Here is a 56781-nt window from a genome sequence, read left to right on the forward strand (position 1 = left end):
CAGAGCTTTCCCACCGCGGTGGATGAGACCGGGCGTCTGGTGCTGCCTGCCAAGCTGCGAAAGAAGATCGAGCTTGAGGACGAGGCGTTTTTTATCGCCGCCGGGGATACCTTTCAGATCTGGAAGCCCGAGACCTATGAGGCCGAGGAACTGTCCAAGACCGAGGAATGGTTGGATGAATTCCCCGATGACTTTGATCCGTTGATCCTGCTCGACAATCCGGACGGGGTTTGATCCATGGCCGCTGCCGCCGCCCCAAAATCCAACGCCCCGCATATCCCCGTTCTCTTGCGCCCGCTGATTGCCGCCGTGGCGCCGGTTCAGGGGGTTTGGCTTGATGGCACGCTGGGGGCAGGGGGCTATGCCCGCGCCCTGCTTGATGCCGGTGCCGATCAGGTCATCGGCGTAGACCGCGACCCGCTGGCGCATGACATGGCGCAGGGCTGGGGGGCAGAGTATGGTGACCGGCTGCGCCTTGTGCTGGGCAATTTCGCGCAGATGGATGACTATGCAACGGATCTTGACGGCGTCGTTCTCGATCTGGGCGTGTCCTCGATGCAGCTTGATCTGGCCGAGCGTGGGTTTTCCTTTATGAAGGACGGCCCCCTGGACATGCGCATGAGCCAAGAGGGGCCAAGTGCCGCCGACCTGGTGAATACAGCCGAAGAATCCGATCTGGCCGATATTCTCTATCTTTATGGCGAGGAGCGCGCGAGCAGGCGGATCGCCCGCGCCATCGTCAAGGCGCGTACAGAGGCCCCGATTGAAACCACCCTGCATTTGGCGGGCCTTATCGAGCGGTGCTTGCCGCGATCCAAGCCGGGGCAGGCGCATGCCGCCACCCGTAGCTTTCAGGCGATCCGCATCGCGGTGAATGACGAATACGGCGCGCTTATCGCAGGGCTGGAGGCGGCGGAACGCGCGCTCAAAGAGGGCGGGCAACTGGCGGTCGTGACCTTTCATTCGATCGAGGACCGGATCGTCAAACGCTTTCTGACGGCGCGCTCGGGCGGGGGTGGCACCGGCAGCCGCCACGCCCCTGAAATCACACGCGAAGAACCGCAATTCACCCTCAAATCGCGCAAGGCCATCGGCCCCGATGACGAGGAATTGGCCGTAAATCCACGCGCCCGGTCTGCCCGGCTGCGTGTTGCCACGCGCACCGATGCCCCTGCAGGGCAGAGCGAGCGCAGCGCTTTGGGTGTCCCCATGTTGAAGGGAGCGAAATGATGCGCAGCATTCTTTATGTTTTGACCGCGCTTTCCGTCATCGGTCTGGCCTTTTGGGCCTATCGCGAAAATTACCGGACTCAAGAGGCGCAGGCCAATGCGCAGGCGCTGCAAAATGCGATTGGCGAGGCGCGCGCGCGTCTGCGCGTGCTCAATGCCGAATGGGCCTATCTCAACCGCCCTGACCGGCTGATGGATCTGGTGGAATTGAACTACGACAAGCTGGGTCTCTTGCCCCTGCAACCCTATCAATTTGGCCGCGTGGATCAGGTCTCGTTCCCCAAGCCCGCCGAATTGCCGATCACCAACCCTGTTGATGTTTCGAACACGGAGCAGTTTCCATGATCCGCACGCCGCTGCGCCCGCTTGCGCGTATCCTCGAGGCCCGCAACCGGGGCGAAAACCCCGATGCCATCGAACGTGAGAACCTTCGCCTGCGTCACGAGGAAATGCGCGACCGCGCCCGTCGCCGCGCCGAGGGGCGGCTTCTGGTGCTGGCGGGCGTGTTTATCTTGGCCTTCGGGGTTGTCGGTGGGCGCATGGGCGTGCTGGCGGGCACCGAACCGTCCGAGCCGACGACCAGCGTCGCGGGCGCGCAGATCTTTGCGCAGCGCGCCGATATCGTGGATCGCGAGGGGCGCATACTTGCCACGAATTTCGACACCCACAGTCTCTATGCGCAACCCCAGCAGATGATCGACCCGGAACAGGCCGCCGACAAGCTGGTCGAAATCTTTCCCGATCTCGACCGCGCGCGCCTGATCAAAGATTTCACTGGCCCGCGCAAGTTCCTGTGGATCAAGAAAAAACTCAGCCCCGAACAGAAACAGGCGGTGCATGACATCGGCGAGCCGGGCTTGCTCTTTGGCCCGCGCGAAATGCGGCTTTACCCCAACGGACGGCTGGCCGCGCATGTGCTGGGCGGCACCAGCTTTGGCCGCGAGGGGGTGCATGCCGCCGAACTGGTCGGCGTGGCGGGCATCGAACGGCATCAGGATGCGCGGTTGCGCGATCCGGCGCAGGCACATGAACCCCTGCGCCTGTCGCTGGATCTCAGCGTACAAGCGGCGATGGAGCGGGTGCTTTTCGGCGGCATGAAGATCATGAATGCCAAGGGGGCGGCAGGTATCCTGATGGATGCCCATAGCGGTGAAGTGGTGGCTGTGGCCTCGCTCCCCGATTTTGATCCCAACGACCGCCCCGCATTGCCAACCTCTGGCAGCCCAAGCGATAGCCCGCTCTTTAACCGTGCGGTGCAGGGCGTTTATGAGCTGGGCAGCACCTTAAAGGTGTTTCCGGTGGCGCAGGCGCTTGATCTGGGCCTGATCAACCCCGAGACCATGATCAACACCAAAAGCCCGATGCAATGGGGTAAATTCCGCATTCGCGATTTCAAGAATTACGGCCCAGAACTCAGCGCGACCAAGGTGATCGTCAAATCCTCCAACGTCGGCACCGCGCGCATTGCGTTGGAAATCGGGGCCAAACGCCAGCGCGAATTTCTAGAGAAATTGGGCTTTATCGCGCCCGTGCATCTGGAAATTGCCGAAGCCTCTGGCAGCACGCCCCTTTTGCCCAAGAACTGGTCGGACCTGTCGACCATGACGATTTCCTATGGCCATGGCCTTTCGATCAGCCCGATGCATCTGGCGGCGGGGTATGCCACGATTGCCAATGGTGGACGGCGGGTAACGCCCACGCTCTTGCGCGATCCCACCCGCGCGCCGGGCGAGCGGATCATCACCGAGGCCACCTCAGCCGCCATGCGCAGAATGCTGCGGCAAGTCGTGTCCGAAGGCACGGCAAGCCTTGGCGAAGTGCCGGGCTATGCCGTGGGCGGCAAGACCGGCACCGCCGATAAACCCAAGGAACGCGGCGGCGGGTATCACAAGGACAAGGTCATCTCGACCTTTGCCAGCATCTTTCCGGCCCATGATCCGAAATATGTTCTGGTGGTCACGCTGGATGAACCGGTCGAGACCTCTGGCAGTGAGGCACGCCGCACGGCGGGCTGGACAGCCGTGCCGGTGGCTGCGGAAATCATCCGTCGCGTGGCACCTTTGCTTGGGGTGCGACCCGAGATTGAACCTAGCCCGCTTGCTGTTATAAGCCTGACATCGAATTAAGCCGGAACGGGGCAGTGCGGTGGGGCAGATCAAAACATTGGCGGCTTTGGGACTGACAGCCCAAGCCGGGCGTCAGGCCAATATCACAGGGTTGGCGGTGGATAGCCGCGAGGTAAAGCCGGGCTTTCTCTTTGCCGCCTTGCCGGGCACAACGGTGCATGGGGCCGAGTTTATCCAATACGCGCTGCGCCAAGGGGCAGGGGCGATCCTGACGGATGCCACCGGCGCGCGGCTGGCGCAGGATTTCCTGAGCCTCAGCGATGCCGCCCTCGTCGTGGCAGAAGATCCGCGTCAGACGCTGGCCTTTGCAGCCGCTCTTTGGTTCGGCGCGCAGCCAGAAACCATGATCGCCGTGACCGGCACCAACGGCAAGACATCGGTGGCCACCTTCACCCGACAAATCTGGGAGCGGATGGGCCTTTCCGCCGTCAATCTGGGCACAACTGGGGTCGAAGGGGCCTATAGCGCGCCCTTGGGCCATACGACGCCAGAACCGATCACCTTGCACCGGATGCTGGCCAAATGTGAGGTTGCGGGTGTGACCCATGGCGCGATGGAGGCCTCCTCGCACGGCCTTGCGCAACGGCGGCTGGACGGCGTGCATCTGATGGCGGCGGGATTTACCAATTTCACGCAGGATCACTTGGATTACCACGCCAGCTTTGACGAGTATTTTGCCGCCAAGGCGGGGCTGTTCGCCCGCGTGCTGCCCGAGGATGGCGTGGCGGTGATCAATATCGACGATCCGCGCGGGGCCGAAATGGCGGCCATCGCCACCGAGCGTGGGCAGGACCTGATCACCGTCGGGCGTGCGCCGGGGGCCGATCTGCGCCTCATCGCGCAACGCTTTGACGCAACAGGCCAGGTGCTGCGCTTTGAATGGGAGGATGAGGTCAATCAACTGCGCCTCGATCTTATCGGCGGGTTTCAGGCCGAAAATGTGCTGTTGGCGGCAGGGCTTGTGATCGGTGCCGGCGCCGATGCCGAACAGGTGTTCGAGGTTTTGCCGGATATGCGCACCGTGCGTGGGCGCATGCAACTGGCGGCAACGCGCGACAATGGGGCGGCGGTGTTTGTTGACTACGCCCATACCCCAGATGCGGTGGCGACCGCGATCAAGGCACTGCGCCCGCATGTGATGGGACGGCTTATCGCCATCGTGGGCGCGGGCGGCGACCGCGACCGCGCCAAGCGGCCCTTGATGGGGCAGGCGGCGGCGGCCCATGCCGACCGTGTGATCGTGACTGATGACAATCCCCGCTCTGAGAACCCGGCCAGCATCCGTGCCGCCGTGATGCAGGGCTGCCCCAAGGCCACCGACGTGGGCGACCGCGCCGAGGCGATCCTGCGCGGCGTCGATGCGCTTGGACCGGGCGATGCGCTGCTCATCTGCGGCAAAGGCCATGAGACCGGGCAGATCGTTGGGGACGATGTGCTGCCCTTTAATGATGTGGAACAGGCGAGCATTGCGGTCACGCTGCTTGATGGGGGGCGGGCATGAGCCTTTGGTCAGCAAAAGACGCGGCAACCGCCACGCAGGGGCGCAGCACAGCCGACTGGCAGGCGACCGGCGTATCCATTGATACCCGCACCCTCAAACCCGGCGATCTCTTCGTGGCGCTCAACGCGGCCCGCGACGGGCATGAATTTGTGGCGCAGGCGCTGGCCAAGGGGGCTGCGGCGGCGCTGGTGTCGCGCATCCCCGAGGGCCTGCCCGCCGAGGCCCCGCTGTTGATTGTTGAGGATGTGCAAAAGGGGCTTGAGGATCTGGGCCGTGCGGCGCGTGCCCGCTCGGAGGCCCGCGTTGTGGCTGTGACCGGATCGGTTGGCAAAACCTCGACCAAGGAGATGCTGCGCGACGTGTTGGGCCATCAAGGCCGCACCCACGCCGCCGAAGCCAGCTATAACAATCACTGGGGCGTGCCGCTTACGCTGGCGCGGATGCCGGTGGATACAGAGTTTGCCGTGATCGAAATCGGCATGAACCACCCCGGCGAGATTGCCCCTCTGGCGTGTATGGCGCGGCCGCATGTGGCGGTGATCACCACCGTCGCCGCCGCACATCTTGAAGCATTCGAGAATATCGACGGCATCGCCAAAGAAAAGGCCAGCATTTTTGAAGGGTTAGAGCCGGGGGGCGTGGCGGTGATCAACGCCGACATCGCGACCACGCCCATTTTGCGCGCCAAGGCCGCGCAGCATGCCGCGCGCATTCTCAGCTTTGGCACGGCGCGCGGTGCGCATCACCGCCTGCTCAACGTCGAACTGCATGACCACGTGACCGTGGGCCACGCCCGCGCATGGCGCTCGCCGCTGGTTTACAAGGTGGGCGTGCCGGGGCGGCATTTTGCAATGAACGCGCTGGCCGTTTTGGCGGTGGCGCAGGTGCTGGGCTGTGACCGGGCCGTGGCCATGGCTGATCTGGCCAGTTGGGCCCCCCCCGCCGGGCGCGGCACCCGCGAAGAGTTGGTGCTTGATCTGGCCAGCGACGGGATGAGCATTGACCTGATCGACGATGCGTTCAACGCCAATCCCACCTCGATGGCCGCTGCGCTCGAGGTGCTGGCGGCGGCGCACCCGCGGGATGGTGTGGGCCGCGTGTCGCGCGGGCGCAGGATCGCCATTCTGGGCGACATGCTGGAACTTGGGCCGGATGAGGCCGCGATGCACGCAGGATTGGCTGATCTGCCCTATATGGCGCGGATTAACGAAATCCACTGCGTTGGTCCCCGTATGCGCGCCCTGTGGGATATTCTGCCAGAGGCGCGGCGCGGTCGTTGGGTGGCCAGCGCCGAAGAGCTGGCAGCGCAGGCGCACCGGCTGATCGACGCAGGCGATGTGGTATTGGTAAAGGGTTCCAAGGGCAGCCGGGTGAGCCTTGTGGTCGAAGCGCTGCGGCGCGTGGGCCGGGTGACAGAAGAAGGACAAGTCTAATGCTCTATTGGCTCACCATCTGGTCGGATGGGGGGGATTTCTTCAATCTCTTCCGCTACATCACCTTTCGCGCAGGCGGTGCCTTTATGACGGCGCTGATCTTTGGCTTTTTGTTCGGCGCGCCCCTGATCATGGTCCTGCGCAAGCGCCAAGGCAAAGGCCAGCCCATTCGCAGCGATGGCCCCGAAGGGCATTTTTCCAAGGCGGGCACGCCCACCATGGGGGGCCTTCTGATCGTGGGCGCACTTGTCACCTCGACCCTGCTTTGGGCGCGGCTCGACAATCCTTATGTCTGGCTTGTCCTCTTCGTGACGCTGTCCTTTGCTCTCATCGGATTTGCCGACGACTACGCCAAGGTCAGCAAGCAAAACGTCAAGGGTGTCTCTAGCCGGGTGCGGCTGGGGCTTGGGTTTCTCATCGCGCTCATCGCCGCCTATTGGGCGGGGCTCAATCATCCGTCCGAATTGCAATATCAACTGGCGCTGCCGGTGTTCAAGGATGTGCTGATCAACCTCGGCTTTCTCTTTATCCCCTTTGCGATGTTCGTGATCGTTGGCGCGGCCAATGCGGTCAACCTCACCGATGGTCTTGACGGTCTGGCGATCATGCCGGTGATGATTGCCTCGTCGGCCCTTGGTGTCATCGCCTATACGGTGGGGCGGGTCGATTTCACCGATTATCTCGGGCTGCATTACGTGCCGGGCACGGGTGAAATCCTGATCTTTGTTGCCGGTCTGGTCGGCGGCGGTCTGGGATTTCTGTGGTATAATGCCCCGCCTGCCGCCGTGTTCATGGGCGATACCGGCTCCTTGGCCTTGGGCGGCGCGCTGGGGGCGATTGCCGTCGTCACCAAACACGAGCTGGTGCTGGGCATCGTCGGCGGCCTCTTCGTGGTCGAGGCGCTTTCGGTCATCATTCAGGTGCTCTATTTCAAACGCACCGGCAAGCGGGTGTTTCTAATGGCCCCGATCCATCACCACTACGAGAAAAAGGGCTGGGCCGAACCGCAGATCGTCATCCGATTCTGGATCATCGCGCTTATTCTGGCGATGATTGGCTTGGCGACGCTGAAATTGCGCTAAGGGGAGGGCCCTCAGCCCTCCATCCAGATCGTCACCGGCCCGTCATTGACCAAGGATACTTTCATATCCGCCCCGAACTTTCCCAGTTCAGTGGGAATATGATGCTGTGCAAACTGCTTGGCGAAATGCAGATAGAGCTGTTGCCCGGTCTCGGGATCTGCGGCGGTTGAAAACCCGGGCCGATTGCCGCGCGAGGTATCGGCGGCCAGTGTGAACTGGCTGATCACCAGAACGCTGCCGTCGATGTCGGTCAAACAGCGGTTCATCTTGCCTGCCTCATCGGGAAAGATGCGCAGTTTGGTAATCTTGGCCGCCAACCGCTCTGCGTTGTCCTCGGTGTCGCCCTGCATGGCACAGACAAGGATCAAAAGGCCCCGCCCGCATTGGCCGATGACCTCGCCCTCGACCGCGACAGAGGCCTCGGAAACACGTTGCAAAAGGGCGCGCATTGGAAAACCTCCGGGACTAGCCGCACTCAGCCGCGCAGATCGAGCACCTCGTCCAACCCCGCCCGGCTGGTGCGAAAGGTATTGGTAGGGTGGTCCATATCGGGCAAGCCAAACGAGATCGCGCAGAGGATCAACCGGCTTTCGGGCAGGTCGAAATGCGCGCGGATCATCGGCGCATAGGCCGCGACAGAGGCTTGCGCAATCGTGCCCACCCCCAAGGCCGTCGCCGTCAGCATGAAGGCTGTGACAAACCCGCCCGTGTCCATGGCTCCATAGGGGCCAAGGGCCGCCTCGGAATGCACAATCGCCACATGCGGTGCGCCAAACAGGTGATAATTCTGCATGGATTGCTCGGCCCGCCCGGCGCGGTCGTTGCGGGCAATCCCTGCCGCCTCATAGAGCTGTAGGCCGCACTCGCGCCGCCGCGCGCCATGTGCGCCGGGATAGCTTTCGGGCCAGGGCAGGTCAGGACCGGGGTGATCATTCTGCACCGCCGCGAGCAGGGCGTCACGAAAGCGCTCGGTCTCAGCCCCTCGCGTGACGGTCACGCGCCAAGGCTGCGCATTGCACCACGACGGCGCGCGGCCTGCGGCGGTGACGATCTGGAGGATGGTTTCGTCGGACACCGGATCGGGCCGAAATGCGCGACAGGAATGGCGGGCCTGCAACAGCCCCTGTAAAGTTTCAAAATTGTCCGTCATTCCGCGATGTCCTTGCCCGGCCTAGATCCATCAGGCCCATGGCCTTGACCGGGCATCATAGGGCGAGTTTTGCGGCTTATCCATGCCCTGCCCGGCGGTTTTCCGCCAGTTGTGCCTCACAAAACACCCTGCTCCAGAGCGATGAGATAGCCCACCGCCCCTGCGATGAGCGCCCCAAAGACCACGGCAACCGCGATCTTCCACGCCGACCACGGGCGTTCGCCCTGCACCCGTCCGGTCCGGCCATTGACCACGAAGCGATAGGTCTCGCCCCGATATTTATACGCCGCAAGCCAGACCGGCAGCAGGATATGCTTGAACGTGACGTCGCTGACTTCGGTGTCGATCTCGTGGATCTGCTGACGGTCGCCGCCGATGTCAAACCGCACATCGCGGGCGATGATCGCATCCATCCGCACGCGCGCCTCGACAAACCCGTGTTCCAATTCGACGCGATAGCCCTCGGCCCGAAACCCGGCAAGGTATTCAGGGCTGTAGGGCACCAGCGCCGCCAGATCCCAAGGCTCCAGCGCCTCGGTAAACCGCTTGGGTAAAGAGGTAGAGGCCAGCACCAGCACATCGTCAAAAAACCGCGCCACCCGCCCCGAGGCGGGGGCCCAGCGGATTTTCGGCACTTGCACGGTCTGGCGCTTGCCATCCCGGACGATCGTCTGACTCTCGTAATAGACCGTGCCACGCTCGCCCCGGTAGGTGGATTTGGTATCGGCGTCAAAGGTCCAGTAGGGCACATAGATGCCCTCCATCCGCCGCCCCTTGCGGGCGTAATCCTGCAGGCCATTGGGCGCGAACCACAGCCGCCCCAGCCAATCGGTCATGGCGCTGCGTGCCGTGGCCTCGTCCAGTGCAAAGGGCAAAAGGGCGCGTGGCTTGATATGGCGGTGCGCACCTGTATCGGTCACAACCGGCGAGGCGCAGAACGGGCATTCGGCGGCATGGGTATCGGCGCCCAGTTCCACCTGCGCACCGCAGCTTGTGCAGGTGGTGCTGCGGACCTCCTCCATCTCTTGCGCGGGCAGTTGATCGCGCAGGGCGCGCTCAAAGTCCAACTCCTTGATCCCGCCTTTCCATGGCCCCCCCGCCACGATGGCATGAATATCGCCGCAATGGTCGCAGATCAGATGGTTTTTCCCCGGATCATAGCGGTAATCGGCACCGCAACTGACACAGGGAAAACGGTGCTGGGTTTCGGTCGTGACAGGCGCGGGGGGCGGGGTATTTTGCATTTGGCTCACAGAATATGATGCACGGCGCGCGGGGTGATGCGGCGCAAGGCCCCGTCCCCCAGCGCCGTGTGCCGCCAGAGATTAAAGGTGGCATGCAGCGCCGTGGCGGCCAAAAGCGCCAAGAGCAGCTTGCGCGCCTCGGGGCCGGGCAACGCATGGCCCATCGCCTCTGCCGCCAGCGCCACCGCCCCCCAAGCCAAAAGCAGGTAGAGCGCGCGATGCAACCACGGGTGCAGGGCGCGCACCGCCCCCGTCAGCTTTGGCCCCGGCCCGCTCATCAGGCCAAACACCAGCGCCAGCGCACACATGCCAAGCGCCGAGGCCGCATAGGCCAGCGATAACCACACTGTCGCCCCGCCATCGCCCAGCACGAACAGCAAAAGCATCAGGTTCAGCCAGTGCAGCGTGATTGTCAGGCTCCGGCGCATGGATCACGCACCCGGCGGCGGTGGCGGCATCACGGTAAAAAGCGTGGCCAGTTCCGTCACATCCTCGGCCCGTTTCCAGCCATCCTGCCCAGCGGTCCAGACATGGCTGTCGCGTGTCAGTTTGCCATCCGTCACCATCCGCCCCATCGCGGCCTTGGAATAGGGGCCATGGGTCTGGCCGTTTTCGGCAATATGCCAGACATGTTCCACGGGCGGCGGCGGTGGGCTTTGGGGCGCGGCGGCGGGGGCAGGGTGCGCGCCCCAAGGCCCCTGATCCGCCATCTGCTGTGCCATGGCCATGCCCATCCCCATGCCCAACCCTGCGCCAATGCCCGCCCCACCGCTTGGGTTCTTGGCGGCGGCGGTCATCGCCTCGGCTGCGGAATATTGGGTAAAGCGGCCCAGATCACCTGCAATCCCCATCGAGGTGCGCTTGTCTAGCGCCGCCTCAACCTCGGGCGGAAGCGAGATATTCTCGATGTAAAACTCGGGGATGCTGAGGCCATATTCGGCCACCACGGCAGAAATCTCACCTGCCACCAGCTTGCCCAGATCGGCGGTATTGGCAGCCATGTCGAGCACCGGGATACCGCTTCCGGCGATGATGCGCGAAAAGGCCTGCACGATGATATTGCGGATCTGGAAACTGATTTCGTCCATGGTGAATTCGCCATCGGTGCCGACGATCTCGCTCAGGAATTTCGCGGCATCCGCCACCCGCACCGTATAAGTGCCAAAGGCGCGGATGCGGGTCGGCCCAAATTCCGGATCACGCAGCATGATCGGATTCTTGGTGCCCCATTTCAGATTGTTGAACCGCGTCGTCGAGATAAAATAGATCTCGGATTTGAAGGGCGATTTAAAGCCGTGATCCCAATGTTGCAGGCTGGTCATCACGGGCATGTTGTTGGTCTCGAGCATATAGAGACCGGGGGTAAAGACATCGGCCAATTGCCCCTCATGGACAAACACCGCCGCCTGCCCCTCGCGCACCGTCAGCTTGGCGCCATATTTGATCTCATGGCCCTCGCGCTCGAACCGCCAGACCATCGTGTCGCGGGTATCATCGGTCCAGTGAATGACGTCGATGAACTGGCCGGAGAGGAAATCGAAGATGGGCATCGGGATACTCCTGTAATCGGATAATCGGGGGATCAGACCGGCCCGCCCGCCCGCGCATCGAGCAAGCGGCGCAGGATGGGGCGGGCCTCGTCGGGGGTCATGCCGGGTTTGAGGTCTGGGTGATACAGCAGCCAGAGCAGTTCTTCATCCTGACTGGTCAGCAGGGCAAATTCGTCGTCATCGTTGAAAATCGACGGGCGCGCGCCGGGGAAATCATCCGCAAGGCCAAGCCCCTGCGCCAATTCCTCATGCACGCAGGATTGGCGCATCAAGGGCGGGTGTTCAGCCCGGATAAGGGCAATCGCGCGGCGATAGACATGATCCTCGCCTTGCCCTGAAAAGGCCACCACGAGACAATGAATGGTGCGCGGCATGTCGCGAAAAATGCCAATGGTGTTTGGCCCGGCCTCGGGCGCAAGCTGACGGATACGGGCCAGCATGGCGTCGCGATCATCTTCGCCCATGAACAGCACATGAAAATTCGCAGCCCCCCCGCCCGCGCTGATCGGGTGGCGGGTGACACGGGCCAGCCGCGCGGCATAATCGGCGACCAGACGGCGATCTTCGGCCTGCTGCGCCTCTGGCACAGAGGCACCGAATTCCACATTCATCCGCACCGGGCCCACCCATTTGCGCAGGCCCCCCGCACGCCCCGAGGACGGGCGATAGCCCGCACCCTGCTGATACTCGTCATAAAACGCGATCCGCTCGAAATTGCGCATCACATCCGTGTCGGTATAGGGCGTGTCCGGTCCACCGCCGTCGCGCCGCAAAAGCCCACGGCTGAGCAAATCGGACTCGACCCTTTGGTAATAGCTGGCCAGCGCAAGACTATTGGCCGAGGGTCCGGGCGCCACCTCGGGCGGGGCAACGATGGGTCGCACTGATGGGCGCGCCGAGGTTGCGGGCGGTGCAGGCGCGTCACATCCCGCCAGCACCATCAGTGCCAGCCCCACTATCCCCCCGCTCGCCCGCAAACCCCGCATGGCCGGTTTAGCCTTTGGGCACGGCGGTGCCTGCCGTGTCGCCCACCCCATCGCGCCGCGCCTTGGCCGAGGCCAGCGTATCCCGCAAATCGGCCTCCATCTTTTTCAACTCTTCTTCGGCCTTCGCCCGCTTGGCCTTGCCTTCGTCGGCGATTTGCAGGCTCTCCTGAATGGTCCCAATCAGATCGGCATTGGCTTGTTTGACGGCCTCGATATCGAACACGCCACGCTCCATTTCCTGCCGGATCATCTTGTTGCTCTCGCGCAGGTTCTTGGCATTGGCGGTCAGCAATTCATTTGTAAGGTCATTGGCATCGCGCACGGCGGCCGCCGCCTCTGCGGAACGCTGGATCGTCACCGCCTGCGCCAGTTGCGTTTCCCACAGCGGAACCGTGTTGACGAGGGTCGAGTTGATCTTGGTCACAAGGCTTTTGTCATTCTCCTGCACCAGCCGGATTGACGGCAAAGATTGCATCGTCACCTGGCGCGTCAGCTTGAGGTCATGCACCCGCCGCTCCAGATCGTCGCGCGCGGCCCGCAGATCGCGGAGTTCCTGCGCCTTCATCACCTGATCATTCTCGGGCGCGGCCTGAACGGCGGCCTCTGCGGCGGGGATGTCGTTGGTGTCGATATCCTTGAGCTTGGCCTCGCCCGCCGCGATATAAAGCGCCAGCTCATCATAAAACGCGAGTGTCTTTTCATAGAGCATGTCGAGCGACTTGATGTCTTTCAGGAGCGTGTGCTCATGCGCCAAAAGGTCATCGGTGATCTTGTCGATCTGCCCTTGCACCTGCTCGAACCGGGCCGTGAACTTGGCAAAGGGCGCAGCGCGGCCCAGCAGTTTTTCCCACCACGACCGCTCGCGCCTCACATCGAGTTCCGACACCGCAAAGCCGCGAATTGTCGTCACGATCCCGCGCAGACTATCGCCCGCAGGCCCCACATCCTTGTTACGCACGCCTTGCAGCATCGATTGCGAGATTTCCTGCAATTCCGCCTGCGCGGCAGAGCCGAACGAGACGATGGATTGCGTATCGCCCATGTCGATTTCGGCCATGCGGCGGGTGATCTCGGCGCTTTGTGGCGCGTCGGCCTGATCCAGCGGCACGATGGCATTGGCCTCTGAGGGTACGGGCAGAACCGCGCGGCTCACGGCCTCGACATCCTTCAGTACGGCTTCGGCCTTTTGACGGGTGGTCTCTGACATGGGTTTCGTCCTCTTACGCTAAATCTTTGGTTTCAAGGTGAACGCCCTCGCGCTCCAGCCGGTCACGCAACACGTCGATCTCGATATCAAGATCGGTGCTGCTATCCTGCATCAGCGCGCGGGTTTTGGCGGTGAAATTCTGCTCAAGATCGCCCAAGAGCGCGAGATATTTGTCGCGTGCGGCGGGGTTGGGGGCACGGGCGTGCAGATCGGCAAACTTGACCGTCGCATCGCGCGCGCCCATCAGATAAACGCCCAGATATTTGCGCGCTGCCGTCAGATCGCGCGGGTCATCCTCGACCGTGCGCAGCATATCGCGCACCGTGATCTGAAACCGCTCCAACCGGGTTTCCGCCTGCCGGTCGCCCGCGCGTTTCAGCGCCTCGGTCATGCCGCGCAGATAGTCTTCGGCCTGATCAACGACGCGGGCGACGCGGTCGGTCTGAAAACTGTCGACGCCCTCCATCCCCTTGTCCTTGAGCGGATCAAGGCCAAAGGCAAAACTGTGCAGCACAGCCCCCAGCGTGGCATAGATCAGCGGCTCCATGACGCCGCCGCCATTGGCATAACCGGCAAGGCCAAGGCCAAGACCTGTCAGCCCCGAGGCAAAAATCTTGCGTGGAATGGCCGGACGCCGCGCGATCTTGCGCGCCTCATAGGCCTCTTGCGCCAGAATTCCCTCACGGGTGAGCCATGCCGCCAAGAGAAGCGTGCCAAGCGCTGCAAGGTTGAGCGCCAGTTCAACAGGGCCCGCGCCAAAGGCCCGCGCCGCCAATGGCAGGGGCGCAAAGAACAAAAGGTTCACGCGCCCGCCCGCTCGCGTCCGCCGCGCGCCACGAAACGCGCCATGGTCTGGCACGGGCGCGCCCTTGTCCGCGCCATCGGGGCTGTATTTGCCGCCAAACCGCTGCGCCATCACACGCCCCCTGTCGCGGCGACAAAGAGGATCAGCGCCACCAATAGCAGGAACGCCAGCTTCTGAAGTCCCGTGTCACTCATGGCGCCCCCGCAGCCGGTTTCCATACGTCTTGGTAGAACTTAGGCGATGGGGGTCCGGCTTTCTAGGGGGAAGATTTTCTAGGGTTGCGCAGGCAGAGGGCGGGGATTTGAGTATTTGAACCATAAAGAAGCCAAGGCTCACACCCCGATCTTTGGCCCCAGACACATCAGCGGTGCCTCAGACCGCCTGACCTCGTAAAGCTCCGACAGGCTTTCGTCCCCCGCGAACCGGGCGATCAGCCCCTTATCTGTGCGCTCAAAGCTCCAGCATTGCGGCTCGGGGCGGTTGTCATAGACAAAGCAGATCAATCCCCGCTCTTCATACCAATGCCCGTCCTGACATTCGCCATCCAGAAAGGACCAGCGAACGCGCCGGTCGGGCAGATATTCCTCGCCACCATAAGGCGCGCCACCGGCACCATAGTAAAAGGTTTGGCCGCGGGTATAGGCATCGAATTCTGCTGCCGTCATCTGCGCCGCAGCCGGGGCCGCGACAGCAAAGAAATGACTGAAGAGAAGCAAGACACGCATGCGCTTAACCTGCCAGATCGGGTGCTGCCCCGCCAGAGGTTTTGCGCCAACGTGCGGCGCGCGGGTCCATGATGCGCCGCCAAAGCGGTGGGACAAGCGCCAGCACAGCCATCACCGGCAAGGACTGCGGCAGAACCGGCATGGTGGCGCGGTCAAGTTGCAGCGCCGGATAGGGGCGTTGCGGCGTGACGTGGTGATCGGAATGGCGCGGCGCGTTCAGCGTCATTGCGGCAGACATCACGTGCGGCGCGTTCCAGGAATGCTGCGGGCCAACCGGTTCAAGCCGCCCATCCTGGCGCTGTGCCCGGCGCAGGCCATAGTGCTGCACATAATCCGAAAGCAGGATCTGCACCTGCGCATAGCCCGCGATAAAGAACAGCGCCGCCACCCCGGCCGCCCCAAGGCTGAGCGCGGTTGCACTCACAAGCGCCCCGGCCCCGCCCAGATAGATCAGATAGGGATGCTGCCAGAGCGGTCGATCCGCGTGACGCCGCGATTCGGCCTTTAATCCCGCCTGAAAGGCCCCCGGCCAGGCGCGCAGGGCGTAGCGGTAAAACCCTTCACCGGGCCGCGCGCTGCTGGGGTCTTCCGGGCTTGCGACATGCACGTGATGCACCCGCAAATGCGCGCTGACATGGTGACCAAACAGCAGCGACGTATAGATCAGCCGCCCCAGCCACCGCTTGGCGCGGGCAGGGCGATGGATCAACTCATGCGCCACCGGATGCGAAATCTGGCCCATACTCAGCCCTGCACTCAAAGCCACAAGGGCACGCTCTGTGCCACTCAGATCATGGCCCCCCGCCACCGCCCAGATCGCCAGTGCCAGCACCACGAAATGCCCCAGCCCCAGCCCCACCAACACCGCATCGGCGGCGGGAAACTCGGCCTCCGGGTGAGTATTGCCGTCCGCGGCAATCACCCGGTCCAGCGTGAACACCAGCACTGTGATCGTCCCCAAAGCCAAAACGCCCCACACCCCGCCCCACAGAGCGGCGAGCGCGGTCAGGATCAGGGGCAGGCTTGCGGCAATCGAAAAAAGCGGCATGAGCGGTCCAAGTTTTCCCGCAGTGTAAACCGGGGCAGGGGCCGCGCACAGGGTTTCCTTGCCGCACCCCATCGCAATTCAGGGGCCAATCAACGCGAATGGTGGTGCAAATGTCGTTTTTGAGGGCTCTACCCCCATCCCGGCCCGCTAGGTTCGGTCGCAACAGGGAAAGAGGATGATCGCAATGGCATTGGATGATCGCAAAGGCGTCTGGAAATCCGGGGATGGCAAGGGCCGTCGCACCACCAAGGGACGCCAACTTGAAGATGGCGCTTGGGCCGAGGTTCAGGCGCTCTTGGGCGAGGGGCCGCGCCGCCGCGACCTTTTGATCGAATATCTGCACCGTATTCAGGATAAATTCGGCCATCTCTCGGCGGCCCATCTGCGCGCGCTCGCCGAAGAGCTGCGCCTGTCGCAGGCCGAAGTCTATGAGGTGGCCAGCTTTTACGCGCATTTCGACGTGGTCCGCGAAGGCGAGACCCCGCCGCCCGCGCTCACCATCCGCGTCTGCGATTCGCTGAGCTGCGAGCTGGCAGGCGCGCAGGCGCTGAAATCCGCGTTGGAGCAGGGCACCGATCCCATGCAGGTCCGCATCCTGCGCGCGCCCTGCATGGGGCGTTGTGATACGGCCCCGGTGGTGGAACTGGGCCATCATCACATCGACCACGCCACACCCGAAAGCGTCTTGGCTGCCGTCGCCGCAGGCGACACGCACGCCCACGTGCCCGCCTATGAGGCGCTCGATGCCTATCGCACCGCTGGCGGCTATGCCACGCTGGCCGATCTGCGCGCGACACGAAATGCCGATGCCGAATTCGAGCGCGTGCAGCAAACCCTGCTGGATGCGGGTCTGCGCGGCCTTGGCGGTGCGGGCTTCCCCTCGGGGCGCAAATGGGGCTTTGTGCGCGCCGAACCCGGCCCGCGCTATCTGGCTGTCAATGGCGACGAAGGCGAGCCGGGCACCTTCAAGGACCGCTATTACCTCGAGCGCACGCCGCACCTCTTCCTTGAGGGCATGCTGATCGCCGCTTGGGCGGTCGAGGCAGAGCGCTGCTTTATCTACATGCGCGATGAATATCCCGCTGTGCTCGATATCCTCGCCACCGAGATTGCGGCACTGGAAGCCGCAGATCTCATCAAGCCCGGCTATGTCGAGCTGCGTCGCGGCGCCGGTGCCTATATCTGCGGCGAAGAAAGCGCGATGATCGAATCAATCGAGGGCAAGCGTGGGCTGCCGCGCCACCGCCCGCCATTCGTGGCGCAGGTGGGGATTTTCAACCGCCCCACGCTGGTCAATAACGTCGAAACGCTGCTTTGGGTCACGCGCATCCTGCGCGAGGGGCCGGAAATCCTGAATACGGTCGAGCTGAATGGCCGCAAGGGGCTTCGCTCTTACTCCGTATCGGGGCGCGTGAAAAACCCCGGTGTCCACCTCCTGCCTGCAGGCTCCACCATCACCGACATTATTGCAGCGGCGGGGGGCATGCTTGATGGGCATACGTTCAAGGCCTATCAGCCCGGCGGTCCGTCCTCCGGCCTTCTGCCGGCGTCGATGCATGACGTTCCGCTCGATTTCGACACTCTGCAACCGCATGGCACCTTTATCGGGTCGGCGGCTGTGGTGGTGCTCTCGGATCACGACCGGGCGCGTGACGCGGCACTCAACATGCTGCGCTTCTTCGAGGACGAAAGCTGTGGGCAATGCACCCCCTGCCGGGTGGGCTGTGAAAAGGCGGTCAAGCTGATGCAGGCCGACACTTGGGATCAGCCGCTCCTGACAGAGCTGTGCACCGCCATGTCCGATGCCAGCATCTGCGGTCTCGGTCAGGCCGCGCCCAATCCCATCCGTCTGACGATGAAGCATTTCGCCGACGAGATCTGAGCCATGCACAGGCTTCCATCTCCCTCCGATCCGCATTAGGTCAGGATTGACACGCGGATCGGAGGGCGCATGGCGTTTTTCTCGAAACTCAAGGAACGGCTGTTCAAATCCTCTTCCAAGCTCGAAGAGGGTCTGGAGGCGATTGTCGACGAAGGGCGCGCCGACGAGAGCGCCCAAGAGAGCACGCCCGACAGAACACCCCAAACACCACCAGAGACCCCGCCTTCGGTCCCGCCGCCCCCGTCAGAGGTGCCAACCCCTGCGCCGCAAGAGGCCCCTGTGGCCCCCGCGCCGCAAGAGGTGCCTGCGCCCCCGACCGAAGGAACCGCTCCGCCCCCCCCTCCCGAGCTGCCGCAGGATTTGCCCGCCGCTGCCCCGCGTTCCGGCATCCTTGGCCGTCTTCTTGGCCGCACCGCGCCTGACAGCGCCCCGCGCCGCGTGCTCGACGACGCGATGCTTGAAAGCCTTGAGGAATTGCTGATCGCGGCAGATATGGGCGTGGACACGGCGCTGCGCGTGACCGCCAATATGGCCGAGGGGCGCATGGGCAAACGCCTTTCAACCCAAGAGATCAAGGAACTTTTGGCGCAGGAAATCGCCCGCATCATGGAACCCGTGGCGCGGCCTATGCCGATCTATGCCAAACGTCCGCAGGTGGTGCTGGTTGTGGGCGTCAACGGCTCGGGCAAGACCACAACCATCGGCAAGCTCGCGGCGCAGTTCAAGGCGGCAGGCAAATCCGTGGTGATCGCCGCCGGGGATACGTTTCGCGCCGCCGCTGTCGAACAGTTGCAGGTCTGGGGGCAGCGCGCCGGTGTGCCGGTGATGACCGCGCCCGAAGGCTCGGACCCTGCCAGCCTTGCCTATGACGCCATGACCCGCGCCGAGGCCGAGGGAGCGGACCTCTTGATGATCGACACTGCCGGGCGCTTGCAGAACCGCGCGGACCTGATGGAAGAGCTGGCCAAGATCGTGCGCGTCATCCGCAAGAAAGATCCCTCAGCGCCGCATAACACCCTTCTGGTTCTCGATGCCACCACGGGGCAAAACGCCCTGAGCCAGGTTGCAACCTTCCAGAAACTCGCCGATGTCTCGGGCCTTGTGATGACCAAGCTCGATGGCACCGCGCGTGGCGGTGTGCTGGTGGCGCTGGCGGATAAATTTGGCCTGCCGATCCATGCCATCGGCGTGGGTGAACAGATCGACGATCTGGCCCCCTTCGATCCGCAAGATTTCGCCGCCGCCCTTACCGGGCTTGAGGGGAAATGAACGGTTGCGCCTTTCATCTGGCGTCAAATACCTCGGGGGTTTGGGGGGCTGGCCCCCCATGGCCATTGCCTCTGAATGAGCGCTTGGCTGATTTCGCTCGAGGGCACCGAGGCGGGGCATCAACTTGCCATGGCCCTTGCCCTCTTGGCGGCGCTCTTGCATGCAATCTTTGGGGCGTTGCAAAAGGGGCGGCACGATCCTTGGCTCAGCCGGGGGGTGATAGATGCGAGCTATGCCACCATGGCCGCACCCTTTGCCCTCTTCGTCGTGCCCTGGCCCGAGGCGCATATGTGGCCCATCTTTGCCGGCGCTGTGGTGATCCATATCGGCTATAAGGTGTTGCAGGCCATGGCCTATACGCGCGGTGCCTATACCGTGGTCTACCCCGTGGTGCGTGGCACCGGGCCGCTGTTCACCGTGATCGGGGCCTATGCGATTTTCGGAGAGGTGTTCACGCCGGTGCAATGGCTCGGGGTGGGCGTGCTTCTGTGCGGTATCTACGGACTTGCGGTCTATAATCTGCGCACGCTCACGCTCAACCGCGATACCATGCCGCTGGCGCTGGGGCTGGCGGTGGCAACGGGGCTCTTTGTGGCGCTTTACACCACCTATGACGCCTACGGCATCCGCGCCACCGCAGATCCCTTTACGTTTCTCGCGTGGTTTTTCTTTCTCGATGGGCTGACGATCCCGCCTTTCGCCTATCTGCGCTGGCGCAACATGCCAGAGCGGCCCGCCGTCGGCGCCTTGATGCTGCGCGGGGTCACGGGCGGGGTGGTGGCCTTCTTCTCCTTCGGCTCGATCATGCTGGCCACCCGCCTTGACAAAGTGGGCGAGGCCGCGGTGCTGCGCGAGACATCCACAGTTTTTGCCGCCCTCATTGGCTGGCTTGTGCTCAAGGAAACAGTGGGGCCGCGACGAATTGCGCTCATGTCCTTGATCGCGGCCGGGGCGGTCATAGTTGAGATTGGCGGCTGAATGCGCCACAAGCAGCCTAAGCGATAAGGAAACCTGAGACTATGGATGACACGCAGCCACCCAAATGGGCCAAGCCGGTTCTGGAATTCGGCCCCGTGCTGGGCTTTTTCGCCGCCTATCTCTGGCTCAAGGATCGGGTCTTTACCATCGGCGGCACCGAATATGAGGGTTTTATCGTCGTCACCGCCGGATTCATCCCGGTGTTTCTGATCTCGATGGGCCTATTGTGGCGGCTCACCGGTCATCTCAGCCGGATGCAGGTGGTCACGGCAGTTCTTATCGTGGTCTTTGGCGGGCTCAGCGTCTGGTTCAACGATCCCCGTTTCTTCAAGATGAAGCCAACGATGATCTATCTGCTGTTTGGCGGTGTGCTGGGATACGGCCTGATGCGTGGGCGCTCGTATCTGCAATATGTCATGGATGGGGTGATGCCCCTGACCGATGCGGGGTGGATGATTCTCACCCGGCGCTTGATGCTGTTCTTCTTTGGTCTCGCCCTGCTGAACGAGGCGATCTGGCGCACCCAGACAGAAGAAATCTGGGTCTATTTCAAGACTTTCGGTCTGACGGCTGCAATCTTTGTGTTCTTCATGGCGCAAGGGGCCCTGTTTCGCGATCATTCGACCGAAGAAACAGACACCAAAGGCACCTGACAGGGCGGGCTATCATGCCCGCCCCCCTGTCGTCTCAGGCGTAGAACAGGTCCTTGAAGACGTGATAGACGATGTCTTCGCGGCGCAGCCCCATTCGGGCCAATTCCGCGTCGGATTTCGCTTCCAGCGCTTCGATCCGATTGCGTCGCGCGGTGACAGAGGCCTGTTTTTCCAGCCCACGCACCAGTGCCGCGACAAAGCGTTTCCACCCCTCGCGCAGAGGAGAAGGAGACACATTCGTTGTAATATTAGCCATTGGAAACCTCACTTTACGTGGTTTGGTTTCCTCCCTGCTTCCTAGATAGGTCAGTCAGATTGACGTGACCAGCGCGGAAATGGAATGGCCGGGTTGCAGCTTCTGCATCCCGGCCTTGTATCTTACTTCGCCTTGGCCTTGGGGGTGCCTTGCGGCATCGCCGGGGGCGGTGAGGGCTGACGCTTGGGCGCGCCTGCGTCAACCGGGATCACACGCGCAGTGGGTTGCGAAGTGGTCTGTGCCGCGGTTGGTGCCGCGCTTGTCGCCGGTGCTACCGGCTTTGGTGCGGGGGCCGCCTCAGCCACGGGTGCGGGCATGGGCGCGGCCATCGGCACCGGTTGCACGGCAGGCTTCACCTCGGTCAGCGGGGCGGGTTTTGCAGCAACGGCAGGGGCCGCAGGTGCCGCGACCTGCTGCACGGGGGGTGCCACCGGGGCAGCAGCTTTGGCCGGTGTGGCCGGGGCGACGGGGGCCACAGCGGCGCGCGCGGCACGGCGCGGTTTGGCGTTGGCATCCGCCACCTTGGGCTTCGGGGCCGCCTTCGTCTTGACTGGCGTCGCCGGCACAGCCGCCTTTGCCGTCAGGCTGCGCGACCAGATCCCTGTTTTCAGAAACGCCTCGCAATAAACCTGCGCCACGCGCAACTGGTTTTCGACCATAAATCCGGTCAACCGGATTCCGGCGGCGGACAGTTTCAGCGGAATTTCGGGTGAAAGCATGAGTTCGTCCTTTTCAGCAGGTGCGCGCTTACGTTTAACGCAAGCGGATCACAATAATATAACGCGCGCTACGCTGCGTTGCAGCAATTTGACCATAGGTCAAACGACTTTCGCAGCGTTACGCGGATTCCTGCTTAATATTTGGCCATTTTGCCGATTTTCCGGGCTTAGCGCCCATGAATCAGGGTCTGGAACAACCGGGGATCAAGGCTCTGCGCCGCAAAGGTCTCTCCTTCGGTCAAAACGCTGACAGCGTCATGGCTGTGCAGGCTTTCTTGATGGCTGGCCACCACGCGAAAATCACCAATGCGCGGATCGGCCAGCAGCTGCTCGCAAAAAAGCCGCGCGGCATCCTCGACAAAGATCGGGTTGGCGGCGTTCAACTCAGCAAAGGCCTGTTCATCCTCGCGCTTGACCATGACTTGCGTCTCGGTGGGCACCGCGCGCCGCGCCAACTCGATCAGGTCCTCGAACCACAGGCAATCGTCCTCGACCAATTCCACCGAAATCCGCGCAACAGAGCGCTGCGAATGCGGTGTGGCCAGTTGTCCGCGCGCGGACCGCGCATGTTCGCTCAATTCCAGCGAACAGGGGCAGGTTGACGAGTAGACGTAATCGAGATGCATGAACTTGCGCGTGACGCCGGCGTTCTTCACCAACTCCATCGCAATGTCATAATATTGGTAGCCTTCCAGCCCCGACCGCAGCGACCGAACCCGCGCCGGATAAGACAGGCGCATCTGCAACCGCGCATCGACCGAGTCGAGGTCGGTGATGTAATCCGAAAGTGCGGCCTCCATCACATCGGCGCTGAATGTCTTTTCCGCGTGCTTGTAAAAGCTGCGCATGATCCGGGACATGTTGATGCCCTTCTTGCCCGCATCAAGACTGACCGTGCCAGTGACCGAGGTCTCAAGTGTCAGATCGCCATTCTCACGGGTATGGTAGCGGATCGGCAGACGGAAATTGGAAATGCCCACATGCTGCAACTGTTGCCGCGTGCCCCGAATAAGCGAGGCCGGACCATTCTGCAGATCGGGCAGGCTTGCCAGATAGGCGGCACTCGTCGCAAAGCTCTCTGGATATTCCCGCGCCAGCAGCGGATAATTCGCCACCTCGCCCGAGGGCAAAAGCCGGGCAATCGCCGGATCAAGATCGGCCACTTCTTCTGGCGACGCGGCGCGCGCCCAAGACCGTAGCAGCGCCAGCGCTTCTTTGGCCTCGTCCCGGTCCGGTGCAGGCTTCATCTCAGACGGATGCACATTCATCGCAAAACTTCCCTATCCGCTCTGCCAAACCCTTACATACAGGGTTTCCGCAGGAATTGCCATTATCGTAGGGATTTACGTCAAATGCGGCAAAGCGGATCATTCAAACCCCGGAAATTACTGAAAAACCTCTCAGCCTCAGAATGCTGCCTCCAGCGCGTTCTGAATGTCGCGGATCAGGTCGCCGCAATCCTCCAGCCCCACGCTCAGCCGCACCAGCCCCGGCGTGATGCCAAGCGCCGCCTTCTGCGCGGCGGGCAGGCGTTGATGGGTGGTGGTGGCGGGATGGGTCACGATGGATTTCGCATCCCCCAGATTGTTCGAGATCACCACAATTTCCAGCGCATTGAGAAAGCGGAACGCCGCCTCTTGGCCGCCCTTGAGATCGAGCGCTAGAACCGTGCCACCTTCGCCCATCTGCGCGCGCACCAGATCGTGCTGCGGATGGCTGCTCAGCCCCGGATAAATCACCCGCGCCAGCCGCGCATCGCCGTGCAACGCCTCGGCAATCGCCTGCGCACTCGCAGTCTGCGCCCGCACCCGCAGATCAATGGTCTCAAGCCCCTTGAGCATGACCCAAGCGGTGAAGGGCGACATCGAGCCGCCGGTATGTTTCATATAGGGTTCAACGGTGCCACGGATGAAATCGCGCGTGCCAAGGATAACCCCGCCCAGCGTGCGGCCCTGGCCGTCGATATGTTTGGTCGCCGAATAGATCACCACATCCGCGCCCTGTTCAATCGCGCGCGAAAATACCGGTGTGGCAAACACATTATCCACCAGCACGAGCGCCCCCGCTGCATGCGCCAACTCTGCCACGCTGCGAATATCGACCACGTCGAGCGTGGGATTGGAAATCGTCTCGAAGAAGACGGCCTTGGTGCCGGGCCGGATCGCCGCACGCCACTGCTCCAGATCGGTGCCATCGACGAATGTCACCTCGACCCCGAACCGGGTCAGGATTTCTTCGAGCACATAAAGACAAGAGCCAAAGAGCGCCCGCGCCGAGACCACGTGATCCCCCGCCCGCAGCAGGGATGTCAGCGCCCCCGAGACTGCCGCCATGCCGCTTGCTGTGGCAAAGGCATCCTCGGCCCCCTCAAGGGCGGCAATCCGGTCCTCGAACATCGCGACGGTGGGGTTGCCATAGCGGGCATAGATGAACTCATCCGCGCCCGCCTTGATGAACCGCGCCTCTGCCGCCTCGGCGCTGTCATAGACAAATCCTTGGGTGAGGAAAATCGCCTCGCTCACCTCGTTATACTGGCTGCGCCGCGTGCCGCCATGCACCAGTTTGGTCCGTTTTTGCCAAGTCTCGCTCATATCCAACCTCCGGGCCGCCTGCCCACGAAAAAAGCCCCGACGCGGTCAAGCGAAAGGGGCCTTTCATCCTGACCTTTTAGCGGTTTGTTTAACGTGGCCCGCAATCCGGTAACAAATCGCCACGGTTGCGACTTACTCCCGCGCGCGCGGATCGTCAACTCTGTCACGCAGGTTTCACGCAAGCGTCACCAAAGCGACGTCTGCACCGCGTAGCTCTCAACCACAACATCTGGTGGGGTGAGGGACATGCCGCTGATCCATGTGAATACGGGGCCAACCGGCCCGGTGCTGCATGACGGGGCCGGTGATCCGGCGCTGGCGCTTCCCGGCCTGTTGCGGGGCAGGGGGCCCGTGATCCTGATGGTCCACGGGTTCAAATACGCGCCCCACCATGCCACCGAATGCCCGCATGATCACATTTTCTCTCTCGCGCCGGAACGCAGGTGTTTCAAGGTGCGCAGTTGGCCCGCCGGGCTTGGCTTTGGCACCGGCGCAGCAGACGAGGGGCTTGGCATCGCCTTTGGCTGGCCTGCGCGCGGCAACATCTGGCGCGCCTATGCCGAGGCGGCCAAGGCGGGGGCGCAATTGGCGCAATTGATCACCATGATTCGGGCTGTCTGCCCGGATCGCCCGATCCACGCGGTCGCGCATTCGCTGGGCGCGCGCGTGGTTCTTTCGGCGCTGGCACATCTGCCCAAGGGCGCCCTGCGCCGGCTGATCCTTTTGGCCGGTGCCGAATTCGGTCAGCGCGCCGCCGCAGCGCTCGATACCCCGGCGGGACGCGGCGTCGAGCTGATCAATATCACCAGCCGTGAGAATGATTTTTACGATTTCCTCCTCGAATGCCTGATCCCGGCCCCCCGGCGCGGCGACCGCAGCCTTGGGCTGGCGCTGCCCGCTGGACCCAATGTGCTCAACCTTCAAATGGATCATCCCGGCACGCTTGCGGTGCTGGCGCGTCTGGGCTTTGCCATCGCACCGCCCGCCGCGCGCATCTGTCACTGGTCGCCCTACACGCGCCCCGGTGTCTTTACGCTCTACAGCAGCCTTCTGCGCCGGGGCCCTGATCTGCCGCTCTGCGCATTCCGGGCGGCGCTGCCTTGCGTAGCCGAGCCGCGTTGGTCGCGCCTCTTGACCCCGCCAGAGCTACGCCTGCCCTTGCCAATGGGCCGTAAACCGTCATTCTGAGCGCGACCCATGCTCAGGAGCCTGCCCCATGCCCGCCCCGATTGATCTCTATTATTGGCCCACACCGAATGGCTGGAAAATATCCATCGCCCTCGAAGAAATGGGCCTGCCCTATCGCTGCCACCTGATCGACATTGGCGCAGGCGATCAACATGCCCCCGACTATCTGAAAATCTCGCCCAACAACCGCATCCCTGCCATCACCGACCCCGAGGGGCCGGACGGCGCGCCGATCCACATCTTTGAATCCGGGGCGATCCTGCAATATCTGGCGCGCAAGACCGGGCAGTTCTATGGCAATACCGCGCGCGATCATATCGCGGTTGATCAATGGCTCATGTGGCAGATGGGCGGTGTTGGCCCCATGGCAGGCCAAGCGCATCATTTCCTCAAATACGCACCCCAAGACATCCCCTATGCCAAGGATCGCTACCGCTCTGAGGTGGGCCGCCTTTACGGCGTGCTCGACCGGCAATTGGCGCAATCCGAATTTGTCGCGGGCGATTTCTATTCCATCGCCGATATGGCGCTTTGGGGGTGGTGCTCTCTCTGGGAGGGGCAGCAACAAACGCTAGAGCATAAACCGCATTTCGCGCGCTGGCTCGACACTTTGGGTGCGCGGGACGGGGTGCAACGGGGCCGCGCGCTTCACGCTGACAAACGTCGCGATCCAACCGCACGGAAATAGCGGCCTCAGCCCCCGTAAACCGCGCCCCATCGCTCGATCAAGGACTGTTGCAACTGCTTTGAGCGCGTGTTCCAGCTTCGCGCACCGGGCGGGCTGTCATCCTGCGAGGGGTCGATACGGGCGCGCAGACTGTCGCTTGCGGTGAAAATCGCAAAGGCCAGATCGGCCCCTTGCGGCGTCGTCACATAGCCCGCCAGCGCACTCACGAAATGCAGCGTTCCGGTCTTGGCCGCCACTTTTAGCGGATGGTTGCGATTGGGGCGCCCCTGCGCATCGCGCAATTCGACCGTGCGTAAAAGCGGCCGCAAAAGCCCCGCACGATGTGCCCGCGCCAAGGCCTGCGCCATCGCCGCTGCCGACAGGCGCGAGCGGTCGCTGAGGCCTGAATGATCCCTCAGCGCCGCGCCGGTCATGCCCAGCGCCTGCGCCGCCCAAGCATTCATATCCTGCGCCGATTGATCCAGCGCCACCACCGCCCCGCGTCGCTTGGCCGAGGCGGCCAGCCCCACCATTTCCGCCGTGAGATTGGTCGAGAATTTCAGCATGTCGCGCAGGATGGTGGCAAGTGGCGCGCTGGCATGGGTTACAATCGCGGTGCCGTCGGGCAGGCGGTCGATGACCTGCGGCGCGCCGGTCTTGATCCCTTGGGACCGCGCAAAGGTGGCAAAAACCTCGCCCGCGTAAAGCTCGGGCTTGCGCACCGGCAGCCAGCGCGCGCCGCCTGCGCCGAGCGCCCCAAGCGCAACGGTCCAGTCGTCATAGCCGCCCGCGTCCTTGTAGGTATAGACCGGCACGTTACGCTCGGCGATGCGCATGCGCGCCATGGTCACATCGGGGCGGTAGCGGTCTGACCTTGCATCCATGGTGATGGCATATTTGCCGCCCGCGCGCTTCCACTCGAAATGCACGCGGTTGTAATTGAGGTTGAGGCCGGAAAGGGCGGGGTTGTAGCCCGCGTGTTCCGGCTGCGCCTCGTCGATGGCGCGTTTGAACGGCACGGCGCCCCCCCAGACAAGGAACCTCCCGCGCACCTCGCGCAGCCCGGTCTTGGCCAGATTGGCCGCAAGGCTGGCCAGCCCATCGGTCTCGAGCGTCGGATCTCCGCCGCCTGCAAGGATCAGATCGCCATTCAGCACACCGCCCGAAATCGGCCCGGTCGCGATCAGCCGCGTGCCAAAGCGATGCTCCGGCCCCAAGGCGTCAAGCGCATAGAGCGCGGTCACTGCCTTGGTGACACTCGCGGGCGGCAGGCCGGTTGTGGCATCGCCCGACTCAAGCAATTGCCCCGTGCGTGCATCGGCCACCGCATAGCCCACCCGGCCCGATAGATTGGCCTGAGAAATCAGCGCCTCAGCGGCTGGGGCGCGCTGCACGGCGCGCCGTGCCCCCCCGTCTGGCCGCGCCACCGGCCTGAGCGATACCGCAGGCGCGCCAGCCATAGCCGAACTGCCGAGCGCCGCCAGCGCCGTGCCCAGAAAATACCGCCGTGAAATGCCTGTGCTCATGACGCAGAGTTAACCTTAGGCCAGTGTTGCACGCAATCACGATTTGCCCGCCGCGCGCTCACTTTTGCGCCCCTGTCCAACTGCCCGCCTCTCTGAGCCGGGTCGAGGAAATATCCATCATCGGCACATTGACAAAGCACCACGCCGGCGCGTCGCGCCGCCCCAATGCCTGACTGTCATAATCGGGCAGGCGGGCGTGGGCATAGATGCGTGCGGCGGGTGACAGCCGCGCCGAAATGCGCTGACCGGGCCGCGCCAGCACCCCCACCGCCACCGTATCCAGAATCTCGCGCCAGTCTTGCCAAAGATGGAATTGCGCCAGGTTATCCGCCCCCATCAGCCAGACAAACCGCACACCGGGGCAAATCCTGCGCAGCGCGCGCAGCGTGGCAGCGGTATGGCGCGTGCCGGTCCACGCCTCAATATCAGTCACGTCAATACGCGGATGATCCACCAGCGCCTGCGCCGCCGCCATGCGCTGCGCGAGCGGCGCGGGGCCATGCGCCTTGAGCGGGTTGCCGGGGCTGACCAGCCACCACAGCCGATCCAGCCCGAACCGCCGCAACGCCTCGCGGCTGATATGCAGATGCCCCGCATGCGGCGGATCGAACGATCCACCCAAAAGGCCGATCACCTGACCGGGGCGGGAATGGGGCAGGGCATGTGTCATCGCCCTTTCATTGCCAGCGGCGCGGGCGGTGTAAAGCGAAATCCGGGGTGCCCTCTGATCCGCAGATGCACAGACCATTGCCCCCGCACGCCCATACGGGTATCACGCGGGCTGAATTAGAACCCACCCAAGCGGAACGGAGCGGCACATCATGGCAGCGTATCAATATGTCTATCACATGCAGGGCGTCTCCAAGGCCTATCCCGGCGGCAAGAAATGCTTTGAGAACATCCACCTCAACTTTCTGCCGGGGGTGAAAATCGGCGTTGTGGGCGTGAACGGCTCGGGGAAATCCACCCTGATGCGCATCATGGCCGGGATGGACAAGGATTTCACCGGCGAGGCTTGGGCCGCCGAGGGCGCGCGCGTGGGCTATTTGCCGCAGGAACCGCATCTCGACGACAGCCTTGATGTGCGCGGCAATGTGATGCTGGGCGTGGCCGAGAAGAAGGCCAAGCTCGACCGTTTCAACGAACTGGCGATGAACTATAGCGACGAGACCGCCGACGAGATGGCGCAGTTGCAAGACGAGATCGACAGCCAGAACCTCTGGGATCTCGACAGTCAGGTCGATATATCGATGGAGGCGCTGCGCTGCCCGCCCGATGATGCATCCGTTGCGTCCCTCTCGGGCGGTGAACGCCGCCGCGTGGCGCTTTGCAAGCTCTTGCTCGAAGCGCCCGACATGCTGCTGCTTGACGAACCGACCAACCACCTTGACGCAGAAACCATCGCCTGGCTGCAACAGCACCTTATCGCCTACAAGGGCACGATCCTGATCGTTACCCACGATCGCTATTTCCTTGATGACATCACCAGCTGGATTCTCGAGTTGGACCGGGGTCGGGGTATCCCCTATGAGGGCAATTATTCCGCTTGGCTCGAGCAAAAGGCCAAGCGCCTGTTGCAAGAGGCGCGCGAGGATAAATCCAAGCAAAAGACGCTGGAGCGCGAACTCGAATGGATGCGCCAAGGTGCCAAGGCGCGGCAAGCCAAGCAAAAAGCCCGGATCAACGCCTATAACGAGCTGGCCGGTCAATCCGAGCGCGAGCGCATCAGCCGTGCCCAGATCGTCATCCCCAATGGTCAGCGCCTTGGCAACAAGGTGATCGAGGTTGAGGGCCTGAAAAAGCACATGGGCGACAAGCTCCTGATCGAGGATCTCAGCTTTTCGCTGCCGCCCGGCGGCATTGTGGGCGTCATCGGCCCCAACGGTGCGGGCAAATCCACGCTCTTCAAGATGCTGACCGGGCAGGAACAGCCCGACGAGGGCAAGATTGAGCTGGGCGATACGGTGCAGCTCTCTTGTGTCGATCAGTCGCGCGATGATCTCAAGCCCGAGGATAATGTTTGGGAGGCTATCTCGGGCGGGGCCGAGGTGATTGTGTTGGGCGACGCCCAGATCAACAGCCGTGCCTATTGCGGGGCGTTCAACTTCAAGGGCGGCGATCAGCAAAAGAAAGTGTCGTTGCTTTCGGGGGGCGAGCGCAACCGCGTGCATATGGCGCGGCTCCTGAAAGAAGGCGGCAATGTGCTGCTCCTTGACGAACCGACCAACGATCTCGACGTCGAAACCCTGCGCGCGCTGGAAGATGCGCTGATGGATTTCGCAGGCTGCGCCGTGGTCATCTCGCACGACCGGTTCTTCCTCGACCGCATCTGCACGCATATTCTGGCCTTTGAGGGGGATGCGCATGTCGAATGGTTCGAGGGCGATTTCTCGGCTTATGAGGAAGACAAGAAGCGGCGGTTGGGCCCGGATGCGCTGGAGCCGAAGCGGGTGAAGTATAAGAAATTTATGAGGTGAGGGGATGACCGTTGTCAAATTGTGCCATGAAAAGCTGCTTTTTTGTCACTCCCATTGGAGCTCAGGCGTCTATTCACCGCAAGCGTGCCGATGATCTACTGCAGCATGTCTTGCGTCCCATTGCCAAAGAGTTTCTGGAAATAACTAGGGCCGATGAAGTTGATGAACCGGGCACGATAACCTCGGACATTGTTCAACGGTTGTACAAAAGCGATTTAGTAATTGCTGATTTAACGGGCCAAAACCCTAACGTTATGTATGAGATAGGCCTGCGACATTGTTTCAATCTTCCGATTGTACACTTGGCACAGAACGGGGAAAAACCCCCCTTCGATCTTGCTTCGGAGAGAATAATTTTCTTTGACATAAATGATTTGTCATCTGTGGACGAGGCAAAAGGGAAGATTCTGCGTGCATGCAAAGCCGCAATGGATGCAAAACCATTTCGCTCACCCGTAGTTCGAGCACTCGAACTAGAAAGTCTTTTTGCAAGTGCCAGTGAAATTCCCAGACCGAGAGATTTGCTCGAAAAACTCGACGCTTTAGAAATGAATCTGGATGACGTTTCGAGTGATTTGAGCATTCTGTCAATTAGTTATGACCCCGTTTTTAAGGAAGACTCTAATTCACTTGATTCAGTTACGATAACGAGAATTCAAGAATTGGTCAGACTTCTTGATCAAGTTGGCCCAAGCGACATCGCAAAACTTGTTTCAGTTCTAAAGAGCTGTTGATTTTAAAACCTGTTCTTGGAGAGGCAAATTTAGTGGCACCAAGTCACCCGTAGGTTGCGCATTCATTGCGCACCAATCGACGGCACCCGTCCGCCCCACGGTGCGCAATGAATGCGCACCCTACGGCGGGCTCGCCCGTCCCGGCCCTCGTCACAAAACCTTCACTTGATATTCTCTATATTTCTTATATTCCAGAAATATGGAAACACTGGCTCCAACCCGCCTCGCAACCCTTGGTCACCCGCAGCGGCTGGCGATCTTTCGGCTGCTCATGCGCCGCTACCCAGACCGTATCCCGGCGGGTGAATTGGCCGAGATTCTGCACCTCAAGCCCTCGACCCTCTCTGCCTATCTTGCGGCGCTGATGCAGGCGGGGTTGGTGCGCCAAGAACGGGCGGGCACCTCGCTCAGATATTCCATCGACATGACAGAGGTGCGACGCACCTTTGATTACCTGTTCAACGATTGCTGTCGCGGGCGCCCTGACATCTGCGCCCCCTTTCCCACCCTCAAAGGAGGCCCCGATATGGCCCACCGCACATACTCCGTGCTTTTCATCTGCGTTGGCAATTCCGCCCGCTCGATCTTTGCCGAAACCATCCTGCGCGATCTGGCGGGCGACCGCTTTACTGTTTTTTCCGCCGGCACGCGCCCCTATTCCGAGCTTAATCCCTTCGCTCTGAAGGTCTTGCGCGCCAAGGGCCATGACGTGACGCCGCTGCGCGCCAAGAATGTGTCAGAGTTCACCGGCCCCGATGCCCCCGCGCTCGACTTTGTCTTTACCGTCTGTGACACGGCCGCAAATGAGGAATGCCCGGCATGGGAAGGCCAGCCGGTCAGCGCCCATTGGGGCATGCCCGATCCGGTCAAGGTCGCAGGCACAGAGGCACAGAAAAGTCTTGCGTTTCAACAAGCTTACGGCGCGCTCCGCAACCGGATCACGGCCTTTGCGGCGTTGCCGATTTCGACCTTGGATCGCGTCAGCCTGCAAGCCGCGGTCGATGACATCGCGCGGCAGGATGTGGGGCAGGGCACATGACCGTCTATGCCATCAACGGTCTGGGCCGGATCGGTAAGCTCATCCTCAAGCCGCTGATCGCGCGGGGGGCCAAGATCGCCTGGATCAATGACGCGGTGGGCGATGCCGCCATGCACGCCCACCTGCTTGAATTCGACACGGTGCATGGGCGTTGGGACGCCAGTTTTGACCATGACGAGGGCGCGGTGATCATCGGCGGCCTGCGCCTGCCGTTTATCGGCGCGCGAGACCTGAGCAACCTGCCCTTGGCGGGCGTTGACGTGGTGATCGACTGCACCGGCGTTTTCAAGACCGAGGCCAAACTTGCCCCCTATTTTGACGCAGGTATCAAAAAGGTCGTGGTCTCGGCCCCGGTCAAGGATGGCGATGCTGCCAATATCGTTTACGGCGTCAATCACGCGGTTTATGAGCCTGCGCGGCACCGCATCGTGACGGCGGCAAGCTGCACCACCAATTGCCTTGCCCCGGTGGTCAAGGTGCTGCACGAGGCCATCGGCATCAAGCATGGATCGATCACCACGATCCATGACGTGACCAATACGCAGACCATCGTGGATCGCCCCGCAAAGGACCTGCGCCGCGCGCGCTCTGCGCTCAACTCTCTGATCCCGACGACCACGGGCAGCGCCACGGCGATCACGTTGATTTATCCGGAGCTGAAAGGCCGCCTGAATGGCCATGCCGTGCGCGTGCCGCTGCTGAATGCGTCGATCACCGATTGTGTGTTTGAAATGGAGCGCGAGACCACGGTGGAGGAGGTCAACGCGTTGTTTCAGGCGGCCTCTGAGGGCCCGCTTGCGGGTATTCTGGGTTATGAAACCCGCCCGCTTGTCAGCGCGGATTACACCAATGACACCCGCTCTGGCATCGTTGATGCCCCCTCTACGATGGTGGTCAATGGCACGCAGGTGAAGGTCTATGTCTGGTATGACAATGAGATGGGCTATGCGCATCGGTTGGTCGATGTGGCCTGCATGGTCGGGGACAGCCTGTGACCGCAAGACCTGAGGGATTAAGCGCTTACATCGCCGTCACAGCCGCCTATTGGGCCTTCATGCTCAGCGATGGCGCGCTTCGGATGCTGGTGCTTTTGCATTTTCACACACTGGGCTTCAGCCCGGTGCAACTGGCTTATCTCTTTGTTCTTTACGAAGTCGCAGGCATGGTGACGAACCTGTCGGCGGGCTGGATTGCCGCTCGGTTTGGGCTGACGGCCACGCTTTATGCCGGGCTAAGCCTACAAGTGGTGGCGTTGATTGCGCTGGCGCAACTTGATCCGACATGGAGCATCGCGCTCTCGGTGGCTTTCGTGATGGGCGTTCAAGGGGTCTCTGGCGTGGCCAAGGATCTGGCCAAGATGTCGTCGAAATCCGCAGTCAAGTTGCTGGCCCCTTCCGAGGAGGGTGGGCTTTTTCGCTGGGTCGCGGTGCTCACAGGGTCCAAGAATGCAGTCAAAGGCCTTGGCTTTCTCTTGGGGGCTGCGCTGTTGGCGGGGATTGGGTTCGTTGGTGCGGTCTGGGCCATGGCGGGCGTGTTGGCCGCAATCCTTGTGGCCGTGGCTTGGGCCATGCCGCCGGGCCTGCCACGCGGGCGCAAGGGCGCGAAATTCTCGGAAGTCTTCTCGAAATCCGCCAATGTGAACTGGCTGAGCGCGGCGCGCGTGTTTCTTTTTGGCGCGCGTGATGTGTGGTTTGTGGTGGGCATCCCGATCTATTTCTATGGCGTCTTGTCGGATGGGTCCGAGGCTGGCAATCGCGCGGCCTTTTTCCTTATCGGCACGTTCATGGCAGGCTGGATCATCCTTTATGGCGCGGTGCAGGCCTCGGCCCCCAAAATTCTGCGCGCCAAGACACGGCCCGAGGCGGCCTTGATCGCGGCGGCGCGGGGCTGGGCCATTGCGCTTTGTTTGGTGCCTGCGGTTTTGACCGCACTGGCGCTGCTGGCGGGGGGGCCGCAGGCTTGGCTCACAGGTGCACTTGTGGCGGGCTTGCTGGTCTTCGGCGCTATTTTTGCAGTGAATTCGGCACTGCATTCCTATCTCATCCTTGCCTTTACCCGTGCCGAACGGGTGACAATGGATGTAGGGTTCTATTACATGGCCAATGCCGGTGGGCGGCTCTTGGGCACGCTGCTCTCGGGGCTGACCTATCAATTGGGGGGTTACCCTTGATGCTGGGCATTGCCACAGCGATGGTCGTGCTGTCGGCGCTGGCCGCCGGAAAGTTGACCCCACAGGAAAGGGCAGAGGCATGAGCGGGTTTGAGCGCTATCTGACTGTCTGGGTTGGATTGGCAATGGCGGCGGGCGTGATCCTTGGCCTGATCGCGCCGGGCCTTATCGCGGCGATTGCGGCGGCAGAGGTGGCGCGGGTCAATCTGATCGTGGCGGCGCTGATCTGGGCCATGGTCTATCCGATGATGATCGGTGTCGACCCGTCAAGCCTTGGGCAAGTGGCGCGCCAACCCAAGGGACTGGCAATCACACTGGTGGTGAACTGGCTGATAAAGCCCTTTAGCATGGCGGCTTTGGCGGTGCTGTTCTTTGAAGGTGTCTTTGCCGATCTGATCGCCCCCGCCGATGCGCAACAATATATCGCCGGGCTGATCCTTTTGGGGGCGGCCCCCTGCACGGCGATGGTCTTTGTCTGGTCGCAGCTGACCAAGGGCGACGAGAGCTATACGCTGTTGCAGGTCTCGGTCAACGATGTGGTCATGGTCTTTGCCTTTGCGCCGCTCGTGGCGTTTCTGTTGGGCGTCACGGATATCGTCGTGCCGTGGGAAACACTGGTTTTGTCGGTGCTGCTCTTTGTGGCGCTGCCGCTGGTGGCGGGGTTGCTCACGCGGCGCAGGCTGGGGTCAGAGGTGCGGATTGCGGCGTTTCAGGCGCGGGTGAAACCTTGGTCGATCCTTGGGCTGATCGCGACGGTGATGATCCTTTTTGGCCTTCAAGGCCGGGTCATTGTCGAGCGGCCCATGGTGATCGGGTTGATTGCGGTGCCCATCATCCTGCAAAGCTATGGCATCTTTGCGCTGGCCTATGCGGCGGCATGGCTGCTCAAGGTGCCACACCGGATCGCAGCCCCCTGTGCGCTGATCGGCACGTCGAATTTCTTTGAACTCGCGGTCGCCGTGGCGATTTCGCTCTTTGGCCTAAACTCGGGCGCGGCATTGGCGACGGTGGTGGGCGTGTTGGTCGAGGTGCCGGTGATGTTGTCGCTGGTGGCACTGGCCAACAAAACGCGCGCGCGGTTTGCCTGAACTGCACATGAAAAAGCCCCGCGCTGTTTTGCACGGGGCTATCTGCCTTGCGGCTTTTGGATCGCTTACTGCGAGAAGGTCGCGAGATAGGCCGCCACGTCCTCGGCACCTTTGGCCAGCTTGAAGGTCATCTTCGAGCGGCTGCCAAGATATTCATTGGGGTCAGCCACGTATGCGGCCAATTCCGCTTCGTCCCATACCAAACCTTCAGCGCCTTTTGCGGCCAGGCCATCGGAATAGCTAAAACCTTCTACGCTGCCTGCTGTACGGCCGATCACGCCATAAAGGTTCGGGCCGGTCTTGCCACCCTTCACGATGGTCTCGCTCTCCGAGGCGATCATGTGGCAGGCTTTGCATTTGTTGAATTCTTTTTCGCCTTTGGCGGCGTCGCCTGCGGCAAAAGCGGGAAAGGAAAGAGCCACAAGAGTGGCGGACGCGGCGAGAAGGGTCTTCATGAGCTACCTCATTAGGGTTGGTTGCATTCCGGATGTAACCATAGCCCGACTGCCCCGGCTTGCAACCTCCAACTTTGGTGCAGGCGGCGGTTTGCCTCAGTCAAATGCCTTTGAAAAGCATCGGCGCAGGGCGACATCAAGGTCATCCATGCTGACAGGTAGGCCAAGATCCACGAGGCTGGTCACCCCATGCTCTGAAATGCCGCAGGGCACGATGCCCGAGAAATGCTCCAAATCCGGCTCTACATTGATCGAGATGCCGTGAAAGCTGATCCATTTGCGCAGGCGTATGCCAATGGCGGCGACCTTATCCTCGGCTTGTTGGCCCGTTGCGGTCAGTGGTTTATCGGGGCGCGTTACCCAAACACCAACGCGACCTGCGCGGATTTCGCCGGTGACGTTGAATTCGGCGAGTGTTGCAATCACCCACTTTTCCAGCTGGCGCACAAAGCACCGCACATCGCGCCCGCGCTTGCCCACATCCAGCATGATGTAGACGACACGCTGACCGGGACCATGATAGGTGTACTGCCCACCGCGTTTCGCCTCATATACCGGGAAACGGTCAGGATCGGTCAAATCCGCCGGTTTGGCCGAGGTGCCAGCGGTGTAAAGCGGCGGGTGCTCCAACAGCCAGATTGCCTCGGCGGCGCTGCCTTCGGCGATTCGCGCTACGCGCTTCTCCATTGCCGCTACCGCCTCGGGATAGGGGACAAGATCGGTCGAGATATGCCATTCCACGCCGGATTGGTCGATGGCAAAGGGGGTTTTGAGGCGCAAGGTTTGACTCTGTTCACGTATGAGGGAAACTTGTGGTAGGTTGTCTTATTAAGTTTTGCACCTGCTTAGGGGAGATGAACGATGTTTTCAAAACGAATTCTGATGATGGCTTTGGCGGCTTCGGTCGCGTTGCCGGTCGGCGTGGCACAGGCGGATTTCAAGGATGGGCTTGTTGGTGGCCTTGTTGGTGGCGCAGTCAGCGGTATCATCGTCAATGAAAGCGCAAAGGCGCGGGAACGCAAGCAACAGACGACAACGACAACACGACGGGTGTATCAGGCACCCGCACCAGTGAACTCGGTTCAACGTCAGCAAGTGCGAGAAGAACAGTCGGCGCTCAATTACTTCGGCTTTCCCGCCGGCACCCCCGACGGTGTGCGTGGCCGCAACACGCGGGACGCCGCCGCGCAGTTTCAGGCGCATATGGGATATCCGCCAACCGGCTATCTTGCGGATTATGAGCGGCAGTTTCTTATTAGCTCGTACTACCGGGCACAAAGCAGCGGGGCGGCCACAGCGCAGTTGATCGCACAACGTGGTCAGGGCACGCGCGGCCTGCTGCTGGCCTATCGAGACGAGGCGGTAGGTGTGCCAACATATGCGGCAGCACCCGTGCAGGCCCCAACGGCGCCGTCGCCAGTGATGGCGGCCATTCCGCAATCCGCGCAGGTTTCTGCTCCAACTGCCGAGACGGCTCCGGCAGCCGTGGGATTTGCCGCGCTGCCAAATCTGATGGCCTCTGGCGGAGAGGGGCCGTCTCTTGCGTCGCATTGCAATCAGGTTAGCCTTATCACCAATTCCAACGGTGGTTTTGTCACCGAGGCATCGCTCAACGATGGGCGCATCGCGCTCAACGAACAGTTTTGCCTTGCGCGCACCTATGCGATTGCCGAAGGCGAGACGATGGCGGCCTCTCTAAAGGGCGTCACGGCGGCGCAACTTGAAGAACAGTGCCGCGCCTTTGAGCCTGCGATGCGGGATCATGTGGCGGCGCTCTCGCTCAATCCGCGTGATGAGGTCGTTCAGCAAGTCCGCAGTTTTGTTCTGCAATCCGGGCAATCCCCGGCGCAATTGGCGGGAACCGCCAAAATATGCCTCTCGGTTGGTTATCGAATCGATAACATGAACGTGGCGCTGGGATCGGGCCTGTTGCTGACAGCCTTGGGCGAAGAGCCCTATGGCGAGTTGATGGGCCATCACCTGAACGAAGGCTTTGGTACGACCCGCCGCCCTGATCTTGCGCTTGCGTGGTACCAAACCGCCGTTGAGGCCGTAGAGCGCGGGGTAGAGCCCGTTTTTGCCCCCGGAAACACCGGGCGCACCGCACTTTTGCGCAAGGCGGCGTTCCATACTCAGAGCGCGCAGACAGGCACCGCCGAGGCCGTGCAGCCGGTGGCAACCCTGCCGACGTTCAAGCTTGAATAGATATCAAGACCTGCGTTTGAAAAACCGAAGGGGCGATGTGTTTTGCCCCTTCACAAGCCGGATGAGTTTGCATATACGGCCCGAACCTACCTGATCACGTGCGGTCGTGGCGGAATTGGTAGACGCGCAGCGTTGAGGTCGCTGTGGGGTAACTCCCGTGGAGGTTCGAGTCCTCTCGACCGCACCATTTCACCCCCAGAGGGTGGAGTGTTGATCAAGAGAATTTCCAGAACAGGCAAGTTGTCACGCCAATTTTGGCGGTGATTTTAGTTGGTTTTGCGTCACTCAAAACCAGACGGCACGGCATGGCTTTCTTGGGGTCGGCACCGCTTTGAGCAGGGGCGCTAGGGCAGGGCGCTGCAGGATAGGCTGTGCGGAGGCTGCTTTCTGCGCAGTGCTCGCTTTGACCCCGGTCACTCCCACCAGCGGTCAATGCGCGCGATATCCTCATCCGACCAGCCGAAGTGATGGGCAAGCTCATGCACCACCACATGCGTGACCAGATCGGCCAGATCAATATCGCCCCTGTCGCGCCATTCCTCAAGGATAGGCTCGCGGAAAATCCAGATCGTATCAGGGCCAAGAGGCTGATCGAAATGCGATTTCTCGGTGAGGGGGATGCCCTCGTAGAGACCAGTCAGATCAAGCGGATCGTCGATCCCCATCTCGTGAAGCAGTGTTGCGGATGGCCAGTCTTCGACGATCAACACCACGCTCTGCGCCGCAGGGTAAAAGGCCGGGGGCAGCGCGGCAAACGCAGCGCGGGCCATGTCCTCAAAGCTTGCGAGATCGGGGTCGGGTGTGGTCATTCCCGGCATATGGGGCGCGGGGGCGGAAATGTAAATCCGCCCCCGCGCGCCGGATCAGAGCATCAACTGATAGCTGGCGGGCACATACTGGAACCCGTCGCCGCGCGTCTCGACATAGCCCACGGCAGGGAAGGGCATATGATAGCCGATGAACGGCACCTTATCGGCAGCCAACATGCCCAAAACCTTGCGTCGGGTCGCAGCGGCCTGCGCTTTGTCCATGTCGAATGTCACCTCCCAGTCGGGATACCCGAGCGACCAGACATAGTGGTTCGCGAAATCGGCGGCGATAACCAGTGATTTGCCGCCGCTCTCGATCATGTAGGCGGTATGGCCGGGCGTGTGCCCTGCGGCAGACATGGCGGTAATGCCAGAGGCAACGCTTGCCCCGTCACCGATCATTTCGGTCTTTTCCGCCAAGGGACGCATCTTGCTGTCAAATCCTTCGTTTCCGGCAGCGGCCCAATGGTCGTATTCGGCGCTCGCGGTCACGTAGCGGGCATTGGGAAACGTCGCCCCGCTCTCGCCCATCAGACCGCCGATATGGTCGCCGTGCATATGGGTGAGAACGACGACATCGACCTGATCGGGCGTGTATCCCGCGGCGGCAAGCGCACTGGTGATAGCATCCGGGTTGAGGCCGGTATCAAAAAGCACAAGTTCCGCGCCGGTGTTGATTACCGTGGGCGTAAAGAAAAACTGCGCCTGATCCGTTGGAATATTGTTGGCCGCTGAAACGGCTGCGAATTCTTCGGCGCTGACATTGAGGCCAAAGATCGTCTGTGGGTCCGGTCGCGCCGTGGTCGCAGCAAGCAAGGTCGTCACCTCGAAGTCGCCCAGTGTCACCCGGTTATACCGCGTGGTGGATGCCCCAAGCATTGGGGCTGCCGCGCGGGCAGGCGTGGTCATCGCCGCAAGGGGCAGAGCGGCGGCAGAGCCGAGGATTGCGCGACGGGTCAGCGTGGGTCTGGACATGGTTTCCTCCTGGTTTGTTGATGCTCGCGTCAGGGTAGCGCGCTTCTATATAGTGCGCATCGTGCTCACGGAAAATTGAGAGTGGTTTGGCCCGCAACGAAAGGCTTTATTCCCGGCGCGGGCGACTGCGGATAGCCGCCGCGCCTGTGCACCCCTTTGCAAATCGCAAAGCCGCGCGCCTCACCCGCCCATGGTGAGGGGCCGCAATCTGGACAAACGCGCGCACCTGTGACAAAGCCCGCGGCAGAGTCAGGAGACGCCCATGATCACCACCCGCTTTGCCCCGTCGCCCACCGGCTATATCCATGTCGGCAATCTGCGCACCGCGCTGATGAACTATCTCATTGCCCGGCGCGCGGGGGGCACGTTTATCCTGCGGATTGACGATACCGATGCCGAGCGCTCGAAAGAGGCATATGTCGACGCGCTCAAGCAGGATTTGGAGTGGCTGGGCCTGCATTGGGACCGGATCGAGCGGCAATCGCTGCGGCTGGATCGCTACGCCGAAGCGGCGGACAAGCTGCGCAGCATGGAGCGCTTTTATGAAGCGTTCGAGACGCCGACTGAACTCGATCTCAAGCGCAAGAAACAGCTCAACATGGGCCGCCCGCCGGTCTATGACCGTGCTGCATTGGCGCTTAGTGAGGCGGATAAGGACAAGCTGCGCGCCGAGCGGGGCAATGGTGTCTGGCGGTTCAAACTGATCCAAGAACGGATTGAATGGCACGACGGCATTTTGGGCGATATCTCGATTGATGCGGCCTCGGTCAGTGATCCGGTGCTTATTCGTGGTGATGGTCAGGTTCTTTATACGTTGGCCTCTGTTGTGGATGATGTCGAAATGGGCGTCACGCATATCGTGCGCGGCTCGGATCACGTAACCAATACCGCCACCCAAATTCAGATCATCGAGGCCTTGGGGGCCAACCCGCCGCAATTCGCGCATCACTCGCTTTTGACAGGGCCGCAGGGTGAGGCGCTGTCGAAACGTCTGGGCGCGCTGTCGCTGCGCGACCTGCGCGCGCAGGGGATTGAGCCCATGGCGCTTCTGAGCCTGATGGCGCGGCTGGGGTCGGCTGATCCGGTGGAGCTGCGCACAGAGATGGCGCAGTTGATCGAGGGCTTTGATATCGAGCGGTTCGGCTCGGCACCGACCAAGTTCGATGAGACTGACCTCTTTCCGCTGACTGCGCGGCATCTGGCGGCGCTGCCGTTTTCGGCGGTCGCAAGCAAGATCGCAGACATTGGCGTGCCTGCGTCATTGGCCCCGCAATTCTGGGAGGTTACGCGCGAGAATATCACCACTCTCAAGGATCTTGACGGCTGGTGGGCGCTGTTCCGGGACGGCGCGGACCCGGTGATCGAGGACGAGGACAGAGAGTTTGTGGCACAAGCCATGACGCTTTTGCCCGAGGGGCCGCATGATGCAGAAACTTGGGGAAAGTGGACGACAGCGGTCAAAGACGCCACGGGACGCAAGGGCAAGGGCCTCTTCATGCCGCTGCGCAAGGCGCTGACCGGTCAGGCGCATGGGCCGGAAATGGCGCAGGTACTGCCGCTCTTGCAGGTGATCAAGGCGAGGGGCTAAGCACCGCCGCGCGCAATCGGGTCTTGTCGCGCTCAACGGTCAGGGCCGTTTCAGCATATTCGCGGGCATGTTGCGACATCTCCCGCGCCGCTTGGGCAAGAGTGGCATCCGGTACAGAGGCGAGCCGCGCCAAAACCTGTTGCAGGCGCAACGCCACTTCGATCTGTCCTGCGCCGTCACGGGCGACGCTGGCAAAGGCCGTGTCGATCATCGCCACGCGCGATGTCTCTGGCAGGAAGAGACGCGGAAAGCGCGGGCTATCCTCGGCATGCGTGGCATAGGCCCAGTCGAGCAAGAGCTTTTCCTGTCGGCAAAGAACGGCAATTGCGGTGCCCGGATCGTTGATCCCCGGCGACAGCGCGCGCGAGGCCGTTTCCGAGAGCACCAACAACCCATAGCTTGCATCCTGCTCAAAGCTGCGAGTGGCGGCGATTGTCAGGTTCCGGCAAATGGCGCGCCGCTCATCCTCGGCCAGCCCGCTCGCATGGCCGATGGTCTGGCCCCGAACCAGATAGGCACCAGGCCGGACATAGAAATAGACACGGGTTTGATCCGTACCCAGCTTCTCGCTGATGGCGTGCATGTCGATAAGTTGCAGATACCCTGTTTGGGGTGCCGTCAACGGGCGGGCCTCATCCGGTAATACTGTATCGTCCGACAGGCGCTGCGCCCCAAGGGAAGGTAGGCTGCGGTCGCGAATGAGGCTGTCGCGTGCCGCCTGTTCGACCGCAAACAAAGTGGCATCCATGCTGCCCAAATCGCTGAGATGGTGAATCCAGCGCAAAAGCGCCACCACCACCAATACAACAACCGCCACGGTAAAGACCAACACGAGCACGCTGGCCCCTTCGGGATAAAACCCCGCTTGAAAGAGGATGATCGCACTTAGCGCATAGACAAAGGCGCCTATGAAAGTTGCCAGAACCGTATGCGTGGTCGTATCCGCCAGCAGGATCGCATGCACACGCGGCGTGGTTTGACCGGCAGCGGCGTTATGCGCCGTGACCATGACATTGAGCGAGAATGTACTGACCGCAAGCATCCCCGAAGCAAGGATCGTCAGGATCGGCATGACGGCATCTGGCGTAAAGCGCGCTTTGAGACTGTTCGGGATCTGGTCCTCGAGCAATATCGCTGCGCCAGAGGCCAGGATCGCCAGAAGGGCAAACAGCGTCACGCGCAACCAAAGATTGCGGCTGAGACGCAGGAGCGAGAGGGCTGTGGTTGAGAGGATGTGGATTTTCACGCGCGCGCCTTGGTTACCTGTCTCTGGCGAGGATCGACACGCCAAGCCGTTCAAGATGCTGGTCCGTCAGCGCTCGCTCGACTGCCGTGAGGGGTTGGTGGCGGGGATATCTGGGCGCGCTGCGGTCATCAAGCAGGGGGGCATCCCAGCCCTGCGTCGTATCAAAGAAACGCTGCACGCCCGCCGCGCCGAATTCGCGGAAATAGCCCTGCACCACCACATCGAGATAACTGAGCAGGATCGGATGCGCGTGGCTGGGTGCCATGTGCAGACCCTCTGGGATCGTGTAGACGGCGATCTCGGGGGCATGGGGCAGGGGGTGGCGGACCTGATGCGCGGCGGGTGCGCGGATATAGGCCGCCTCACGCGCGTCAAGTGCAGGCCAATCGGCATCGGGCACCGGGGCAATCAGCCCGTCGATCTCTGCCTCCGGGTCTGGCACCACCGTCAGATAGGCCACCGGTCGCAGAGTGGTGTGTCTCCAGATCCGCCGCCAGCCGGTCAACTGCGCAGGTATGGCCGCCTCAAAACTGTGGCTGGCGCGGTTCACAAGGCTGCCGTAGCCAAAGAAATATGAATTCCCAATCACTGTTTTGCCCCTGTCTTGATCTGGATCATGGCCGCGCGGCTGTTTCACCGCAAGACTTGATCCACTCAATGAGGGGAATGACTGTTATGCGGATTACCAAACGCACCAATATTGCCATCCGGCTCTTGATGTTTTGTGCTGCCAACAGCGACCGTCTCGTCACCAAGGCCGAGATTGCCGAGCGCTGCAACATTTCTGAAAGCCATCTGGCGCAGGTGATAAATCGTCTGTCGCAGCTGGGGTTTCTCTATACCCAACGTGGGCGCACCGGCGGGGTACGTCTGGGGCGTCCCATGTCTCAAATCACTGTCGGTGACGTGTTTCGCCAGTTGGAGCAGCACACGCCCGTCGCAGAATGCTTTGCCGATGTGGACAACACCTGTCCTTTGACCAAGGCCTGTCGCTTGCGGGTGGCGCTTGTCGATGCGGTCGAGGCCTTTTACGCGCATTTGGATGAGGTGACCCTTGATGCCCTCGTCTGCAACAACGACGCGCTCTTCGCGATTTTTTCAACGGTTCCCTGTCTCAAACAGGCTTGAAATGAGGGCTGCTGTATACTAGCGTGCACATAAGATCGGATAGGGAGAACTGGCGCAAGCCAGTGCCGAAGGAGCAACCGCCCCGGAAACTCTCAGGCGCAAGGACCTGCCCGATCCTCGAAACTCTGGAGAGAGCCTGGCTTTGACCGGGCCGCCGACGGGATAGCGATCTCAGGCAAAAGGACAGAGGGGGCATCGTGGCGCAGCTTGTAATGGGCTTGCGCATAGGCGGTGCCGGACTGATCGACAGTTGATCCGGACCCATGAAAAAGGGAAGGATGCGGATGTCTGATCTGCAAATGACGCCATTGAATGCGTTGCACCGCGAGTTGGGGGCCAAGATGGTGCCCTTCGCAGGCTATGACATGCCGGTGCAATATCCCATGGGCGTGATGAAGGAACACCTGCAGTGCCGCGCCAAAGCGGGCCTGTTCGACGTAAGCCATATGGGGCAGGTGATCCTGCGCGCGCCGGGCGGGTATGCCGCCGTGGCCGAGGCGATGGAGGCGCTGGTGCCCGTAGACCTTCTGGGTCTGGGTGTGATGCGGCAACGCTATGGCATGTTCACAAATGACGCGGGCGGTATTCTGGATGATCTGATGCTGGCCAACCGGGGCGATCACATGTTCGTCGTGGTCAACGCGGCCTGCAAGGCTGCGGATATAGCGCATATGCGCGCCGGGCTGATGGGGGTCGAGGTCGAGGAAATCACCGACCGCGCGCTTTTGGCTCTGCAAGGGCCGGCAGCAGAGGCGGTGCTGGCCGCCATAGTTCCAGACGTCGCTGCGATGCGCTTTATGGACGTAGGCGTTTTCGCGTCGGAGTTTGGCGAGTTGTGGATTTCACGCTCGGGATACACGGGCGAGGACGGCTATGAGATTTCCGTGATCGAGGATCAGGCCGTGTCATTGGCACGGTGCCTGCTGGCCCACGAAGATGTGGCACCGATTGGATTGGGCGCGCGCGACAGCCTGCGGCTTGAGGCGGGTCTGTGCCTTTACGGCCATGACATCGACACCGGCACGACCCCTGTCGAGGCCAGCCTGAGTTGGGCCATCCAGAAAGTTCGTCGTTCAGGCGGCGCACGTGCGGGCGGATTTCCCGGAGAGGACCGTATTTTAAAAGAACTGCACGAAGGTGCCCCGCGCGCCCGTGTGGGCCTGCGCCCCGAAGGCCGCGCGCCGATGCGCGAGGGCACACCGCTTTTCGCCGCCGCCGAGGGTGGCGAGGCCATTGGCCATGTCACCTCCGGTGCCTTTGGTCCGACCATAGAGTCGCCAATGTCGATGGGCTATGTCCCGCAGGGCTTGGCCGCCGAGGGCACAGAGCTATACGGTGAGGTGCGCGGCAAGCGCATGCCTGTCCGGGTGGCCAAGCTGCCCTTTACCCCCGCAACTTTCAAACGCTGAGCAACAGGAGCCGGAAAGCGATGAAATTCACCGAAGAACATGAATGGCTGCGCGTCGAGGATGACGTCGTGGTCGTGGGCATTACCGAACACGCCAGCGAGCAGCTTGGCGATGTGGTCTTTGTCGACCTGCCCGAAGTGGGCACCGAGGTTAGCAAGGATGACGAGGTGGTGGTGATCGAGAGCGTCAAGGCGGCTTCGGATATTCTTGCCCCGATTGACGGCGAGATCGTCGAGGTCAACGATGCGCTGATCGACAATCCCGGCAAGGTCAACGAAGATCCGATGGGCGATGCCTGGTTCTTCAAGATCAAGCCCGCCGATCCCAGCCAGATGGATGATTACATGGATGAGGCCGCCTATCAGGCCCATATCGCCTGAATCCGCCCGCCGGAGGCGCGGACGCCCCCAAAGAGTTTCGGGCCTCCGGCGGGAGTATTGTCAAGAGAAATAGTTCATATTTTTCATGGTGATGGAGTGCTGTCAGTGCTATCATCCACTTTTTTATCCACAGTTTCTGCTATCTTAGGAAGGGCAGTGAAGCAGAGCTACAATTGCCGCGTTATACAGTGATCGCCCCCCAATCAAGGGTAATCTCCCCCTTTTTGGCGCGGTGCATTCGCAGAATCTACGCGGCCATTTTCAGCGGCTTTGCGCTTTCTCGTTACAATTCATGAAAAGACAAAACCCAACCCGATTAGCAGGTGCAAAGAGTAGCTTAATTTACGCCAGATACTGTCCAACCGATGGGGAGTGGCTCAGTTGCGACCCTTGGGCAAGCCCGAGCCCATTCGTATTGAGTGCCTTTGCTTGATCCTCAAGAACCGTCTCGATCAATCGCAACAAAGGCGCGCCACCGGGCAACTCAACGATGGCCGCACGAATCTTGTCCAAAAGCAAATCATGTTTGATATTATCGAAATACCTTACGATGTCGGCCTCGATGACAGTATTGTAGCCTTGGTCGCGCCAGTGTTCGACGCGCGCCACAGCTTTCTGCACGCCCCGGTTCGGTCGATAGGCGAAAGAGCTTTCCTCAAACATAGGTTCACACACAGGTGTCAGCGCATTGGCAATGCTCGTGTGCAGAACACGATCGCGGATCGAGGGAATGGTCAGTATGCGATAACCCGGCTTTTTCTTTGGGGTGCTGACCCGTCGGTAGGGGCGTGACCTGTAGGTTCCACTCAGCACTTCTGCGCGTAGATGATTGAGCCGCGCAAACCTGTCTGCATGGAATTCGGCCCGGGCAACCCCGTCTCCGCCAGCCGAGCCTTCGTTGCTGTGCACCTTAAGCCAGGCCGCCAGCAGCGCGTCATAGGATGTGACGGAACTCCAGATATCCTGCAGGTTTTCGGGCATTGCCAAACCTTTCCGCTATTGAACGTCGCATTGGGTTTCTGCCGCGACGCAGTACGCAACGGCACGCGAGTGAAAGCAGGGGCTCAGTCGGCCTTTAAAATGGCCGTCATTCAGAACATCATATCGACACTTGTCGAGCTTGCAGTCTCAGTCGGCCTTTAAAATGGCCGTCATTCAGAACACAACTTTCCATTCCCTTTTTTACCGAGTCTCAGTCGGCCTTTAAAATGGCCGTCATTCAGAACAGGAGGGGCTGATATAATGTGGAACTACATGTCTCAGTCGGCCTTTAAAATGGCCGTCATTCAGAACTAACTTTCCCTTTTTAGCAGCAATGGAGAAGTCTCAGTCGGCCTTTAAAATGGCCGTCATTCAGAACTCACACATGGCTCACACGTCATTCATGCGGGTCTCAGTCGGCCTTTAAAATGGCCGTCATTCAGAACACTGGTGCCTTAGGGCGCGCACCACCTTAAGTCTCAGTCGGCCTTTAAAATGGCCGTCATTCAGAACATAAACCATGAAATTTTGCATGATCATCACCGTCTCAGTCGGCCTTTAAAATGGCCGTCATTCAGAACTCCATCACGATAACCCAATGTTTTGATGAAAGTAAAGCACAGGAACTCTGAACCTGACTTAACATTATCGAGGAAATAAGAAGAATCCGAGTTTTGGCGTGACGCAAGAATACAATTTATCCTTATATCACAGCCACTAACGACATTTCTGAACCAAAATTGCATTTTTTGCCGATTTTTTTGCTTTCGATGAGAGGTTGTGCAAGCATAATCCGATCACAATCGGATAGCCACATCCAAACGTTGAAGTGGAGCCTCACAAGCAAGGGCTATGCGCACGCCAGACCAGTATCCAAAAAGGAGACGAGTAATGAGGAACTTTCTGCATTCTGTGAGTAGCACATATACCAGCCACGCTGATGTGGCCAAGGGTTTGGGCCGCGGTCTACTGCGCGATGCGAAAGGAAATCCTGTACTTCCCGAGAACTTGGCCGAATTTGTCGCGTCTGAGCCAAGCCTGGTGATCCGCCAAACCATCGGCGTCTTGGACAAGATCATCTCAAAGAAGCGATTTCTGCGGTTGATGTCATATGAGGCCTATGTTCATCGGGCAAAGCTTGCCGAGCAGATTTGGCAGGAGTTGCTGCGCAAGTTCGATGCCCTGGGTGTTGAATTTGACAAGGCCGCGAAGAAGAAGCTGCAGGAGCGTTGGATCGCAAAAGCACACCCCTATCAAATGCATGACGTCAAAGGGTTGAACCCCGAGGCGGATGATAACGGTCAATTTCTGGCAGAACTCGAAATGTCGAACACACCGGAGCCTTTTGAAAGCTTCCAAGGCAAATGGTTTTCTACATTCTGGGGCAAAGGGGGCAATCCTACAGATCACGCAAAGATCGCGCGGTCAGTAATCCACCATTTGTTTGACCAGGAACTGATAATAAAGAATGCCCCCCGCGAAAGCGGTGACAAATCCAATCGCAAAGCAACGGGTATGGGCCTCATGCATGCGCGGGGAACCTCAGCCGCGGGCAGCGTCAGCGATCCCAGAAAAGCATCACGTAAGCTACAAAATGAAAATAAATGGGATGCAGAGGCGGCTCAGATATACTTTCGAAACGGTGACTCGGCGGCCGAGATCTTCGACTCTTTGAGCAGAATGGAGGGCCGAAATGATCGCATCAACACCAAATGGTTTGGAGAACGCCTGCACGCTCACTTCAAGAAAGTGAATTTCACGGAAGATGAGTTTTCGAAGGGTCAGAAACAGCGGCTTTGGAATTTCAACAACGCGACCCGGACCTTTTACAAGAAACTGGCGCAGAGTGAACGCTTTCGCTTGGCAGTTCGCAAAGCCAAGGACGGCGATGAGAAAGAGCAGGCCAAGCTGTTGACGATCGTTCCGCGCGATAAAGACGGCCTGATCAGAAAACTTGCCCATGCAACGCTAAGTGTCGGCGAAGTCATGCCGCTAGAAGACCGCAATGCCTTTTCATACGTCAAAGGCAACGCCGAAATCAGCCGAGCCATCAGGCTTGGCAAGATCGTAGTCCACGCCGCCGATGCAATCACGGATGATAGTCGCGCAGACAAGGCAGATTTTGCGAGGGTGCTCGAAGAGCTGGTCACCAGTGACGGCCAAACCGAAATCAAGCGACTGGAAACGTCGGCGCGGATCTGGCGGAGGTCCACAGCGTTATCACTGCGGACATTGAAAGCGCTGGTCGATCCCGATGGAAAGACAGTTGTAGACGGCAACGAAGATCTGACGAGCGTAGACGTCGCCATACGTGCCTACAAAAGTCTCGCGGAGGACACCGTAAAAGAACACCTCGACACCCATATGGGTATCATTTTCGGGAAAAAGGAAATCGGCTCTGGCGACGATGCAAAATCGCGGGCGTCCATCCTTTCCATTGGGTCTGCCAACGACAGAAAAGAGGCCATCTGGGCCTTGATGCGGATTGCTGCGCAAGTGCGCCATGCGACGTTTCACTTCAATGTAAGACGCAGGTTGCTTGCGAAAATTCGTAACGGACTGGTAACCGTGGCGAAAAAGCAGCCTAAAGACCTCTCTGCAGAAAACTGGGTCATCTCTGAGCGCGCTGACAAGGCCTTCAAGGACCTGCTGAAATTTGATCAGGATTTGCGTGGGCAGGCGGTGAAAACAGAGCTGGAGCAACTGAAAGCGGAAAAATATGTTGCGCAGGACCAGTTGAACGCCATCGTAACAGAAATAAGCCGGCAGCCGGGATTTGACGCCGACACGCTTCCGCGCTTCATGAACGTGGCGCGCAAGGCGCAAAATCTGGCCAAGACGAGCGGTGATAAAACCAGCATAGAAAAACTTCCTCTGAAAAATATCGTCTTGGGCAATGAAGAAGGAGCCGATGACCTGGCAAACCTGTGCAAGGTTGGGCTTTTGCGTCTACTCTACAATTCGGGGTTCAGGGATTGGTTGGTTACGACGCTTAAGGATGAGGGCCGGTTTCGCAGTGCCGTAGAAGCCGTGATTATGTCCAAAAATGAAAGAACAGACGAATACCACCGCGAAGATGGCAAAACAGTTCCTACCGTCTCGGATATGGCCGAACACCTTGGGCTTGAGAATTTCAGCACACTGGAGGAGTTGCTGAGCGGGTTAACTGCACAGTCCATGCGAGCGTCAGGCCAAGACAAGAAGTACTCAGCCGATAAAAAACAGCAGCAAAACCAGTCAAATGAGATCGAGGCTTTTCGGCAGGAATTCTTCGCCCATCTTTTTGCAGAGTATCTTGGCGACCCGGCAGGCGACGCCGCTGATCCGAATGAAAAGAAAAAAACCAGCCTGAACTGGATAGCATCCATTTCAACAAAAATCGACGCCTCTCCGGGTGCTCTGGATGCGGCGATGGCGGCGTTTGAACCACCACAGAAGGATTTCCAAGATCACTGGCAGCACCGATTCTACGCGTGGTTATACCTTATTCCGCCAGAAGAGGCGTCAATGCTTCGCCAGCAGATACGGAAATCGATCATCCTAGAGGAGAAAGCCGAAACCATAAGCTTCAAACCGGAAGGCGCTGAACGCTCTTTGGATACAAAGACAATGGACATGCTTGCAGAGATGGATTGGCTTATTGGTCTATACACAAAGGTACAATCAGTCGGCTTTCAGGGCACTGAACATGAAGGTGCGCTCGAGCAATCGAATGTGCTGTACGAAGACCGTAAAAAATTCGACGCGATTTACTCTACCGAAGAAACGACGCACAGTTTCAGCATCGCTGGAACGCGTCGCGGACTGCGCCAACTCGTCCGGTTTGCCCATTTGAAAGCGCTAACACCGATCTTCTCAAAGCACCTCGTGTCTGACAAGGAAGTTGAAGCCTTCACAGAGATGGACTCGGCAAAAAACAAAGATCTCTTTGATGAGTTCTACAAGTTGCGCGCGGATATTCGCAAAGCTGAGTCATCCAGGACGCCGAAAGAAGACAAGGACGTGATTGACGCAAAGCCTTACAATATTGCCCGGTACAAAGAGAAGGCTGTTGAAGTATGCGCGCACAACTTCGATGTGAATGCCGCGCGCCTATCAGATCACGTAAGGCTTCACCGGATGATGATGCAGATATTCGGGCGCCTGAGCGATTATACCCTCATGTGGGAGCGTGATCGCCTCTACGCGCTTATCGGATTCTTGTATATTCAGGATCCCGAAGCGTCATTTGAGTTGAAAACCGAATCGGACAACTCGTTAATTTTATTGCTCAAACCTTCCCTATCGAGCACGTCTCGCCGTATCTCGCTTTACACGGAAAAAAATGGGTTCAACTCGGCGTCATTTAAGGATGAGTTTGATAAATTCGAAGGTGGCCAAGGTAAAGTTTTGAAAAAGTACTTTTCAAACCTCGAAGAACAAAACCCGCACGATGCGGATGCCCAAAGCCTTGCCATAAAGGAAAAAAAATCATTTCGAAAATTCCCACCGGCCGGCAAACCGGAACGGAAAAACAAAGCACATATCCGCAACGATCTGGTCCATCAAAACGTGCTGGACAGTAAGGACAAGCCAGCAGTTCAGCTTACCTACACGATCAACGCCGTGCGCTCACTCATGGCCTATGACAAAAAGCTGAAGAATGCCGTACCAAAATCGATCAAGCGCATCCTGGGCGATTATGGTCTGTCCATAGAGTGGAAGATGAGCACGTCTGACCGCCTGACCAAACCGAATGTGACACCAGCCAAGGAAACGCATTTGGGCTTTTGTCGGCAAAAGAAAGACCAGGAACCGATCAGGTTCGACCTGCCGCGCGCATCACCGCGTTTCACCTCGATGGCCCAAGCGCTGTTTGATTTTGGCACCTCCGGCCACACGGAAGAGATGGGGAAGAGTGACGATTACTATGTTTCGCGTATCCGATATGCCACCACGGCACTGCACGGGTATGATGGGGACCCAAATGCTGTGAAAAAGGCGACAATAAGGGAATTTAGGTTCAGAAAGATAGTAAAGTCATGATTAAAAACGATTTTTATCGTTTCTGAGCTCGAAAAAGAGTTTTGCTTCATCAAATAAACCTGATGGCGCGTATTTGCCTCAGATTACCGCACCATTGCCAAAGTAATTTTAATGGGTTATCCGGAAGGTGTTCTGAATGACGGCCATTTTAAAGGCCGACTGAGACACGGTAACTTAAAGATGCGACGTTTGAATTCTGTTCTGAATGACGGCCATTTTAAAGGCCGACTGAGACGTCACTCTCCCTTAGATGTTTCAATTTATTGTTCTGAATGACGGCCATTTTAAAGGCCGACTGAGACATTCGTCGTTATTCAAAAGACTGTCTGGCGCAAGTCAGACGCCTTTTGCTATGACTGACACCAGAACGCCCTAAATTATCGGCCAACGCTGTATTGGCGTCACCTGGGGGGTACAGAGATGAAATCTTCGGAGTGATCATTTGCCTGAACTGTTCGACACCATCGCCCCTGCTGCGCTTGCTGACCATGAAATCAGGCTGTTTTACAAAATTGCACCTGTCGATCCTGTCAAAGGGCCCGATCTGTGCATCGGAGACATCGCAAAACCTTCTGACGAGACGCATAGCCGCGCAGACCGCATTTTCCCCACTGATCAGCTGGAGGCCCTAAGAGGCCGGGAAAGTGACACAACGATCTGGGCGGAAAACGGTACACCGGAAGCTTGGAAATCGAGTTGGACCGTATCGTCAGACCTGCACCCTTCGATACAGGACCTGTTGAATGGACAACGGCCATTGCTGGCACGTTTCTGGGAACTGACCGTAAAGGGCAAGGGAATCTTGACCGACGCATCGGTTTACGAAAAATCGGTACCGCCTGAAGCGAGAACCCAGAAAAAACGCCTAGCCCTTTCCTTTAGCAAAGCAGCCTTGGGCCGCATTCAGAGGGCAAATATTACCGTTGCACCGCTTATTCTAACGATTGAGACCTGCTCTATCGCAGCATTTGCATCCGGGTTCTCGGCGTGTTGCGTGTCCGTGAGGGTAGAGCGCGCAGACAAGGCTGCGCTTTCGGCTGTTGAGTTGGTAGAAGTCATTTATGCCTTGTCAAGGAGCAACAGCCTGCATTGGGTCGATTTGAAAAAGCCAGATACAGTGCTGTCTGACACTACAAGTCTGGGACAGGTCGTCCGGCTTTTTTGCGAAGGTGGCGCGGATCGAAAGAAGAAATCAAACCGTGTAGACACCTACGTTTATGCGCAATTGGCCGAACACCATCCCATCGAGGCCGCCGAGACGCTCGCGGCTTTTCTATGTCGGCGTTACACTTCGGACTATCGTTTGGACGTCAAGAATGCCGCGATCGAAACGCTCAGAGATTTTTCAAATCTGAGACACTCGATTGCGATAGAAGGCGCTGCGTCTGTGCTGGTTAAGCCCAAAGATGAAACACAGCCGGATTATCTAACCAACTGGCGAACAACGACTTTCTCCAGCAGCTACGCACACTTGTTCCTCCTTGCGTTGCACGAAGACATCTTTCTGACAAAAAACCGCGCCCATGCTTTGGAAAAGCATCAGGATGATGACGCGCTGGAACGCATTGATGACTTGATCGAGGAAACACTGATTTTCCGCATGTGTTTTCGGTACTTCAGTGTCAGCGCCCTCTCGATGCATACATTCTTCTCGCAAGCGCTGCGCAAAGCTAGGTTCTTGGATCGAAAATTAGATGAGCTTGAAGGCGATGTTCGGGCGATGTCAGAACGTTTGATTGCGGAAAGACAACAACAAGCAGAGGTGGAAGAGCGGTCGCGTTTTATCACATATTCAAAGTATGCCATAGTCGGCGGCGCATTTTTGGCGGGATTAACCGCCTTTACGCTTACGGAAGAAATTCTGAACATACTCCAAGTGATTGCAAAGCAGGAAATCGCTGCGACCATTCCGCCCGAAAGCCTAGATGGATTGCCCGTTGATAATGCTCCAATTTTGACAGCGGCAGAGCCTTCGACCGATCACGCTGAGATCGATAAGACAAGAGCACTCCTGCCTCTTGGTATAGGCGCCCTTGTTACGGTATCCGCGTGGTTCTTGGGATTTCGCTATCGTCTACCGAGCCCTCGATCACGGCGAACAGGCAGACTTTCAATAAAGGCAATGACGCTTAGAATGCTGCGTGGATCATTGCGTTAAAGTGTCCGACCCGAAACCTGAAGGTAGCGTCCGAGGACGTGGTGTAATTTCGCCGGCACAGCCGGTGTAATCTCAGTTGGCCATCGAGGTGTATGGACGAGGTGGAGTTTGGCGATTTGCTATTTTGCTTTTCGTCATAACCATCATCCTCACTTAAGTTGATGGTCTCCGACAAACCCGGAGCGATTCAGTTTCCCAATCGTTAAGTTGCGCTGGTATGACGATGAGCTGGCAAGTGATCAATTACCGTTTGCTGCAGTTCAGGCTCCCAAAAGTAGTAAATTCTTAGACAACGCTTTGGATCGCGAGAGTTTCCTCCCGTCTTTACATGCCAATCAACATCATAGGAACGGCCCTTCCAATCAGCTCGATAAGTATCCCCACCGCAAGGAGAATTAATTATTCCGCCTTCAACTGACATATCTCTCAGAGATGCTCCTCCACTAACGCGGATTTCATACTGTACTGTCGCAAGCCAAGTGACCACCCGCGCGACTAGTCCAACATTCTCATATTCAGGAGACTTAATCATTCTACGCGCCGCTGGCGTCATCAAAACGCGGTCAGGATATGTGTTATCGAACCAATCGAGGAAATCCCCCCATACCACTGGAAGAGGTGGCTCGACAGAAGAGGTTTCGCCAACTTTGGCCAGTGCATCTTTTAGCTGCTTCACCTTAAAGAGGAGCGCCCTGTTCTCTTGCTCCGCCACGAGTGCGCGCGCTTCGGCGGCCTCACTTAATTCAACGTATCCGTCGATTTCCCGTGATTTCTCGTCGATTTGTTTTTCGAGACTGTCGACAAGTAGTTGTGCCGTCTCCAGCAACTCGGCGTCAGGTGCGGAACGGATACTTTGATCTTGAGCTTTGAGGCGTCTACTCGCGGTTCTGACGCTTGCAAACTCCAATACTTCTTTCCCAAGGCGGGTCGTCGCGATGCTGGTATCAGCCGCCACAGTTCGCAACCAAGCCTCGCATGCATTTGCCGCCCCAGCGACACGCAGAGCCTCACCAAGAAACAGCCGGTGCCTGTAAGGGTCGTCGGAAGCTGAAAATCCCGCCATATAAACACGCACGCCATTGTTAAAGACCGACCGATAGCGCCCAAAGCGGTTTGTCAGAACCCAAGTAAAGGCTTCAGGGATACGGACCACACGGGCCAGACCGGCTGTCGCTTTTGCCAAGGCCACATCATCAATGGGCGATGCGCCGCAATCGTCGGAAACGACAATGACGAAAGCGGGCAAACTACGATCCGGGTCTTCAAGATGATCGCAAAGGTCTTCCGCGTCGTTCTCCGACTGAATTATCTTCGGCACTGCAAAGACAGGTCGCGCTCCCCGGATAAGTCCCGGCGCTTCGATTATCTGCAATAAGGTGCCTGGAACGTGAGGTTCAATTCGAAAACCGGGTTCATTGGTACTTACAATCAAGCGCAGGCTGAGGTGTGGACGTTTTCCTTTCTCACCACCGATGACCACCTCGGTGGACCATATGCGTCCCGCCACTGTCTTGTCTGGGTCTTCTGCCCGCAGTGCCCACAAGTCCATTGCGTCATTGGAGATGCGAATGGCTGCGCTGTTGCGCCCGCCCGCGATCAAATCAAAATCGTTCTGATCCCAAGCATCTTTAGGAAGCGGTGCCCCCGCGCGCTTGCTTGCCCATTTCAACACTGCTGCACGGGCAATGTTTGCAGAGGCCGCAAAGTCATCACCGTCCAACTGGGCCGAGACCCTTAGGATTTCGATGTTGCGTGCAACCCTCGACATTGTCTTGGCGAGAGGTGATAGCGCATCGGCGAAACTGGTTGCCATGGGGTGCCTTTCTAATTTTGTAACTGCCGCTCGCGCTTCCCCTTGGGGGCAGCGGTGCGCGTTTCGCGGATGTGGGCGAGGAGGGTTTCAGCGGGCTCATCCGTGGGGTCTCGGGGAACTAGGTCGCCCGCGAAGGCCTTGGCCAGAATGCGTTGATCGAGGTGGCCCAGCAGTTTCAGGGCCGTTGCGGCCTCGGCGGCTAGGTGGTCGATCTTGGCGAGGGCGGTCATAATCACGATTATCCGCGACGCCAATCATCAGCGAGCAGCTGTTGGCTCGATCCTGGCAAACGGATCGTCCAGTCTCTCCAACCGTTCCGGCTCGTTTGAGTCACTGCTTTCGATGCGGATGAAAACGAGAAGTGTCGCCCCTTAAAACCGTTAATTTCCAAGGCACCATTTCGTAAATTGCCGAAATAACGCTTGCCACCGTACTCGAACACACACTGTGTTCCATCTGGCAAGGCTGAAAATGCACGGCTACCCGCTTCGTCCGTGTCGTCCGCCGCTATTGGCAGAGGCGGCTCCCAGCGCATTGCTGCGATAGAAAACAAATCTTGGCCGCGTTGCTTGATGGCCGCCTCGTTCCAAACTTTATCTTCTGAGAGTTCCCGGTTCAGAGCAAGCGATGATTGCTCCTTTAGCGCTGGGAGTTTCACAGAGAATGGGCCATTCGAGACCGTCACATTCAGCGGATGCGTCAGAAGAGTGAGATTTCCCAACTTGTTGATGCACGTTTCGCGTGTGAGCTCTTTTTCTTGCACATCCGCTTCGCTATCTGCTTCAACTGGCCAGTTCGCACGCCAACTCTGTGGCATGATGTGTTCAATCGTCAAATCCGACTTGATCTCTATTTCTTCATTAAGCTTCGTGCGTTTCTGTTGTTCGATGACCTCCAGAATATAACGGAGTCTTGGCTGCCTAGCGTTACGATACTGATCTCGCGTCAACCAAGCGCGCCTGAATTCTTCATCGTCAGGCCATCTATCAATGTCGGATTTGCGGGTTGAAAGATACTCTTTCAGCGTTTCAACAATTGAAGTTTGCATGCGCCGGAGGCGGTCAATAATACCCACGAATCCTTTATTATAATTCTTCGTTGTCAATCCGCAGATATCACGGCGAAGAATATAACTCTCCAGAATCCCTAGGCTTTCTTCCAGCTCTACAGCATTTCCAGAACGCGCGATGTAAATTACTAAAGGCATGGCAGTTGAGACATCAAACGCATCTGCAAATCGTCCAAACCTGCCAAGTGCATCATCCTTTGACTGCTCGAAAAGTCTTT

At 59.8% G+C, this 56781-nt stretch carries 51 protein-coding genes, 1 tRNA gene, 1 pseudogene, 1 CRISPR repeat array and 2 riboswitches (2 of these 56 only partly in view); of the genes and pseudogenes, 27 read left to right on the forward strand and 26 right to left on the reverse strand.

Features of this window, described 5'->3' with window-relative positions:
- The 7 genes in view from mraZ to mraY are tightly spaced (at most 19 nt apart) and all read left to right on the forward strand, a layout consistent with a single transcriptional unit that may run on beyond the window.
- On the forward strand, positions 1–234 hold the end of the coding sequence (mraZ, locus tag ACLGGT_RS14405; protein WP_081508255.1) for a division/cell wall cluster transcriptional repressor MraZ. 270 nt of this gene lie to the left of the window's left edge; the window shows 234 of its 504 coding nt (coding positions 271–504); its start codon lies beyond the left edge, outside the window; its stop codon occupies positions 232–234.
- A gap of 3 nt (positions 235–237) precedes the next feature.
- Positions 238–1230, forward strand: a complete 993-nt coding sequence (rsmH, locus tag ACLGGT_RS14410) for a 16S rRNA (cytosine(1402)-N(4))-methyltransferase RsmH (protein WP_081508256.1) — start codon at positions 238–240, stop codon at positions 1228–1230.
- The gene (gene ftsL, locus ACLGGT_RS14415; RefSeq protein ID WP_198133575.1) at positions 1230–1574 is read left to right on the forward strand and encodes a cell division protein FtsL; all 345 of its coding nucleotides are present in this window, start codon (positions 1230–1232) and stop codon (positions 1572–1574) included. The genes rsmH and ftsL overlap by 1 nt, the downstream gene beginning before the upstream one ends.
- Entirely contained in the window at positions 1571–3355 is a 1785-nt protein-coding gene (locus ACLGGT_RS14420) for a peptidoglycan D,D-transpeptidase FtsI family protein (protein ID WP_437196639.1), read from the forward strand. Before ftsL ends, ACLGGT_RS14420 begins: the two co-directional genes overlap by 4 nt.
- Positions 3356–3374: 19 nt before the next feature.
- Complete coding sequence (locus ACLGGT_RS14425; protein WP_219435515.1) at positions 3375–4856, forward strand: UDP-N-acetylmuramoyl-L-alanyl-D-glutamate--2,6-diaminopimelate ligase; 1482 nt, start codon at positions 3375–3377, stop codon at positions 4854–4856.
- Entirely contained in the window at positions 4853–6289 is a 1437-nt protein-coding gene (locus tag ACLGGT_RS14430) for a UDP-N-acetylmuramoyl-tripeptide--D-alanyl-D-alanine ligase (protein ID WP_437196640.1), read from the forward strand. The genes ACLGGT_RS14425 and ACLGGT_RS14430 overlap by 4 nt, the downstream gene beginning before the upstream one ends.
- Positions 6289–7371, forward strand: a complete 1083-nt coding sequence (gene mraY, locus ACLGGT_RS14435) for a phospho-N-acetylmuramoyl-pentapeptide-transferase (RefSeq protein WP_008280309.1) — start codon at positions 6289–6291, stop codon at positions 7369–7371. The genes ACLGGT_RS14430 and mraY overlap by 1 nt, the downstream gene beginning before the upstream one ends.
- An 11-nt stretch (positions 7372–7382) precedes the next feature.
- On the opposite strand, the gene dtd is transcribed toward mraY, so the two are convergent.
- From dtd to ACLGGT_RS14485, 10 genes are all read right to left on the reverse strand, one after another.
- A complete protein-coding gene (gene dtd, locus ACLGGT_RS14440; RefSeq protein WP_437196641.1) occupies positions 7383–7820 on the reverse strand; it encodes a D-aminoacyl-tRNA deacylase in 438 nt (145 codons plus the stop codon).
- Positions 7821–7846: 26 nt separating this feature from the next.
- The gene (locus ACLGGT_RS14445; protein ID WP_437196642.1) at positions 7847–8521 is read right to left on the reverse strand and encodes a nitroreductase; all 675 of its coding nucleotides are present in this window, start codon (positions 8519–8521) and stop codon (positions 7847–7849) included.
- A 116-nt stretch (positions 8522–8637) separates the two neighbouring features.
- Positions 8638–9765, reverse strand: coding sequence for a primosomal protein N' (replication factor Y) - superfamily II helicase (locus ACLGGT_RS14450; protein ID WP_437196643.1), 1128 nt, complete (start codon positions 9763–9765; stop codon positions 8638–8640).
- Between the two features lie 5 nt (positions 9766–9770).
- A complete protein-coding gene (locus tag ACLGGT_RS14455; protein ID WP_008280313.1) occupies positions 9771–10193 on the reverse strand; it encodes a hypothetical protein in 423 nt (140 codons plus the stop codon).
- 3 nt (positions 10194–10196) lie between these two features.
- A complete protein-coding gene (locus ACLGGT_RS14460) occupies positions 10197–11315 on the reverse strand; it encodes an SPFH domain-containing protein (RefSeq protein ID WP_437196644.1) in 1119 nt (372 codons plus the stop codon).
- 32 nt (positions 11316–11347) lie between these two features.
- Positions 11348–12271: a DUF2927 domain-containing protein gene (locus ACLGGT_RS14465; RefSeq protein WP_081508663.1), complete on the reverse strand. Its 924-nt coding sequence runs from the start codon at positions 12269–12271 to the stop codon at positions 11348–11350.
- Positions 12272–12308: 37 nt separating this feature from the next.
- Entirely contained in the window at positions 12309–13508 is a 1200-nt protein-coding gene (locus ACLGGT_RS14470) for a toxic anion resistance protein (protein ID WP_008280316.1), read from the reverse strand.
- 13 nt (positions 13509–13521) lie between these two features.
- A complete protein-coding gene (locus ACLGGT_RS14475) occupies positions 13522–14424 on the reverse strand; it encodes a 5-bromo-4-chloroindolyl phosphate hydrolysis family protein (protein WP_437196645.1) in 903 nt (300 codons plus the stop codon).
- A 221-nt stretch (positions 14425–14645) separates the two neighbouring features.
- Positions 14646–15038, reverse strand: a complete 393-nt coding sequence (locus ACLGGT_RS14480; protein ID WP_437196646.1) for a hypothetical protein — start codon at positions 15036–15038, stop codon at positions 14646–14648.
- 4 nt (positions 15039–15042) lie between these two features.
- Complete coding sequence (locus tag ACLGGT_RS14485) at positions 15043–16086, reverse strand: alkane 1-monooxygenase (RefSeq protein WP_437196647.1); 1044 nt, start codon at positions 16084–16086, stop codon at positions 15043–15045.
- 184 nt (positions 16087–16270) lie between these two features.
- Here ACLGGT_RS14485 and ACLGGT_RS14490 point away from each other — a divergent pair, with 184 nt between their 5' ends.
- From ACLGGT_RS14490 to ACLGGT_RS14505, 4 genes are all read left to right on the forward strand, one after another.
- Positions 16271–17968: an NAD(P)H-dependent oxidoreductase subunit E gene (locus ACLGGT_RS14490; RefSeq protein ID WP_198133570.1), complete on the forward strand. Its 1698-nt coding sequence runs from the start codon at positions 16271–16273 to the stop codon at positions 17966–17968.
- A gap of 69 nt (positions 17969–18037) precedes the next feature.
- On the forward strand, positions 18038–19237 hold the full coding sequence (ftsY, locus tag ACLGGT_RS14495) for a signal recognition particle-docking protein FtsY (protein WP_437196648.1): 1200 nt from the start codon (positions 18038–18040) through the stop codon (positions 19235–19237).
- A 75-nt stretch (positions 19238–19312) separates the two neighbouring features.
- Positions 19313–20215, forward strand: coding sequence for an EamA family transporter (locus ACLGGT_RS14500; protein ID WP_081508267.1), 903 nt, complete (start codon positions 19313–19315; stop codon positions 20213–20215).
- A 41-nt stretch (positions 20216–20256) separates the two neighbouring features.
- Positions 20257–20868 (forward strand): inner membrane-spanning protein YciB, encoded by a 612-nt coding sequence (locus tag ACLGGT_RS14505; protein ID WP_081508268.1) that lies wholly within the window; start codon positions 20257–20259, stop codon positions 20866–20868.
- 34 nt (positions 20869–20902) lie between these two features.
- Here the strand turns inward: ACLGGT_RS14505 and ACLGGT_RS14510 are convergent, their stop codons facing one another.
- The 4 genes from ACLGGT_RS14510 to metZ all read right to left on the reverse strand — a co-directional run bounded on the left by ACLGGT_RS14510 (position 20903) and on the right by metZ (position 24434).
- Entirely contained in the window at positions 20903–21124 is a 222-nt protein-coding gene (locus ACLGGT_RS14510) for a hypothetical protein (protein ID WP_437196649.1), read from the reverse strand.
- A 122-nt stretch (positions 21125–21246) separates the two neighbouring features.
- Entirely contained in the window at positions 21247–21843 is a 597-nt protein-coding gene (locus tag ACLGGT_RS14515) for a hypothetical protein (protein ID WP_437196650.1), read from the reverse strand.
- A 167-nt stretch (positions 21844–22010) separates the two neighbouring features.
- Positions 22011–23111: a GTP cyclohydrolase FolE2 gene (gene folE2, locus ACLGGT_RS14520; protein ID WP_008280328.1), complete on the reverse strand. Its 1101-nt coding sequence runs from the start codon at positions 23109–23111 to the stop codon at positions 22011–22013.
- Positions 23112–23249: 138 nt separating this feature from the next.
- The gene (gene metZ / locus ACLGGT_RS14525; protein ID WP_008280329.1) at positions 23250–24434 is read right to left on the reverse strand and encodes an O-succinylhomoserine sulfhydrylase; all 1185 of its coding nucleotides are present in this window, start codon (positions 24432–24434) and stop codon (positions 23250–23252) included.
- A gap of 56 nt (positions 24435–24490) precedes the next feature.
- A riboswitch (SAM riboswitch) is annotated at positions 24491–24567 on the reverse strand.
- 113 nt (positions 24568–24680) lie between these two features.
- Here metZ and ACLGGT_RS14530 point away from each other — a divergent pair.
- Together ACLGGT_RS14530 and ACLGGT_RS14535 are read left to right on the forward strand one after the other, a co-directional pair.
- Positions 24681–25622, forward strand: a complete 942-nt coding sequence (locus ACLGGT_RS14530) for an alpha/beta hydrolase (protein WP_437196651.1) — start codon at positions 24681–24683, stop codon at positions 25620–25622.
- 28 nt (positions 25623–25650) lie between these two features.
- A complete protein-coding gene (locus ACLGGT_RS14535; RefSeq protein ID WP_437196652.1) occupies positions 25651–26310 on the forward strand; it encodes a glutathione S-transferase N-terminal domain-containing protein in 660 nt (219 codons plus the stop codon).
- A 5-nt stretch (positions 26311–26315) separates the two neighbouring features.
- On the opposite strand, the gene dacB is transcribed toward ACLGGT_RS14535, so the two are convergent.
- The gene (gene dacB / locus ACLGGT_RS14540) at positions 26316–27815 is read right to left on the reverse strand and encodes a D-alanyl-D-alanine carboxypeptidase/D-alanyl-D-alanine endopeptidase (protein ID WP_437196653.1); all 1500 of its coding nucleotides are present in this window, start codon (positions 27813–27815) and stop codon (positions 26316–26318) included.
- A 58-nt stretch (positions 27816–27873) separates the two neighbouring features.
- Entirely contained in the window at positions 27874–28485 is a 612-nt protein-coding gene (locus ACLGGT_RS14545) for a nicotinate-nucleotide adenylyltransferase (RefSeq protein ID WP_375553894.1), read from the reverse strand.
- Positions 28486–28636: 151 nt separating this feature from the next.
- Here ACLGGT_RS14545 and ettA point away from each other — a divergent pair, with 151 nt between their 5' ends.
- From ettA to arsB, 6 genes and pseudogenes are all read left to right on the forward strand, one after another.
- Complete coding sequence (gene ettA / locus ACLGGT_RS14550; protein ID WP_437196654.1) at positions 28637–30292, forward strand: energy-dependent translational throttle protein EttA; 1656 nt, start codon at positions 28637–28639, stop codon at positions 30290–30292.
- Between the two features lie 11 nt (positions 30293–30303).
- Complete coding sequence (locus ACLGGT_RS14555) at positions 30304–31026, forward strand: hypothetical protein (protein WP_437196655.1); 723 nt, start codon at positions 30304–30306, stop codon at positions 31024–31026.
- Positions 31027–31225: 199 nt separating this feature from the next.
- Positions 31226–32065: a helix-turn-helix domain-containing protein gene (locus tag ACLGGT_RS14560; RefSeq protein ID WP_375553891.1), complete on the forward strand. Its 840-nt coding sequence runs from the start codon at positions 31226–31228 to the stop codon at positions 32063–32065.
- The gene (locus tag ACLGGT_RS14565) at positions 32062–33060 is read left to right on the forward strand and encodes an ArsJ-associated glyceraldehyde-3-phosphate dehydrogenase (protein WP_437196656.1); all 999 of its coding nucleotides are present in this window, start codon (positions 32062–32064) and stop codon (positions 33058–33060) included. The genes ACLGGT_RS14560 and ACLGGT_RS14565 overlap by 4 nt, the downstream gene beginning before the upstream one ends.
- Positions 33057–34318 (forward strand): annotated as a pseudogene (gene arsJ / locus ACLGGT_RS14570) (organoarsenical effux MFS transporter ArsJ). The gene ACLGGT_RS14565 and the pseudogene arsJ overlap by 4 nt, the downstream one beginning before the upstream one ends.
- Entirely contained in the window at positions 34315–35322 is a 1008-nt protein-coding gene (gene arsB, locus ACLGGT_RS14575; RefSeq protein ID WP_081508279.1) for an ACR3 family arsenite efflux transporter, read from the forward strand. Before arsJ ends, arsB begins: the two are co-directional and overlap by 4 nt.
- 65 nt (positions 35323–35387) lie before the next feature.
- On the opposite strand, the gene ACLGGT_RS14580 is transcribed toward arsB, so the two are convergent.
- Together ACLGGT_RS14580 and lipB are read right to left on the reverse strand one after the other, a co-directional pair.
- A complete protein-coding gene (locus ACLGGT_RS14580) occupies positions 35388–35777 on the reverse strand; it encodes a c-type cytochrome (RefSeq protein WP_008281911.1) in 390 nt (129 codons plus the stop codon).
- Between the two features lie 96 nt (positions 35778–35873).
- The gene (gene lipB / locus ACLGGT_RS14585) at positions 35874–36557 is read right to left on the reverse strand and encodes a lipoyl(octanoyl) transferase LipB (protein WP_437196657.1); all 684 of its coding nucleotides are present in this window, start codon (positions 36555–36557) and stop codon (positions 35874–35876) included.
- A gap of 81 nt (positions 36558–36638) precedes the next feature.
- On the opposite strand from lipB, the gene ACLGGT_RS14590 reads away from it, so the two are divergent.
- Positions 36639–37982, forward strand: coding sequence for a peptidoglycan-binding domain-containing protein (locus ACLGGT_RS14590; protein ID WP_151978909.1), 1344 nt, complete (start codon positions 36639–36641; stop codon positions 37980–37982).
- Positions 37983–38082: 100 nt separating this feature from the next.
- Positions 38083–38169 (forward strand) — tRNA-Leu (locus tag ACLGGT_RS14595).
- 226 nt (positions 38170–38395) lie between these two features.
- Here ACLGGT_RS14595 and ACLGGT_RS14600 read toward each other — a convergent pair.
- Together ACLGGT_RS14600 and ACLGGT_RS14605 are read right to left on the reverse strand one after the other, a co-directional pair.
- Positions 38396–38791: a metallopeptidase family protein gene (locus tag ACLGGT_RS14600; protein WP_437196658.1), complete on the reverse strand. Its 396-nt coding sequence runs from the start codon at positions 38789–38791 to the stop codon at positions 38396–38398.
- Between the two features lie 54 nt (positions 38792–38845).
- Positions 38846–39766, reverse strand: coding sequence for an MBL fold metallo-hydrolase (locus ACLGGT_RS14605; protein ID WP_081508282.1), 921 nt, complete (start codon positions 39764–39766; stop codon positions 38846–38848).
- A gap of 262 nt (positions 39767–40028) precedes the next feature.
- On the opposite strand from ACLGGT_RS14605, the gene gltX reads away from it, so the two are divergent.
- Complete coding sequence (gene gltX / locus ACLGGT_RS14610) at positions 40029–41354, forward strand: glutamate--tRNA ligase (protein WP_437196659.1); 1326 nt, start codon at positions 40029–40031, stop codon at positions 41352–41354.
- On the opposite strand, the gene ACLGGT_RS14615 is transcribed toward gltX, so the two are convergent.
- Positions 41338–42600, reverse strand: coding sequence for a DUF2254 domain-containing protein (locus ACLGGT_RS14615; RefSeq protein WP_437196660.1), 1263 nt, complete (start codon positions 42598–42600; stop codon positions 41338–41340). The genes gltX and ACLGGT_RS14615 overlap by 17 nt on opposite strands.
- 13 nt (positions 42601–42613) lie before the next feature.
- Positions 42614–43186 carry a gamma-glutamylcyclotransferase family protein gene (locus ACLGGT_RS14620; RefSeq protein ID WP_437197423.1) on the reverse strand — a complete coding sequence of 191 codons (573 nt, stop codon included), beginning with the start codon at positions 43184–43186 and terminating at the stop codon, positions 42614–42616.
- An 89-nt stretch (positions 43187–43275) separates the two neighbouring features.
- Here ACLGGT_RS14620 and ACLGGT_RS14625 point away from each other — a divergent pair, with 89 nt between their 5' ends.
- The 3 genes from ACLGGT_RS14625 (at position 43276) to gcvH (ending at position 45517) form a co-directional block, all read left to right on the forward strand.
- Entirely contained in the window at positions 43276–43728 is a 453-nt protein-coding gene (locus tag ACLGGT_RS14625; protein ID WP_008281919.1) for an RrF2 family transcriptional regulator, read from the forward strand.
- Positions 43729–43759: 31 nt separating this feature from the next.
- Positions 43760–43846, forward strand: a riboswitch (glycine riboswitch).
- A gap of 166 nt (positions 43847–44012) precedes the next feature.
- On the forward strand, positions 44013–45137 hold the full coding sequence (gcvT, locus tag ACLGGT_RS14630) for a glycine cleavage system aminomethyltransferase GcvT (protein WP_437196661.1): 1125 nt from the start codon (positions 44013–44015) through the stop codon (positions 45135–45137).
- Between the two features lie 20 nt (positions 45138–45157).
- Positions 45158–45517, forward strand: coding sequence for a glycine cleavage system protein GcvH (gene gcvH / locus ACLGGT_RS14635; RefSeq protein WP_008281921.1), 360 nt, complete (start codon positions 45158–45160; stop codon positions 45515–45517).
- Positions 45518–45859: 342 nt separating this feature from the next.
- Here gcvH and ACLGGT_RS14640 read toward each other — a convergent pair whose 3' ends face one another.
- Positions 45860–46498 (reverse strand): reverse transcriptase domain-containing protein, encoded by a 639-nt coding sequence (locus ACLGGT_RS14640; RefSeq protein ID WP_437196662.1) that lies wholly within the window; start codon positions 46496–46498, stop codon positions 45860–45862.
- A gap of 80 nt (positions 46499–46578) precedes the next feature.
- A CRISPR array of direct repeats spans positions 46579–47079; the repeat unit is 37 nt; unit sequence GTCTCAGTCGGCCTTTAAAATGGCCGTCATTCAGAAC.
- Between the two features lie 310 nt (positions 47080–47389).
- On the opposite strand from ACLGGT_RS14640, the gene cas13a reads away from it, so the two are divergent.
- Together cas13a and ACLGGT_RS14650 are read left to right on the forward strand one after the other, a co-directional pair.
- Positions 47390–51523, forward strand: a complete 4134-nt coding sequence (gene cas13a / locus ACLGGT_RS14645; RefSeq protein ID WP_437196663.1) for a type VI-A CRISPR-associated RNA-guided ribonuclease Cas13a — start codon at positions 47390–47392, stop codon at positions 51521–51523.
- 442 nt (positions 51524–51965) lie between these two features.
- Positions 51966–53681 carry a hypothetical protein gene (locus tag ACLGGT_RS14650; RefSeq protein WP_437196664.1) on the forward strand — a complete coding sequence of 572 codons (1716 nt, stop codon included), beginning with the start codon at positions 51966–51968 and terminating at the stop codon, positions 53679–53681.
- A 202-nt stretch (positions 53682–53883) separates the two neighbouring features.
- Here the strand turns inward: ACLGGT_RS14650 and ACLGGT_RS14655 are convergent, their stop codons facing one another.
- The 3 genes in view from ACLGGT_RS14655 to ACLGGT_RS14665 are tightly spaced (at most 11 nt apart) and all read right to left on the reverse strand, a layout consistent with a single transcriptional unit that may run on beyond the window.
- On the reverse strand, positions 53884–55494 hold the full coding sequence (locus ACLGGT_RS14655; RefSeq protein WP_437196665.1) for a hypothetical protein: 1611 nt from the start codon (positions 55492–55494) through the stop codon (positions 53884–53886).
- Between the two features lie 11 nt (positions 55495–55505).
- Positions 55506–55724 carry a hypothetical protein gene (locus ACLGGT_RS14660; protein ID WP_437196666.1) on the reverse strand — a complete coding sequence of 73 codons (219 nt, stop codon included), beginning with the start codon at positions 55722–55724 and terminating at the stop codon, positions 55506–55508.
- 8 nt (positions 55725–55732) lie between these two features.
- Positions 55733–56781 carry the 3' portion of a DUF262 domain-containing protein gene (locus ACLGGT_RS14665; protein WP_437196667.1) on the reverse strand. Its footprint extends 1027 nt past the window's final position, so only the last 1049 of its 2076 coding nucleotides appear in the window; its start codon lies beyond the right edge, outside the window — the gene reads right to left on this strand; its stop codon occupies positions 55733–55735.

Source organism: Roseovarius sp. MS2 (assembly GCF_051447875.1).
Classification (GTDB): Bacteria; Pseudomonadota; Alphaproteobacteria; order Rhodobacterales; family Rhodobacteraceae; genus Roseovarius; species Roseovarius mucosus_A.

What these genes read in the sequence shown, in the direction of transcription:
- rsmH (WP_081508256.1), top strand. Translation starts at nt 238, where the DNA reads ATGGCCGCTGCCGCCGCCCCAAAATCCAACGCCCCGCATATCCCCGTT.
- ftsL (WP_198133575.1), top strand. Translation starts at nt 1,230, where the DNA reads ATGCGCAGCATTCTTTATGTTTTGACCGCGCTTTCCGTCATCGGTCTG.
- ACLGGT_RS14420 (WP_437196639.1), top strand. Translation starts at nt 1,571, where the DNA reads ATGATCCGCACGCCGCTGCGCCCGCTTGCGCGTATCCTCGAGGCCCGC.
- ACLGGT_RS14430 (WP_437196640.1), top strand. Translation starts at nt 4,853, where the DNA reads ATGAGCCTTTGGTCAGCAAAAGACGCGGCAACCGCCACGCAGGGGCGC.
- mraY (WP_008280309.1), top strand. Translation starts at nt 6,289, where the DNA reads ATGCTCTATTGGCTCACCATCTGGTCGGATGGGGGGGATTTCTTCAAT.
- dtd (WP_437196641.1), bottom strand. Translation starts at nt 7,820, where the DNA reads ATGCGCGCCCTTTTGCAACGTGTTTCCGAGGCCTCTGTCGCGGTCGAG.
- ACLGGT_RS14445 (WP_437196642.1), bottom strand. Translation starts at nt 8,521, where the DNA reads ATGACGGACAATTTTGAAACTTTACAGGGGCTGTTGCAGGCCCGCCAT.
- ACLGGT_RS14450 (WP_437196643.1), bottom strand. Translation starts at nt 9,765, where the DNA reads ATGCAAAATACCCCGCCCCCCGCGCCTGTCACGACCGAAACCCAGCAC.
- ACLGGT_RS14455 (WP_008280313.1), bottom strand. Translation starts at nt 10,193, where the DNA reads ATGCGCCGGAGCCTGACAATCACGCTGCACTGGCTGAACCTGATGCTT.
- ACLGGT_RS14460 (WP_437196644.1), bottom strand. Translation starts at nt 11,315, where the DNA reads ATGCCCATCTTCGATTTCCTCTCCGGCCAGTTCATCGACGTCATTCAC.
- ACLGGT_RS14470 (WP_008280316.1), bottom strand. Translation starts at nt 13,508, where the DNA reads ATGTCAGAGACCACCCGTCAAAAGGCCGAAGCCGTACTGAAGGATGTC.
- ACLGGT_RS14475 (WP_437196645.1), bottom strand. Translation starts at nt 14,424, where the DNA reads ATGGCGCAGCGGTTTGGCGGCAAATACAGCCCCGATGGCGCGGACAAG.
- ACLGGT_RS14480 (WP_437196646.1), bottom strand. Translation starts at nt 15,038, where the DNA reads ATGCGTGTCTTGCTTCTCTTCAGTCATTTCTTTGCTGTCGCGGCCCCG.
- ACLGGT_RS14485 (WP_437196647.1), bottom strand. Translation starts at nt 16,086, where the DNA reads ATGCCGCTTTTTTCGATTGCCGCAAGCCTGCCCCTGATCCTGACCGCG.
- ACLGGT_RS14490 (WP_198133570.1), top strand. Translation starts at nt 16,271, where the DNA reads ATGGCATTGGATGATCGCAAAGGCGTCTGGAAATCCGGGGATGGCAAG.
- ftsY (WP_437196648.1), top strand. Translation starts at nt 18,038, where the DNA reads ATGGCGTTTTTCTCGAAACTCAAGGAACGGCTGTTCAAATCCTCTTCC.
- ACLGGT_RS14500 (WP_081508267.1), top strand. Translation starts at nt 19,313, where the DNA reads ATGAGCGCTTGGCTGATTTCGCTCGAGGGCACCGAGGCGGGGCATCAA.
- ACLGGT_RS14505 (WP_081508268.1), top strand. Translation starts at nt 20,257, where the DNA reads ATGGATGACACGCAGCCACCCAAATGGGCCAAGCCGGTTCTGGAATTC.
- ACLGGT_RS14510 (WP_437196649.1), bottom strand. Translation starts at nt 21,124, where the DNA reads ATGGCTAATATTACAACGAATGTGTCTCCTTCTCCTCTGCGCGAGGGG.
- ACLGGT_RS14515 (WP_437196650.1), bottom strand. Translation starts at nt 21,843, where the DNA reads ATGCTTTCACCCGAAATTCCGCTGAAACTGTCCGCCGCCGGAATCCGG.
- folE2 (WP_008280328.1), bottom strand. Translation starts at nt 23,111, where the DNA reads ATGAATGTGCATCCGTCTGAGATGAAGCCTGCACCGGACCGGGACGAG.
- metZ (WP_008280329.1), bottom strand. Translation starts at nt 24,434, where the DNA reads ATGAGCGAGACTTGGCAAAAACGGACCAAACTGGTGCATGGCGGCACG.
- ACLGGT_RS14530 (WP_437196651.1), top strand. Translation starts at nt 24,681, where the DNA reads ATGCCGCTGATCCATGTGAATACGGGGCCAACCGGCCCGGTGCTGCAT.
- ACLGGT_RS14535 (WP_437196652.1), top strand. Translation starts at nt 25,651, where the DNA reads ATGCCCGCCCCGATTGATCTCTATTATTGGCCCACACCGAATGGCTGG.
- dacB (WP_437196653.1), bottom strand. Translation starts at nt 27,815, where the DNA reads ATGAGCACAGGCATTTCACGGCGGTATTTTCTGGGCACGGCGCTGGCG.
- ACLGGT_RS14545 (WP_375553894.1), bottom strand. Translation starts at nt 28,485, where the DNA reads ATGACACATGCCCTGCCCCATTCCCGCCCCGGTCAGGTGATCGGCCTT.
- ettA (WP_437196654.1), top strand. Translation starts at nt 28,637, where the DNA reads ATGGCAGCGTATCAATATGTCTATCACATGCAGGGCGTCTCCAAGGCC.
- ACLGGT_RS14560 (WP_375553891.1), top strand. Translation starts at nt 31,226, where the DNA reads ATGGAAACACTGGCTCCAACCCGCCTCGCAACCCTTGGTCACCCGCAG.
- ACLGGT_RS14565 (WP_437196656.1), top strand. Translation starts at nt 32,062, where the DNA reads ATGACCGTCTATGCCATCAACGGTCTGGGCCGGATCGGTAAGCTCATC.
- arsB (WP_081508279.1), top strand. Translation starts at nt 34,315, where the DNA reads ATGAGCGGGTTTGAGCGCTATCTGACTGTCTGGGTTGGATTGGCAATG.
- ACLGGT_RS14580 (WP_008281911.1), bottom strand. Translation starts at nt 35,777, where the DNA reads ATGAAGACCCTTCTCGCCGCGTCCGCCACTCTTGTGGCTCTTTCCTTT.
- ACLGGT_RS14590 (WP_151978909.1), top strand. Translation starts at nt 36,639, where the DNA reads ATGTTTTCAAAACGAATTCTGATGATGGCTTTGGCGGCTTCGGTCGCG.
- ACLGGT_RS14600 (WP_437196658.1), bottom strand. Translation starts at nt 38,791, where the DNA reads ATGACCACACCCGACCCCGATCTCGCAAGCTTTGAGGACATGGCCCGC.
- ACLGGT_RS14605 (WP_081508282.1), bottom strand. Translation starts at nt 39,766, where the DNA reads ATGTCCAGACCCACGCTGACCCGTCGCGCAATCCTCGGCTCTGCCGCC.
- gltX (WP_437196659.1), top strand. Translation starts at nt 40,029, where the DNA reads ATGATCACCACCCGCTTTGCCCCGTCGCCCACCGGCTATATCCATGTC.
- ACLGGT_RS14625 (WP_008281919.1), top strand. Translation starts at nt 43,276, where the DNA reads ATGCGGATTACCAAACGCACCAATATTGCCATCCGGCTCTTGATGTTT.
- gcvT (WP_437196661.1), top strand. Translation starts at nt 44,013, where the DNA reads ATGTCTGATCTGCAAATGACGCCATTGAATGCGTTGCACCGCGAGTTG.
- gcvH (WP_008281921.1), top strand. Translation starts at nt 45,158, where the DNA reads ATGAAATTCACCGAAGAACATGAATGGCTGCGCGTCGAGGATGACGTC.
- ACLGGT_RS14640 (WP_437196662.1), bottom strand. Translation starts at nt 46,498, where the DNA reads ATGCCCGAAAACCTGCAGGATATCTGGAGTTCCGTCACATCCTATGAC.
- cas13a (WP_437196663.1), top strand. Translation starts at nt 47,390, where the DNA reads ATGAGGAACTTTCTGCATTCTGTGAGTAGCACATATACCAGCCACGCT.
- ACLGGT_RS14655 (WP_437196665.1), bottom strand. Translation starts at nt 55,494, where the DNA reads ATGGCAACCAGTTTCGCCGATGCGCTATCACCTCTCGCCAAGACAATG.
- ACLGGT_RS14660 (WP_437196666.1), bottom strand. Translation starts at nt 55,724, where the DNA reads ATGACCGCCCTCGCCAAGATCGACCACCTAGCCGCCGAGGCCGCAACG.